We start from the raw sequence: 55,683 nt of genomic DNA, 5'->3' as shown, positions 1-55,683 counted from the left end.
TTGAAGGCCTGCCCCTTTCCCGGCTTGACGAACTCGTTCTCGACGATGGCCTGCGGATCGCCGTCCAGCAGGAGCTTGAGACCGGCCTTGAATTCGTTGGTACTGTAGGTTGCCATTGCGTGCTGTTCCTCGAAAAAACGTTGCGCGAGCATACGGCCCCGTCCGGAAACGATCCATGCCCACAAAGCCCGTCATGATAACGCGCGAGCCGCACGGAACCCAGCCACCCGCGCCGCGCGCAACCCCGGCCTGGCAGCAGGCGCTGGCGCGCGCGATCGACAACCCCGACACCCTGGCCGCACGCCTGGAACTGCCGCGCGCGGCGCTGCCGGGCATGCAGGCCGGGCACCGGCTGTTCCGCACCCGCATCCCGGAGAGCTACCTGGCGCGGATCCACCCGGGCGACCCGCGCGATCCCCTGCTGCTGCAGGCCCTGCCGGATGCGCGCGAGGCGCTGGAGTCCCCGGGGTTCGTCAGCGATCCGGTCGGCGACCACGACGCCCTGGCCGCACCCGGTGTGGTGCACAAGTACCGCGGCCGCGTGCTGCTGCTGACGACCGGGGCCTGTGCCATCCACTGCCGTTACTGCTTCCGCCGCGAGTTCGACTACGCCGACCACAACCCCGCGCGGGACGACTGGGCGCCCGCACTGGAGTACATCGCGGCGAACCCGGACATCCGCGAGGTCATCCTCAGCGGGGGCGACCCGCTGAGCCTGTCCGACACCCGCCTCGCCCGGCTCGCGGAGCGCCTTGCAGGGATCCCGCACCTCGAGCGCCTGCGCATCCACACACGTCTTCCGGTGGTACTGCCGGAACGGGTGGACGACCGCCTGCTCGCCTGGCTCGGCCAGGGGCGCCTGCAGCACATCCTGGTCCTGCATGCGAACCACCCCCGCGAATTCGCCGCACCCGCCGACGCTGCGTTGCAGCGCCTGCGCGGCGCGGGCGTCACACTGCTCAACCAGGCGGTCCTGCTGGCCGGCATCAACGACGATGCCGAGACCCTGATCGAACTGCAGGAGGCGGGCTTTCGCCTGGGGGTGCTGCCCTACTACCTGCACCAGCTCGACCGCACCCGTGGCACGGCCCATTTCGAGGTATCGGACGCGCGGGCCGGCGAACTCTATCGCGACCTCCATGCCCGCCTGCCGGGCTACCTGGTCCCGCGCCTGGCACGCGAGATCCCCGGGGAACCCGGCAAGACCCTGCGGACACCGTGGTCCGGGCGTGAATGAAGGTCCGGGCCACCCACACCAATTGCACGGTTTGCTGCTAAAGTACCGCCAGATCCGGGGCTGAAGCGAACACCCCGGGGCCCACGCAACCGGCTCAGCGACCACTGGACACGCCCATGCTGCAAGCCCTGCCCGAGCTGCCCGCCCATCCGGCCAGTCCCGACAGCTTCCCCCACCAGACGCCGCAAGCCCTGCGGGCCTGGTGCGCCGAGCTGCCCGGCAGCGAACCCGAACTCGGCATCCAGCGACTCCGCGAGGCCCTCGACGGACTCAATGCGGTCGCCCTGCACCCCGGCACGCGCACCACGCTGGTCGCCATTCTGGAAGACCATCTCCTGCCCCTGCTGCCCGGCATGGAGCGTCTGTTACGCCAGCGGCCCCTTCCGCTGGGCCGGCGCAGTCGCGATCGCGCGGAGGCCCTTGGGGCGGCCTTGCGCGCCCTGCTCACCGCCGAGTTGCTGGTCGCGCGCGAGCGGCTCGACGAAGGGAACACCCAGCACGCGGACCGCCTGACTGCCCCCCTTCAGGCCGCGGTCGCGCTGCTGGGCGCGCTCGGTGTCCACCACTGGCGACTGTATCAGGACGTGCCGCCCGGCCAGTGGCAGCAACTCTATGACCTGCTGCGCCTGGCGCGCGCACAGCACATCGCCGACCAAGCCCCGGCCATCGACAAGCGCTTCGGCCCGGTCGAGCTGGACCGCATCGAGACCATGAGCGCGCGCATCATGGTGCTCGGAAGCACCGATCCGAACGCCCTCAAGATGGGCGAGATGGACTTGCTGGCCCGCTGGGCCAACTCGATTGCCGTCGCCTGCGCCGCCACACCCGATCCGAATCAGCACCCCGAAATGCCCGTGTTGCGCTGCGACCTCGAGCGCGACCATGCGCCGGGACTGGTCCTGCGCGACCAGCCCGCCGGCGACCTGCCCTGCTTCGTGGAGCTGGGCCCGGCCCTGGCCGCACTGCGCGACGCCCCGGAAAACCTCGAGCCGGTGCAGACCGGCAATGCACAGGCCCTGGCCGAGCATCTCCTGCGCCTGTGGTCGCACCTGCCCACCCGGCGGCACAGTCGCGAGCGCGCGGGCGACCTGCAGCAGGTCTGCGTCATGGGACTGGAACGCATCCATGACTTTCTGCTGGCGGAGATGGAGCGTCGCCGTGACGCCAGCGCCCGGGAACTCGACACGGACGAGAACGGCGAGGCCGGCCTGAAGTCCGTGCAGCAGCGTGATCGCGGCGTCAGCGTCTTCGAGATGTCGCCCGCGGCACTGCGGGGGTCGGATCTCGCTCTGGTCGACAGCCCGCCCGCCGCCGGTCGCGACAGCGATCTCCGGCCGCTCGCGGACGACACCCCCGGCCCCGCCGCGACCGCCTGGGAAGACGTCGGGCGCGGCCTCGAGATCGCCGGCCACGACGAACCGACAGGGCCCATCACCAAGCGCCACCCTCCGGAACACTGGCAGGTGGACGACATCGGCGCCGGGGGCGTCCGCCTGTGCCTGGACGCACCACAGCAGCCCTTGTTGATTGGCGACCTGGTCGGGCTGCGCGCCGTGGACGGCCACCGCTGGACGGTCGGGGTGCTGCGCTGGATTCGCTTCGACGATCAGGTCGGCGAACGCATCAGCATCGGCGTGGAGTTCCTTGCCAATCGCTGCCTCCCCATGCAGATCCAGGATTTTCGCAACGGGGTCGCCGCCGGGGTCCCGCAGCCGGGCCTGTTTGCGCCACAACGAACGGATGCCGACGGGGCCGCCCTGTTTCTGCCGGCCCAGGTCTTCGACCACGAAAAACGGGTGGTCTGCTGGCTGAACGACCGCGCCCGCGTTCTGGAACTGGACAGCGAGCGCACGGGGACTACCCTGTTCACCGAGGTGGGCTGCCGCATGACTGCGCTCGAGGTCGGCAGCCCGACCGCGGAATCCCCCGGCACGGAGGCGGACCCCGGCCTCGCGAATGACAACGGACTGTCCCTCACCACCCGCAACCGCGACGACCAGGCCCCATGAACGAGACCATTCGTACCCTCTTCGTTACCAGTAATCCGAACCGGGCGGAAGAGGTCATCAGCAGCATCCGAACCCGCGGCAGTGCGATCCGCCCGGAGCAGGTTTCGACCACCGACGCCCTCGCCGAGGCGCTGGAGAACCGGCGCTTCGACGTGATCGTACTGATCGAACCCGGCCTGAGCCTGGCCCGCGAGCACGTGGACGAGGCCCAGCATGCCTCCGGCCGGCGGATCCCGGTCGTGATCCTGACCGAACGCCCGGAAGCGGAACGCGTGGATGACTACGAGGCCGGTGCGTACGCGGTGGTGGATCACGAACTGCACGAACTGGCCAGCCTCCTCACCATTCGCGCCGCCGAACAGTTCCAGCTGCGCCAGCGACTGGGTCGCATGGACGCGTCGCTGCAGGAGTCCGAGCGCCGCTGCCAGCTGTTGCTGGACAACTCGCGCGACGCCATCGCCTACGTCCACGAGGGCATGCACATCTACGCCAACGCCTCCTGGCGCGAACGCTTCGGCATCGGCGACCCGGAGGACGTCGATGGCCTGCCGCTGATGGATCTGGTCGCGCCGGAGAGCCGCGACGAACTGAAGGGGCTGCTGCGACGCTTCCAGAACGGCGAGGAGGGCGACCAGACCCATCAGGCCTTCCAGCTGCAGGCCTTCGACGGCACCCCGTTCGAGGCCAACCTGCGCCTCTCCACCGCCAGCGTCGAGGGCGAGGCCTGTACCCAGGTCCTGCTGGATTCGGCCCAGGAGGACCCGGAACTGGCGGAGAAGATCGATTACCTGTCGCAGCGCGATCTGGTCACTGGCCTCTACAACCGCCAGCACTTCACCGGCATGATCGAGACCGCGCAGGGCCAGGCCGCGCAGTCGGAGAAGCCCTTCGCCCTGATCACGCTGGCGGTGGACCGCTTCGCGGAAATTCGCGCCAACGTCGGGATGTCCGCCAGCGACCTGCTGCTGGCCGACATCGGCAAGCTGATCGAGGACCAGTTCCCCGAGCCGGCCATCACCGCGCGCCTGGAGGCCGAGCACTTCGGCATCCTGGTGCCGGATACCCGCCGCAACGAGGTGGAGAGCCGCGTCCACGGTCTGATGGAGGCGGTCACCGGGCGCGTGTTCGAGCTCGGCAACGCCTCCACCAACTGCACCCTGTCCGCCGGCATCGTGATCGCCGACGAGACTGCGGTGGATACCGAGGAGCTACTGTCGCAGGCCGACCGCGCACTGCAGGAAGCGGTGGAAGCCGGCGGCGGGACCCACTGCTTCTTCCGCCCGGCCGAGGGCGAGATGACCCAGGCACAGGCCGACCAGCAATGGCGGCTACGCATCCAGGACGCCCTCGATCACGACCGTCTGGAGCTGCTGTACCAACCGATCGTGAACCTGCACGGGGCCGACCGGGCGCGCTATTCGGTGTTCGTGCGGCTGCGCGATGCCGAGGGTCATATCCACGAACCGGAGGCCTTCCTGCCCAGCGCCGAGCGCACGGAGATGGCCCAGCCCATCGACCGCTGGATCCTGAAGACCGCCCTGGGCGTCCTCGCGGAACAGCTGAAGAAGGACCCCGGTACCCAGTTCTTCCTCAAGCTGACCAATGGCTCGCTCGGCGATCCCTCGGTGGTCAGCTGGCTGCACGACGACCTGCACGCCCTGCGCATCCCCGCCGACAACGTGGTGGTGGAGCTGAAGGAACCCACCGTGGTAACCCACCTGAAGCCGGCGATCCACGTGGCCCGGGGCCTGCAGGAGATGCACGGCCACCTGTGCATCGACGACTTCGGCAACGGCCTGAACCCGTTCCAGTTGCTGCAGCACCTGGAGGCGGACCACATCAAGCTGGACCCGTCGTATGTGAAGAACCTGGCCGAGAGCGAGGAGAATCAGCAGCTGATCCGCGAGCATACCGAGGCCGCGCACGCCAAGGGCAAGCAGGTGATCGTGCCGTATGTCGAGGACGCCAGTGTGCTCGCCGTGCTCTACAGCCTGAACGTCAACCTCGTGCAGGGCTACTTCCTGCAGGCGCCGATGCCGGCCCCCACCTTCGACTTCGCCTCAACCTGAGCCCCGCGCGCCCTCACTCCATTTTTCACCACAGAGCGCACAGAGAGAACACGGAGAACGGCAAAGGACTGTTCACCACGAAGCACACGAAGGCACGAAGAACATCCTGTGCGGGTTCTTGAACATAGGGCGAGTCGTGGCGGTCAACGTTCCCGTATCCGACACGACACTGACCACGAGCACTCACCCACAATCCCTGCCTTTCTCCGTGAACCCTGTGGCCTGCGTGGTGACCCCGCCCTCAGTCTTTCCTTCGTGTCTTCGTGCGCTTCGTGGTCAGCCAACCGCCCTTGACCTGACACACCGGAACCGCCTGTCCCTGATGCACCCCCAACGCTCAGAAGGCCGCGTTGCCACGAGCACAGGTGCGGGAATCACCACGCGGCAAGAGGGAGCCCGCGAGTGAGCGGTCGGGGCTGGCCGTCGTTCTAACGCAACAGGCCGCGGTTTACGCCGGGGCCTGTGCGGAACCGCGAACGCGTTTCGGGAAGGGGCTATTTCGACCAGAAGTTCAGGTCCTCGAAGAAGCCCTTCACCCCGTCCACCCAGGACTGCGCCTGCGGACTGTGCTTGGTCCCACCGGCCTGAGTGGATTCCTCGAACTGGCGCAGGAGCTGCTTCTGCTCCTTGGTCAGGTTGATCGGCGTCTCCACCACCACGCGGCAGATCAGGTCGCCGACGGCACCGCCGTGCACCGACTTCACGCCCTTGCCGCTGACCCGGAACTGCTTGCCGGTCTGCGTCTCCGCGGGGACCTTCAGCTTGACCCGGCCGTCCAGCGACGGGACCTCCAGCTCGCCGCCAAGGGCGGCGGTCGCGAACGACACCGGCACCTCGCAGTGCAGGTCCGAGCCCTCGCGCCGGAACAGCTTGTGCGGCTTCACCCGCACCTGCACGTAGAGATCACCCGGCGGACCGCCATTCATGCCGGCCTCGCCCTGGCCGGCCAGACGGATGCGATCGCCCGAGTCCACACCGGCCGGGATCTTCACGTCCAGCGTGTTCTGCTCCTGCACCCGACCCTTGCCGTGGCAGGACTTGCAGGGGCTGGAGACGATCTTGCCGGAGCCCTCGCAGCGCGGGCAGGTCTGCTGCACCGAGAAGAAGCCCTGCTGGATGCGTACCTGCCCGACCCCGTTGCAGGTCGGGCAGGTCTCCGGCGAAGTCCCCGGTTCGGCGCCGGAGCCGTCGCAGGCCTCGCAGGACACCGTGGTCGGGATGCGAATCTTGACCTCGGTGCCGAACACGGCTTCCTCGAGCGTCAGGTCCAGGTTGTACTGCAGGTCGGAGCCCCGGTAGGCGCGCTGACCGCGGCCGCCTCCACCACCCCCGAAGATATCGCCAAAGATATCCTCGAAGATGTCGCTGAAGTTGGAGGTCCCGGCCCCGCCGCCGAAGCCGCCGGCCGAACCGTCCACGCCGGCATGGCCATAGCGGTCGTAGGCCGCACGCTTCTGATCGTCGCTGAGGACGTCGTAGGCGGCGCGCGCCTCCTTGAACTTGGCCTCGGCCTCCTCGTCCCCCGGGTTGCGGTCGGGGTGGTACTTCATTGCCAGGCGGCGAAAGGCCTTCTTGATATCGGCGGCCGAGGCGTCCTTGGCGACGCCCAGCACCTCGTAATAGTCGCGTTGTGACATGGTCATTTCCAGGTAGATCGTTCGCGCGAACGCGGAGTGCCTTCACGCAAACGCCCGGAGGTACCGTGTACCCCGGGCGTGGCGTGTGGTCGAAGTCCGGCGGCGCCAAGGCGCCGCCGGACGGGCATCAGCCCTGCTTCTTCTGGTCGTCGTCGACTTCCTCGAACTCGGCGTCCACCACATCGTCGCCCTGCTGGCCGTTGTCGGCCTGCTCGGCACCGGCCTCGCCCGCGGCGTCCGCGCCCTGGGCATAGGCCTTCTCGGCCAGCTTGCCGGAGGCCTCGGCCAGCTTCTGCGTGGCCTGTTCGATGGCGTCGGCGTCCTCGCCTTCCATCGCGGTCTTGACCTCGGCCACGGCCGACTCGATCGCGGAGCGCTCGTCGTCGGAGACCTGGTCGCCCAGATCCTTCAGCGACTTCTCGGCGGAGTGCACCAGGGCATCGGCCTGGTTGCGTGCCTGGACCAGCTGCTGGAACTTCTTGTCTTCCTCGGCATGCGCCTCGGCGTCCTTGACCATCTGTTCGACTTCCTCGTCGGACAGACCGGAGGAGGCCTTGATGACGATCTTGTTCTCCTTGCCGGTGGCCTTGTCCTTGGCCGAGACGTTCAGGATGCCGTTGGAGTCGATGTCGAAGGTGACCTCGATCTGCGGCACACCGCGCGGCGCGGCCGGGATGTCCTGCAGGTCGAAGCGACCCAGCGACTTGTTGGCGCTGGCCATGTCGCGCTCGCCCTGCAGCACGTGCACGGTCACCGCGGTCTGGTTGTCCTCGGCGGTGGAGAACACCTGGTTGGCCCGGGTCGGGATGGTGGTGTTCTTCTCGATCAGCTTGGTCATCACGCCGCCCATCGTCTCGATGCCGAGCGACAGCGGGGTCACGTCCAGCAGCAGCACGTCCTTCACGTCGCCACCCAGCACACCGGCCTGCACGGCGGCGCCGACGGCAACGGCCTCGTCCGGGTTCACGTCCTTGCGCGGCTCCTTGCCGAAGAACTCCTGCACCGCTTCCTGCACCTTGGGCATGCGGGTCTGGCCGCCGACGAGAATCACGTCGTCCACCTCGGAGGCGGACAGGCCGGCGTCCTTCAGCGCAACCTTGCACGGCTCGATGGAGCGCTTGACCAGGTCCTCGACCAGGCTCTCCAGCTTGGCGCGGGTGATCTTCAGCGCCAGGTGCTTCGGCCCGGTGTTGTCGGCCGTGATGTACGGCAGGTTGACCTCGGTCTGCTGGCTGGAGGACAGCTCGATCTTGGCCTTCTCGGCGGCCTCCTTCACGCGCTGCATCGCCAGCGGATCGCCCTTGATGTCGATGCCCTGGTCCTTCTTGAACTCGTCGACCAGGTAGTCGATCAGGCGATTGTCGAAGTCCTCGCCACCCAGGAAGGTGTCGCCGTTGGTCGCCAGCACCTCGAACTGGTGCTCGCCGTCCACCTCGGCGATCTCGATGATCGAGACGTCGAAGGTACCGCCACCCAGGTCATACACGGCGATCTTGCGATCCCCGCGCTGCTTGTCCATGCCGTAGGCCAGCGCGGCCGCGGTCGGCTCGTTGATGATGCGCTTGACCTCGAGCCCGGCGATCTTGCCGGCGTCCTTGGTCGCCTGACGCTGGGAGTCGTTGAAGTAGGCCGGGACGGTGATCACCGCTTCGGTGACCTCCTCCCCGAGGTAGTCCTCGGCGGTCTTCTTCATCTTCTGCAGCACGCGCGCGGAGATCTCCGGCGGGGCCATCTTCTTGCCCTGCACCTCGATCCACGCATCGCCGTTGTCGGCCTTCACGATGCTGTAGGAGACGAGCTTGATGTCCTTCTGGACCTCGCCTTCGTCGAACTTGCGGCCGATCAGTCGCTTGGCCGCAAACACGGTGTTCTGCGGGTTGGTGACCGCCTGGCGCTTCGCGGACTGGCCGACCAGCACCTCGCCGTCGTCACTGAACGCGACGATGGACGGGGTGGTGCGGGTGCCTTCCGCGTTCTCGATGACCTTGGCCTGGTCGCCTTCCATCACGGCGACGCAGGAGTTGGTGGTCCCGAGGTCGATACCGATGATCTTGCCCATGATTGAAATCTCCTGATGCGAAAAAGTGGCGCTGCAGAGCGTCGTTCTCTGCCAACTTGTACGGGAATCTGGGGGCCCGGGCCGGGTTTTCAAGGGGCGATATCCGAGCCGCCCCCTGATCCGCCCGGGTAGCCGGGTCAGGCGCTTTCGTCGATGTTCGGCGAGGTCGGTGCCTTGGAGACCACCACCATGGCCGGGCGCAGTACGCGATCCTGCAGCATGTAGCCCTTCTGCATGGTCGCCACCACGGTGTTCGGCGGGTGCTCCGGGTCTTCCTGCATGGACATCGCCTGATGGCGCTCCGGGTCGAAGCGCTGGCCGGTCGGGTCCTCGGCCTGGATGCCGAACTTGTCGAAGACCTTGGTCAGGTTCTTCAGGGTCAGCTCGGCCCCCTCGATGATGCGCTCGACATCCTGGGTCTCGCGGGCCGCCTTCAGCCCCATCTCCAGCGAGTCGCCGACCTCCAGCATCTCGGAGGCGAACTTTTCCATCGCGTACTTGTGCGCGTTCTCCAGCTCGCGCTCGAAGCGCCGGCGCTGGTTCTCCAGTTCCGCCTGCGCGCGCAGGGCCTGGTCACGCCGTTCCTCGGCCAGGGCCTCGAGCTCCTGCAGCCGTGCCTCGGTATCGCCCTCGCCGGGGTGGTCGCCATCGGCCTCGGGGGCCGCCTCGTTCCCGGTCTCGAGCTCTTCCGGTTGTTCCTGGGGTTCCCGCTGTTCCGACATGCTGGCCTCGCGAATCAATGAAAAGTGAAACCGCCCGCCGGGTCGCCAGCCGGCAGGCGGGGGTATTCGGGTTGACTACGGAGACTGTGGGGGCATCCGTTCGGGTTTCAAGGGCGACCCGCTACTTCGGGTCGCCCGGCGGCTGATCGCCCAGGGCCGAGCCGAGCAGACGCGCGGTCACGTCCACGATCGGGATTACCCGGTCGTAGGACATGCGCGTGGGTCCGATGACCCCCAGCACGCCGACCACCTCGCCATCCACACTGTAGGGCGCAGTCACCACCGAGCAGTTCTCGAACCAGTCCAGTCCGGACTCGCGGCCGATGAAGATCTGCACGCGGTCGCTGCGAATGCACTGGTCGAGAATCCCGAGGATCTCCTGCTTTTCGTTGAAGGCCTCGAGCAGCTGGCGCAGGCGCTCCATGTCCGCCAGCTCCTCGTAGCCGAGCAGGTGGGTCTGGCCGGCCACCACCACGTCATCCGGGTCCTCGTCACCGACCGCCTTCTCGCCCAGATCGATCGCGGCCAGCATCATTGCGTCCAGGTCGTCGCGCACGTCGCGCATCTCGCGCAGCAGCTCGGCCCGCACGGCGTGCAGGCTCTTGCCCGCCAGATGGGCGTTCAGGTAGTTCGCCATGCGCTGCAGCTCGTCCTGGCCGAAGTCGCGCTCCAGCTCCAGCACGCGGTTCTGCACTTCCTTGCCGTCGATGACCAGGATCGCGAGGATGCGTCCCTCGCCCAGGCGCAGAAACTCGATCTGGCTCAGCGCGACGTTGCGATGCCGCGGCAGGCGCACCATCCCGGCCATGCGCGTAACCCGCGACAGCAAGTTGCTGGTGGTGTCCATCAGATCCTGGGTACTGGCATTCGGGTCGAAGCCGGACTGGATCGCGCGCACCTCCTCCGGCGAGGGGTTGCGCACCTCCAGCAGGCTGTCCACGAACAGCCGGTAGCCGGCCGGCGTCGGGATGCGCCCGGCCGAGGTGTGCGGCGAATGGATCAGGCCCATGTCCTCGAGATCCGCCATCACATTGCGCACGGTGGCCGCGCTCACGCTGAGCCCGGAGGTGCGGGCCAGGGTACGCGAGCCGACGGGCTGGCCGTCCCGGATGTAGCTCTCGATCAGGGTCCGCAACAGGGTACGGGCCCTGGCGTCCAGATTGATGAAAGCGTTTTCCATGGGTCGTCAGCGCTCCACTCGGTCGAGTGCCAGAAGGTACCAGTCTTGGATGGTGCCGGGATCGGGTCAAGGGAAACACTGATGAATGTATGCGTTCGCGCTCGAGTCGCTTTTGCGTGCGAACAAGGCGCGGCGACCGCCGTGCAGTCATTCTGCACAAGGGAGCCGCAACGCCGTGCGCGCTCAAAAGCGGCCGAGCCCCTTCAGGGTTGGCGCCTCATGTTCCCCGATCCTGCGTTGCGGCCCGAATCAGTCAACAACGGGCCGGTAGAACCACTACCGGCTGCGCACCGCGCCTGATCTCGGAAAACATGAGGCACCAACGCGAACGCATACATTCATCAGTGTTTCCCTGGAAACCCCGGGTGCAGTCGCGGTCCCTTTTCCGGATAATGCCGGCATGATGCCAGACTTCAACAAGGTCGGGCTGGTCGGCAAGACCAGCGATTCGCGCACCGCCCCGCTGGTCGCCACGCTGGTCGGTCTGCTCCAGGAGCGCGGCCGCCAGGTCTTCATGGAACAGGAGATCGACGGCTTCGAGCGTCCGGAGCGGGTCGGGCTCCTGCCGCTGGAGGAGCTGGCCAGCGCGGTCGATCTGCTGATCGTCATCGGCGGCGACGGAACCCTGCTGGCCACCGCCCGCAAGGTCGCCGATGCCGACACGCCGCTGCTGGGGATCAACCTGGGTCGCCTGGGATTTCTCGTGGATGTCTCCCCGGACACCGCCCCGGAGGAACTGGGCGAGGTCCTGGACGGGGCCTTCGAGCGCGAGCCGCGGGCGATGCTGGAGGCCGAGCTGATCCGCGACGGGGTCACCATCCACCACGGGATCGCGCTGAACGACGTCGTGGTCCATGTACTGAGCGTGGTGCGCATCATCGAGTTCGACACCGCGATCGACGGCATGGACGTCGGCCGGCTGCGCGCCGATGGCCTGGTGGTAGCCACGCCCACGGGTTCTACCGCCTACGCCCTGTCCGCCGGCGGGCCGATCCTGACCCCGCAGCTGGACGCGATGGTCATGGTCCCGGTCTGCCCGCACAGCCTGAACCACCGCCCGCTGGTGGTCAGCGGCCGCTCCACGGTGGAGATCCGCCTTTCCAGTGGCAGCCGTTCCCCGGCCCAGGTCGCGCTGGACGGACAGGAGAACGTGGACTTCGCCCCGGGCGACCTGCTGCGCATCCACCGTCGCGAACAGGCCCTGACCCTGATCCATCCCCGCGAACACCACTTCCTGCGCGTGCTGCGAACCAAGCTGCGCTGGGGCGAGCAGCCCTGATCCCGCCATGCTGCGACTGATCAACATCCGCGACTTCGCGATCATCGACCAGCTGGAACTGGAGCTGGACACGGGCCTGAGCGCCCTGACCGGCGAGACCGGGGCCGGCAAGTCCATCCTGATCGACGTAATCGGCCAACTGCTGGGCGACCGCGCCGACGCCGGCATGGTGCGGGAGGGGGCCGAGCAGGCCGACCTGTCCGCGGAGTTTGCCCTGCCCGGGCAGGGCCCGGCCGGCACATGGCTGGCCGAGCAGGATCTTGCGGACCCCGACGACGACGCGGTGCTGCTGCGCCGGGTCCTGACCCGCCAGGGCAAGAGCCGCGCCTGGATCAACGGCCGCCCGGTCGCGGTCGGCCAGCTGCGCACGCTGGGCGAGTGGTTGGTGGACATCCATGGACAGCACGCCCATCAGCAGCTATTGCAGCGCGACACCCAGCGCCTCTGGCTGGACGGCTTCCTCGAAGGCGACCGGGTCTCCCGCGTGCGCGAGGCCCACAAGGCCTGGCGCGAGGCCGCCCGGGCGCTGGAGCAGGCCCGCGAGAGCCAGGCCGACACCTCCGACCGCCTCGACCTGCTGCGTTTCCAGACCACCGAGCTGGCTGAACTGGCCCCGGTACAGGACGAATACCCGCAACTGCTGGTCGAGCAGAACCAGCTCGCCCACGGCACCGAGGTGCTGAGCGCGCTGCAGACCGCCAGCCAGCAGATCGAGGACGACGCCGGCGTCGATGCCCAGATCGGCCATGTGCTGCACGCACTGCAGGACGCCGCGCAGCACGACGAGCGGGTCAACCCGGCTGTGGAGCTGCTGGAGTCTGCACGCATCCAGATCGACGAGGCCGGCGACACCCTCCGCCGGCTGGCCGACGGCATCGAACTGGACCCGGAACGCCTGGCCGAGCTGGACCAGCGCGTCGGCGAGTACCTGCGCCTGGCGCGCAAGCACCGGGTCGATCCCGAGGCCCTCCCGGGCCTGCACGACGAACTGCAGACCGAGCGGGACGCCCTGGAGAACGGCGACCAGACCCTAGAGGCCCTGGAGGCGCGCGAACAGGAGACCCGTACCGCCTTCGACTCGGCTGCCAAGGCGCTGAGCAAGGCCCGCCAGCAGACCGCCAAGCGCATCGGCCAGGCGGTCACCGACACCATGCAGGAGCTGGGCATGGCCGGCGGCCACTTCGAGATCGCGATCGAGCCCGCCGACAAACCGCAGGCGCACGGCGTGGATCACATCGAGTTCCGCGTCGCCGCGAACCCCGGCTCCGCCCCGCAGCCGATGGCGAAGGTTGCCTCCGGCGGCGAGCTCTCGCGTATCGGGCTCGCGCTACAGGTGCTGGCCAGCCAGCAGCAGACCGTACCCACGCTGATCTTCGACGAGGTCGACAGCGGCATCAGCGGCGCGGTCGCCGAGGTCGTCGGGCGCAAGCTGCGCACCCTGGGCGAGCGCCATCAGGTCCTGTGCGTGACCCATCTGGCCCAGGTCGCCGCCCAGGCCCACCAGCAGCTGGAGGTGCAGAAATCGCACGGCAAGGACGGCACCCGCACTGCCATCCAGCCGCTGGACGACGAGCGCCGCGTCGAGGCCCTGGCCCGCCTGATCGGCGGCACCCAGCTCACCGAGACCACCCGCACCCACGCCCGCGAACTCCTGTCCTCCGCCGGTTAGCCCCGCGCGAAGACAAAAAGGAGACAGGTAGAGCTCGGGATGCGATGAGCGCAGCGGATCGTGGAGCGGGCGCTACAGGATCACCACCGCTGAACCATGCAGTTCAGGGCCGTGCCGGCCAGACGCCACCCGCCAGATGGCGCGCACCGGGTGGCAGACGCGGCATCCAGTAGACCCAGAGGGCCGTGGGACCATCCTCGGTCCAGGCGGGCACCAGGGCCCGGCGATACTCCCCGCGGCCGTCCGGGCGCACACCCTCCAGGGCGTCGACGCGCGGCAGGGCCCGCGGCGGGTCGGGCAGGCGAATCCACTCGCCGTGCACAAGCTCCTGCGCCGCATCCGGGGCTGATGGCGCGAGCCCCCGGAAGCGGCGCTGACGCCCCGCGTCACGGGCCGGGTCCTGCCCGGCTTTCAGGAGAATGCTGCTGGCGGGGATCTGCACGGCGGGGTAGCCCACGGGTAGGTCGAAAAGCGACCCGGCAATGGTCGCGGCGCGAATCCGGAGGGCGCCGGAGCAGAACGCCCGGTGGTTGGCGAAGCCCCGCTTCAGCGTCCCGTACACGAACAGGTCGACGAATCCCGCCATACCGATGGCTACTCCTGCGGGAAACGCACCACCGGGCGCCACAGACGCGCGGACTCCGGCACCTCACCGGGCCAGTCGACCACGTAGTCGATCAGGGGGAGGTCGGGGGCATCACACTCGCGGATGACCCGGCCGGCCACCGAGACGCGGGCGCGCTTGACCGTCTCCGGATCGCCCGTCAGCAGAGGGTGCCAGGTCGGCAGCGGGTGGCCCTCGAAACGCAGGCGATAGGCACAGGTGGGCGGCAACCAGTGATAGTGGGGCAGGTCCTTTCGGGTCAGCTGGATGCAGTCCGGCACGAAGTCCCGGCGGTTGGCGTAGTCCGAGCAGAAACCGGTCTCGCAATCGAGCAGGTCGCAGGCCAGCCAGGTAAAGGCCAGCTCGCCCGAGTCCTCGTCTTCCAGCTTGTGCAGGCAGCAGCGCCCGCAGCCGTCGCACAGGGCCTCCCACTCTTCGTGGCTCAGGGTCTCGAGCGGGCGCTCCCAGAACGGGCGGTCATCCGGCAGGGCGGATTCACTCATGATCCCCGTAGTCCTCGCCCAGGCGGCGGCGCCCTTCGTCGCGCAGGCGTTCCACGGTCTGTCCCCAGCGCTCCTGGGTCACGTAGTGCATCAGCACACGCCCGCGGCGCGGGACCAGGATGGCCAGCCCGTCCGCGGGGTAGAGCCAGTAGCTGTGATCGGAGTCCATGCGCAGGCGCTCGCGCGGCTCGCCAAAACGCTGGGTAATCAGGTCCTCGGTCCAGTGGGCGCGCGGGATGTAGCTCATCTCGACGATCGGCACGTTGCCCAGCGACGTCAGGGCGTCGTCGCTCAGTCCGTAGCGCCGGGCCCCGCTGGGCATGGGCCGCTCGGACGTCGTCTCGGCCTCGATCCGGTCCAGCGCCGCCTCATCCAGATCCGGGCGCAGGATCAGGTTGGCCTCGAACGGGGGGATGCGCGCGTTCACGTAGTAGGCCTCCACCGAACGCGAACCGTCGGCATCCACGAACAGGCGGATGTCCGGCACCGGCAGGCGGCCCATCAGGTCGGCCATGGTGGTCTCGCCCAGCACGATGCCCAGCACCCGCGTGCGCTGGCGATCCCCCACCTCGATCTGCCACGGAAGGTCGGAGAACTGCTGACTGCGCATGCCACCCGGGTTGGAGTAGACCCACATGGCCAGCGCCAGGATGACCCCCATCGCCACCAGCCCGATGATCCAGCGTACATGCATCGCGCAATTCCCCTTGAAGACACAAAGCCCGGCCGTGGCGGGCGCGCCATGCCGCCTCGTATAATGCGACGCTCGCCCGACCACCGGATACCAGCCCGCCATGTTCGCACGTTTGTCTGCCTGGATCACCGCCCGCTCCGTCCCCGGCGACAGCGGCGGGCGCATCCTGATCCTCGCCCCGCGGGCCACCCTCGAGACCGCCGCCGACTGGCTCACGGAGCTGGCCGACGCCATCGGGCCGATCACGCTGGGGGTCACCGACTGCGGCCATGACCGCGAGGCGGCCGGCTTGATGGATGCCACCCCGGCGCTGGCGATGCGCCCGGACCTGGCGGCCCCGCGTCTGGCGCGGCTGCGGCCGCGCGCCGTCGTGGTCATCGGCCCCCTGCGGGCCGGCGAGCACGACCTGGGCCCCGCGCTGGCCTCGCTCCACGCACCGCGCATCTGGGTGAATGCCGAGGGCGACACCGGGGGTGTCGAGTGGGATGCCGTGTTCGCGGCGCGCGAAGACGCCCCGGCCCCCGGGATCGCCGAAGTGATCGGCGACCCGCTCGCCGGGGCGGTGGAACTGCCGGCCCCGCCGTCCGACTCCAGCGGATTCTGCGAACGCTTTCGCGAATACCACGAAAAGGGCCATCCGATCCTGCTGGCACCCAATACCGGCCCGGGCGAGGAGGCCTTCGCGTTTGCCGTGCTGTTCGCGGTTCTGCGCAAGAGCGCGGCCATCCTGCTGCTGGCTCCCGCGGACCCGGCCCGTCACGAGCCGGTCTATCGCGACGCCATCAAGTACTCGCTGCCGATCATCCGCCACAACCGCTTTATGACCTCCTTCGTGCCGCGCAAGAACCGGGTCTACTACATCGAGGATCCGGAGACGCTGCACGCCGCCTACACCTGCGCCCAGGTGACCCTGCCGGGCGGCACCCTGGCCGCCAGCGAGACCCCGCCCGACCTGGGCCTGCCGCTGGCCTGTGGCAGCGCGGTCATCTGCGGCCCGGCGGAGCATGAACGCCACCCGGATGCCGCCACGCGACTGCGTATCGCCGCCGAGCACACCGGCCTCGTCGCCCGCGGCGAGGACCCCGAGCAGGTGGCCGACGAGGTGCTCGCGCGCCTCGCGGAGGGGATCGACCCGGCGGCACGGCGCGCACGCCTCGCTGAATGGCAGTCCCGCCAGTCCGGCGCACGCGCCGCGGTGCACGCCCGCCTGCAGGCCCTGCTCGCCCCCGCCTGACCCGGCGCGGAGCCGCCGGGCGGTGAAATGCAACTAATTGATCTATAATCGGGTCAACGAGTTACAGGTTTACCGGACAGGTTCACGCACATGATCGACGCCAGCCACTCCCTCGCGGGCATCCAGAAGGGCATGACCAGCATGCGCCAGCAGGCCCACACGGTGGCCACCGAGAACGCGGGCAGTCGCGAGAGTATGGGTGCCCAGGTGGGCATGATCGCCAGCCAGAATCAGGTCGAGGCCTCGGTGAAGACCCTGCAGGCCGAGGACCGGATGATCGGCTCGTTGCTGGACGTACGCGCCTGAATCCGGGCAACGCCTGAGAACACGCCTTACCAGGAGGCTCGCCGAGTTACGCGATGGAAGTCCCGGTCACCAACCCGTCTGCTGCGGTACCGGTCGGCACACGCCCGACCGGCAGCGACCGGCTGGGCCTGGGGCAGCTCTCCACCCCGGCCGATTTCGATCGCCCGCTGAACGACCCCGAGGCCGGCGAGGCCCGCCGCCCGATCGAGGATCGCGCGGAACAGGACGAGAACCGCCGCGGCGATGCCGAACAGGACCAGGGCCTGGCCTTCCCCCCGCGCTCGGAACAGGAGATGGCCTCGCGGGCCCGGGTCGCGGCCCAGATCGAGGCCTTCCGCAGTGGCAATGACGCCGAAGGGGCCGCGGCGCCGGACGGTGGCGTGCTGGGCGGCGTCGGTGTCGAGGCCCTGCGCCGCCGCGTGGAACTCGCGGTCAGTCTGGCCGGGCCGGCCGAGGAGCCACGCCGCGAACTGAACGTGGTGGTCTAGCCCTCCGCGGAGCGCACGAAGAAGGTCCACAGCGCTTCACTGGAAGGCCCGGAAGATCGGAAGAAGCGCGTTGGGGTCATGACGCAGTGCCCTCAGGCCCTGCGTGACACGCCACCCCCACGCTCTCGTCATCCCGAACACCAACAGCACCGATCAGCCGTCATCGCGAGGTGCGCAGCACCGTGGCGATCGGCTCGCGAGATCCCGGCGCTTCCTTCAGGTTGCACCCCTGACAGGCGGCCGTACCGGCTACTGCAGGCGCGGCGCTGCCTTGGCCTGTGCCTGGTTCTGCAGCCACTCCTGGGCGCGTTCGCCCGCGTGCAGGCGCTCGTCGGGGCTCAGCTCGCGCGCCACGCGCTCGCGGTAACGCGCCGCGCTCGCGATCCCCATCTCCGCCGCGATCGCATACCACTTGAACGCCGACACATCGGAGCGTTCCACGCCCTCGCCCATCGCGAACAGCCGCGCGAGATTGGCGGCACCGCGCCCCTCGCCGGCCTCGGCCGCCAGCAGATACCACTGGGCCGCCTGTTCCGCATCCTGCGGCAGGCCCCGGCCCTCGTCGAACTTGAGCCCCAGGTTGAACATCGCCTGGGCATTCCCGCGCTCCGCGGCAATATGGAACCAGCGGGCCGCCTCGTTGGGGTTCGCCTCCAGGCCGTCCCCCTGCTCGAACAGGACGGCCAGGTTGAAGGCGGCATCCGGGAACCCGGCCTCGGCCGAACGCTGATACCACTGCGCGGCCTCGAGGGGATCCCGCGGCAGGTGCTGCCCCTCATCCAGCAGGACCCCCAGGTTGAAGGCGCACTGCGGGTCCCCGGCCTCGGCCCCCTGCCGCCAGAGGGTCATCGCGACGGCGTGTTCGCCGCGGGCCCAGGCATTGCGAGCCTGCTCCAGGAGAGATTCTTGCGAAGAGGATTGCGCCATCACTGCCGTCCGGAATTGCCTTTGTCTCACTCTAGCGACCCCGCGAAGGGCCGTCGACAAACCGCACGAGGATGCGTGACAGAAACCACGCCCCGGGCGAAACGCAAAGCTGTGATGAATTTCCCGAAACACCGGAGGGGGCTCAAGGGTCAAGAGGTGTGAACGCAGTTGCGCGTTTACATCCACCTCAATGGACAGGAGTTTCCATGAAGCATTCCACCAAGATTCTGGCCGCCGCGGCCATCGCACCCTTTGTACTTCTGATGGGCTGCTCCGACGGCGACATGGGCATGGACGAGTTCGAGGAACAACAGATGCAGGAACAGCCCGAGGGGGGTGAAGGCGGCATGCAGAGCGCCCCGCCACCCGAAGGGAGCATGCAGGAGCCGCCGCAAGAGGGCGAGATGCAGCAACCCCCGTCCGATGGCGGCATGGAACCGGAGGGTGACGGCAACTTCTGACCCCCGGACGCCCTGCAGGGGCGTCCAATCCGGATGAAGCAAAAAAGCCCCGGCACGCCGCGCGTGCCGGGGCTTCTTGTTTCGGCTCAGCCGGGATCAGTCGCTGAAGGTATCCTCCATCTCGTCCCCGGCATCCTCCATCGCGTCGCCAGCATCGTCCATGGCGTCATCGATGTTCTCACCGGCCTCTTCCGCCGGGCCCTGATTGTCACACCCCGCGAGGGTCGCGCTGCCCAGCGCCATCATCAGGGCAAGCATCAGAATCGTCAGTCGTGATTTCCACATGGTGTTCTCCTTTACCGTTGCAGTCCGTTCCGGATCATTCCCTACGCACGAGCGGGTCACCCGCCGCCGGGGCACTCGGCATTAAGGCCCGGCTGAACTCCGTTGGTTCGATTCGTTCGGGCCCTGGGCCTGCAAACTGTGATGCACACCCACGGAAACCGATCCATAAAAAAGGCCGCGGACAAGGCCGCGGCCAATCGGAGGCACATGCAAACCCCGTTCGGGGGTCTCAGAAGCGGTGCTTCAGGCCCACCGAGAAGGTGCGCGGCTCATTGGGCCGGGCCCCGTCCGGATACCGCGAGATGATGCTCTGCTCGTCCAGCACATTGGTGGCGCGCACGAACAAGTCGGTATCCTTGCCCAGCGGATATCGGCTTACCAGGTCCAGCGTGGTCAGCGACTCGGTGCGATTGAAGCCGCCCGACGCACGATTACAGCCGTCACTGCTGCAGGTCTCGTCGATGTACTTCAGGATGGCGTAGTTGTTCCAGCCACTGCCATGCTCGAGCCCCGCGCGCAGACTGAACTGGTGACGCGGGATCGCCTGCAGGCGGTCTCCCTTCTGCACACCGGAAACCGCGTTGTCCGCGCTGTATTCGGCGCTGGTGTAGGTATAGCTAGCCTCCAGCGGCGCCCGGAAACGGCCGAGATCCATGCTCGTGGACGTACGCAATTCCAGACCGGAAATCACCGCCTCTCCGGTAGTGAACGTCCCGGAGGTGGATCCGTCCGAGCAGGGCGTGGCGATCGAGCAGTTCTGCACGAAGTCGGAGAAATCGCTGTAGAAGCCGATGGCCTCGACGAAGGCGTTATCACCCTGATAACGGGCACCCAGTTCCCAGTTGGTGCTGGTTTCCGGATCCTGTTCCTCGGTCGCACCGCCGCCCAGGGGGGCAAATCCCCGGTGTACGCCGGCAAGGACCTGCCAGCGATCCGTCACGTCATAGGTCAGCGAGGCCCCGGGCAACCAGATGCTGCTCGAATTGGAACGCCGGGAGTCCACAACCGTGCGCTGCGCGTCGCCGTATTGAGTACGCGAGGTCTCGACGTCCTCGTAGCGCAGCAGGAGGTTGGCGGTCAGCCGATCGTTCACGTACCACTCGTCGGCCACCCAGAAACTCCAGGCCTTGGCATCCTCGAACCGGTTGTTGCTGCCCGTCGGCTGGATCGTATCCTGGTAGACCAGCGAGCCGTTCACCTGGTCATAGATATCATCCGGCTGGAACCGATCCATCTCGTCCAGATGATAGCGGGCACCCGCGCGCAGCCAGTGGTCCCCGAAGTCCATGCTCAGTTCGGTCTGGACACCCTCGGAGACATATTCGCGGTTGTTGTTGCGATACGTCAGGTCCGCAACATCCTCCTCGCCCCGGAGGATCCGCTGCGCGCTGGCATCCCCCTGGTTGGCGTCGTCGATAAACGCACTGCCGCCGCCCAGCTTGAACCAGTTACGCGCGAATTCGTTGCGGTACAGGGTGGTGGTCATGCGTACGCGATCCGACCAGTCGATGTCATGCGTCAGACTCAGCCCGAGGTGATCGTTGTTCATCTGGTCAATCTCGGAGAGGCCGTAACGCCGGTTGGGGTCGCGCGCGAAATCCTCATCGGTCAGACCGAGGTAGGTCTCGTTCGAGGTCTCCTCCGAATACTGGACCTTGGTCTCGATGCTCTGGCGCTCACCCTCCCAGCGCAGCTTGCCGACATAGTCCTGGATGTCGTACCCGGTATCCCGGTTGCTGCGATCGATATCCTTGAAACCGGCCCCGTCCCGCTGGACCGTCTCGATCATGTAGCTCCAGTCGCCGGAACGATCGCCGAACATCGCATGCACGTCGGTCCCGCCGCGATCGTTGACCACCGCCTCGATGGAGCCTTCACGTTCGCGGGGGATCGGCGTGGACACCAGGTTGATCACCCCCCCGGTCGTCTGGGGGCCATGGCGCAGCAACGGCGCCCCCTTCAGCACCTCGATCTCGTGGATCCGCTTGGCGGTCGGGAAATAGTAGGCCGCCGGGTTGGAGTACGGGGCCGGGGCGATCAGCACGTTGTCCTCCATCAGGGTCACCTTGCTGCTGCGCCCCGGCGGCGCCGCCCGGATACCGATATTCGGCCGCAGGCCCGCGCCATCCTCTTCCCGGACATAGACACCGGGCACCGTCTTGAGCGCCTGATGGATATCGGTGGTCCCTTCGGTTTCCAGTTGGTCACGCCCGACAACGGCCGCCGAACCGGGCAGCCGCTGTGTCGCGGTCACATCCCCGAGAATCTGGACCGGCGCAAGCCGGGCCTCGGGTTCGGGGACTGTCCCTGGGTCGGCTTCCTGGGCATGGAGCGCGGGAATACCCGCGACCCCGGCGATCGCGAGCACGATTGCCCGCCGCTTCCAGGCGTCGGGGATAGGCGAGCCCGTTGCTCGCGGTTCGGTTCGGTGGGCCGGCTGGTGGTTTCGAGCCATGGTTGTCTCCCTTGAGTCGCCAGTATCAACACCGCCCGGACGTCGAGACGCCCCGGAGCGGTGACGGATTGGAGGCTGGCTGAGGGAGGGATTCCCCTGGCTGGCAGGTGTCACGGTACGGACCGTGACGGGTGTTTCGTGTGGTTCTACTTGGTCAGGATCAGCTTGTCGTTCGCGGTGCGGCGCAAGGTGTACCACTCGCCACGGTGGCAGATGCGGATCTGCCGCGCGGGTCCCAGCAACTGTTCGCTGGCGATCTCGCGCGGGCCCGTCTGCTCGCGGGCGGCGGGCTTGACCGATTCAGAAGAGCCGGAATTCATCGTTCCCCCTCCGGTTCGGAGACGAAGGCCATGCGGCCCACCCCGGACTGGCGCACCTCGGCCATCACCCGGGCCAGCCGCTCGTAGCGGGTGTCGCGGTCCGCGCGAAGGTAGATCGCGACGTCCGGTTGTGTCTCGAGCACATCGCGCAGGCGCGTCGGGAGCTTCTCCAGCGCAATCGGCTCGTTGTTCCAGTAGAGATCGCCTCCCCCGTCCAGCGCCAGGGTGACGCTTTCGGGCAGTTCGTCCACCGGCTCGCTGGTGGCCTGAGGCAGGTCCATATCCACCGAGTGTGTGATCACCGGTGCGGTGATGATGAAAATCACCAGCAGTACCAGCATCACGTCCACCAACGGGATCACGTTCATGTCCGACATCGGCTCGTTGGAATCACCCATGCGTCCAAAGGCCATCGCTCATACCCCCTGATGCAGGCCGTCGTCCGGCAGCGCATGCGGATCGGTACGGCGGTCGCGGGCCTGGCGTGCATTACCCGGCATCAGGTCGGAGTGCATCAGCAGGGCATGCACATCATGCGCGAAGGCCTCGAAATCCTGGTGCAGCAGACGCTGGGAACGATTGAAGATATTGAAGAATGCGACCGCCGGAATGGCCGCGGCCAGACCGGCGGCCGTCGCCACCAGGGCCTCACCGAGCGGCCCGGCGACCAGGTCCATGGATACCGACGACTCCTGCGAGATGTCGATCAGCGCGCCGTGGATCCCCCAGACCGTACCCAGAAGCCCGACGAACGGTGCCAGCGCCCCGACCGAGGCGAACACGATGTTGCCGGCCTGCATGCGCAACAGCTGGCGGTCCATCGCCTGGCGGATTCGGCGCACCACGTGGTCGTCCAGACGCTGCTCGGCCTTGTCCGAGCCATCCCGCACACCGCGATAGTCGTCGAACGCCGCGAACGCCTCCTGGCCGATCGCCGCCAGCGGACCGCGCTGATCACGGATCGCATCGTGAAAGGCCGGCGCCGTCTGGCTCGCATCGAAGGCCTCCAGCGTCGCGCGGTTGTCGCGGCGCACACCGAACAGCGTGAACAGCTTGCTCGCGGCAATCGCCCAGGTCGCCACCGACATCACCAGCAGGACCAGGAAGACCGCGATCAGCACCGGGTCGCCATGGCGAAACACGTAGAAAACATCGAACTCGTTCATGCAGTCATCCTCGACGGCGCCCCTGCGGCGGGGCTCACGCGTTTATCGAATCGAAAATTCCATTGGCACTAGGACCACGCCCTCCACCGCGCGGCCGCCACGGCGCGCCGGCTCGAACTCCCAGTGCTCGATCGCTGCCTGAGCGGCCTCGTCCAGACGCCGGTGGCCACTGCTCTCCTCCACCGACCAGTCCAGCGGCTGCCCCTGCGCGGAAACCCGGACCCGCAGGAGCACGGTCCCCTCCTCGCCACGACGCAGCGAGATCCGCGGATAGTCGGGCGGCGGATTGCTCAGGTAATCCGCCCCGAAACCCGGCTCCTCGAAGGGCTCGTCCTCCTGCCCCGCCGGCCCACTGGCGGTCGCGCCCGTCTCCGCCTCCTCGACCCGCTCCGGGGTGAATCCGGCCGGCTCTGGTTCCGGCTCTGGTTCCGGTTCTGGCTCCGGTTCTGGCTCCGGTTCTGGCTCCGGTTCTGGCTCCGGTTCTGGCTCTGGCTCTGGCTCTGGCTCCGGCTCTGGCTCTGGCTCTGGCTCCGGCTCCGGCTCCGGCTCTGGCTCTGGCTCTGGCTCTGGCTCTGGCTCTGGCTCTGGCTCTGGCTCTGGTTCCGGTTCCGGTTCCGGTTCCGGTTCCGGTTCCGGTTCCGGTTCCGGTTCCGGTTCCGGTTCCGGTTCCGGTTCCGGTTCGTCCAGTGTCTCCGCAACGGCCTCGGGTTCAATCGCCGGCTCGCCCGGCAGGACGCTATCCAGATCGACCCAGTGGGCCTCCATGCCACCGCCCCGGGTGCCTATGGATTCCGGCTCGGCATCGCGCATGACCCAAAGCGAACCCAGCACTCCGGCATGCAGCGCGAAGCTGGCGGCCACCCCCAGCGCCAGCGTTCGCCGGCGTCCGGGGGGAGTTGTGTTCGTACGTTTGGCCATCATCGAGCACGCTCGCTGCAAGGACTGGACACCTTCAGCCGGGTCCGGTGATCGTGGCGGGCGCGGAGGATGATCCGGTCGCCGTTGCCATCAACGGAGGGCACCCTATACGGAATGAGAATGGTTTGCAATATCACTATCGGAAATGAAGCCCCGAGCACGGCACATCGGGCGGGCCCGGAACGAAAAAACCCGCCCCGGCGGCACCGGAGCGGGTCGGACTGGCGAGCCTTCACGCCTCGTGGTCAGGCCAGCGTGGCGCCGGCCCGGCACGCTCAGTGCTGGTGACCGCCCTCGCCATGGGCGTGGCCGTGCTCCAGCTCTTCGGCGGAGGCCTCGCGGACCTCGACGATCTCGACGTCGAAGTTCAGGGTCTCGCCGGCCAGCGGGTGGTTCCCGTCGACCGTGGCGGTATCGCCCTCAACCTTGGTCACGGTGACGGTCAGCGGGCCGTTTTCGGTCTGCGCCTGGAATTGCATGCCCGGCTCGACGGATTCGACGCCCTGGAACGCATCCATCGGGATCTCCTGGACCATGGCATCGATCTTCTCGCCATAGCCTTCTGCCGGGGAGACCTTGGCCTGGACCTTGTCACCGGCGGCCTTGCCTTCCAGCTCCTTCTCCAGGCCCGGGACGATCTGGCCGTTCCCGTGCAGGTAGGCCAGCGGCTCGCGGCCTTCGGAGCTGTCGATCTTCTCGCCAGCGTCGTTGGTCAGGGTGTAGTGGATGGCCACCACGGCGTTCTGCGCGACTTGCATGGGCTTTGCCCTCTTAATACATGAACTTGTAAGGGTAACGCGGAACAGGGCCGCGCGTCAGGTCCACCCGCCGGCGATACGGTTTCCGGCGGGTGGCCAATCGGGTCAGGCGGCCTTCTGCAACAGGAGGCGATTGAGCCGCGCGACGAACCCGGTCGGGTCCTCCAGTTGCCCGCCTTCGGCCAGCAGGGACTGCTCGAACAGCAGCGAGGCGAGGTCGTTGAAGTCTTCGCCCTCGGCGGCCTTCAGTCGCTCCACCAGCGGGTGCCCCGGGTTGACCTCCAGCACCGGCTTGCCGGAGAAGGTCTCCTGGCCAGCCTGCTTGAGCAGCTCCTGCAGGTACAGCGCCATCTCGTGCTCGCCGAGCACGATGCAGGCCGGAGACTCCACCAGCCGCCGCGAGGCGCGCACACTGTCGACCCGATCGCCCAGCGCCTGCTGCAAGCGTTCGGGCAGATCGCCCAGATCGTCGTCGCCCGCCGGCTCGTCGCTACCACTCTTCGGGTCTGCCTCCTCGCCGATGATCTTGTCGAGGTCCAGGTCGCCCTTGGCAACATTCTTGATCGCCTTGCCATCGAACTCGCGCAGGTGCGACAGCAGCCATTCGTCGACCCGGTCGGACAGCAGCAGCACCTCGATCCCGTGCTTGCGGAACACCTCCAGATGCGGGCTGTTGCGCGCGGCGGAGGCATTATCGGCGGTGATCACGTAGATCGCCTCCTGACCGTCCTTCATGCGCTCGATGTAGTCCGCCAGCGCCACGTTCTGGGTGTCGTCACTATTGTGCGTGCTGGCAAAGCGCAGCAGCTTCGCGATGGTCTCCTGATTGGCGAAGTCCTCGCCGGGGCCTTCCTTCAGCACCCGCCCGAAGTTCTTCCAGATCTCGGCGTATTTCTCGGGTTCGTTGTCGGCGATGGACTGCAGAAGCCCGAGGATCTTCTTCACCGAGCCGGAGCGGATCGAGTCGACCAGGCGGTTGTCCTGCAGGATCTCGCGCGAGACGTTCAGCGGCAGGTCGGCCGAGTCCACCACACCGCGCACGAACCGCAGGTAGTTGGGCAGCAGCTTTTCCGCGTCGTCCATGATGAACACGCGCTTTACGTAGAGCTTGACCCCGTGACGGGCATCGCGGTCCCACAGATCAAACGGGGCCCGCTTCGGGATGTAGAACAGCGTCGTGTACTCCTGGCGCCCCTCGACGTGGTTATGCGTCCAGGCAATCGGGTCCTCGAAGTCGTGCGCGACGTGCTTGTAGAACTCCTGGTACTCCTCGTCGCTGATCTCGCTCTTCGAACGGGTCCACAGCGCGCTGGCGCGGTTGACCGTCTCCCATTCATCGGTCGGGTTGCCCTCGTCATCCGACTTGCGCATGCGGATCGGGAACGCCACATGGTCCGAATACCGCCCGATGATGTGGCGCAGGCGCATGGGCTCGAGGAATTCGTCGGCGTCTTCCTTCAGCGTCAACGTAATCTCGGTGCCAGCCTCGGTGCGCTCGCAGGCAGTGATGGTGTATTCGCCGTCGCCCCGTGACTCCCAGCGGGTACCCGCATCCGGCTCACTGCCGGCTCGGCGGGTCTCCAGGCGCACCTCATCGGCCACGATGAACGAGGAATAGAAGCCCACCCCGAACTGGCCGATCAACTGCGAGTCCTTTTTCTGGTCCCCGGTCAGCTTCTCGAGAAACGCCTTGGTGCCGGAACGCGCAATAGTCCCGATATGCTCGACCACCTCGTCCCGGGACATGCCGATGCCGTTGTCGCGCACCGTCACCGTGCGGGCCTCCGGATCCACCTCGACGTCGATCGCCAGTTCCGCCGGCTGCGGAATCGCCTCCGGCTGGGCCAGGGCCTCGAAGCGCAGCTTGTCACAGGCATCGGCGCCATTGGAGATCAGCTCGCGCAGGAAGATCTCGCGATTGGAGTACAGCGAGTGGATCATCAGCTGCAGGAGCTGACTGACCTCGGTCTCGAAGCGGCGGGTCTCGGGTTGCGGTGCGGTCTGGGTTTCACTCATGGCCTGCTCGTCCCTTGATTGGTCTCGACACGTCGCAAGGTTGGGTCGCCCGTGCCGTTTTCAAGGACAGCTGCCTGGTAGAGCCCACCGGCAGCCTCCGGATCCAGGACCTGCCACACCGGCGCCAGCAGCTCGGGGAGATGCGCCTCCAGTTGCCACGGGGGCCGCAGCACCAGCATCCCGGAACCCGCCAGCCCCATGTGGCGTTCGGGGTCAGGCGCGATGCGCAGCTCGCTGGACAGCCACGGATCCTCCAGTTCGGCTCTTAAGTGCTCGCGCATCGCGTGATCCGGCCGGCCCGCGAGGATCGGATACCAGATCAGGATGATCCCCGTGTTCCAGCGCCGGCGGATCGTGGTCACCATCTCGGCCACTTCGCGATACTCGGCCCCGCGCTCGTAGGAGGGGTCCAGCAAGGCCAGGCCACGGCGCGGCTCCGGGGGAAACAAGGCCCGCGCGGCCTCGCGCGCGTCGCGTTTGTGCACGTGACAGCGCGGATCCCCCGCCAACCGCGCCTGCAGACGTTCGTATGCCTCGGGATGCAGCTCGCAGGCGATCAGTTGATCGCGTTCGCGCAGCCGCGCCCGGATCAGCAAAGGGGATCCCGGGTACTCCGTCAGACGCGGGGGCCGGGGTTGCATCGACCGCAGCGTGCCGAGGAATTCCCGCACGCCCGAGGGCAAGGGCTGTTCCGTCGCCCACAGGCGGGCGATACCGGCCGCGGCCTCGTCGGTCTTGCGCGCCCGCGCACCGGTCAGGTCGTATCCGCCGGCACCCCCGTGCAGGTCCAGTGCCACGAAGGGCTTGTCGCGACCGCGCAGGGATTCCAGGATCTGCCAGAGGACCAGGTGCTTGTGCACATCGGCGAAATTGCCGGCGTGATAGTCGTGTTGGTAGCTGAGCATGCGTCCCTCAAACAAAAAGCCACCGCGAGCGTACCCGCGGTGGCTCAAGAAGGGCAGCCGATAGCGACCGCCCTCGACCGTGTGACCGGTTTACTGGTTGACCGGAGACTCCGGGTCCAGCAGATACGCCATCACGTGCGCGATCTGCTCTTCGGTCAGGAAGTTGTTGTGGCCAAAGCGTGGCATCTTGGTGCACGGGAAGTACTGGTGGGGGTTGGACACCACCTGATGCACGTAATTCACGACCGAGCTGTCGGTTCCACGGGTGGCCCCGTAACCCGCCAGGCTTGGGCCCAGCGTGCCGTAGAGCTCCTCGGCTGGATCCATCTGGTGGCAGGCATAGCAGTTGCCGCCCGGCTCGCGGGTACCGTGGTCGTCATTGCGATGACCGATCCGATAGCCGTAACCGGAACGCGCCAGCTCGGCACCCCGACGCCAGTTCCCCAGGCGCGGGCCGCCCGGCGGCTCTTCGTAGCTCTCGCGCGCCATCGCGATGACCTCGCCGGCCGTATCGGCATCCGGCTCGCCTTCGAGCGAACAGGCCGCCTGGATGCCATCCTGGACCATACGGTCCCGGGCTGATCCACCCTCCTGTGCCTCCTGCTCGAAGCTGTAGCTGTCCGTCTCCAGCACGAGGTATTCCGCATACTCTTCGGCGGTCATCGCCGTAATATCGACTTCGCCGCCTCGCTCGCCCATCCAGCCGTCGCAGCCTGCAATCAGCGCCGTCGACGCCACGATGGCCAAGCTCGCCCCCACTGTTTTGTTACTGAGCATCCCTGATATCTCCTCTTGCGTCGGCTGTTGCCGCTTCTTGCCCGCGGTGAGACCAGCGCTTCAAGGCATTCGCCCGGCTGCCCTGATGGCTGGAGCGTCTCGTTCCCGCCCGGGACCCGCGCACGGACGAGAGGTCGAGCGCGATGGGACCCTTTTCTGAAGCCCCGCAACCTTGCGCGGGGACTCAAAAAAGGGCAGTCCTTGCGGACTGCCCCGATCCAGCAAACGAGTTACTGGTTGTTGACCGGCGACTCCGGATCCAGCAGGTAGGCCATGATATGGCTGATCTGCTCGTCGCTCAGGAGCTGGTGACGGTCGGAGTTGAAGCGCGGCATCTCCGTGCACGGGAAGTACTGGTGAGGATTGGAAATCACCTCGTGCACGTAGCGCAGCACGGCTTCGCTGGTACCACGGTTGGCACCGTAGTTCTGCAGGCTCGGGCCGATGGTGCCCTGCTCGGATACCCGCGGGTCGAACACGTGGCAGTTGTAGCAGTTGCCACCGGCTTCGCGCTGGCTGTGGTCATCGGTGTTATGACCCTGGCGATAGCCGTAGCCGGAGTCGGCCAGTTCGGCACCCTTGCGCCAGTCGCCCAGCTCGATGCTTTCCGGTGCCTCGTAGGACGCGCGCGCCATCGCGACCACACGGCCGGCGGTCTCGCCGTCCGGGTCACCTTCCATGGAGCAGGCCTTCTGCAGTTCATCCTGGGTCATGCGATCACGCCAGGTACCGCCTTCCTGCATCTCCTGATCACGGAAGCTGTCCGTCTCGAAGATGAGATGTTCGGCGAGTTCCTCGGCGCTCATCGCGGTGATGTCGACATCCGAACCCTTGCTCCCGTCGGCAACGGCGCAACCTGCGGTCAGGGCGACGGATGCGAACGCGGCCATGCCGGCCGCAACAGCATTCTTCTTAAACATACTTGGTGTCTCCTATTGCGTCCGTAGGTTACCGCTTCAGGTCAGGCAGGATGGCCGGTTCGCCACGCGCCGCATCGTTCCAGAACGAGATCAGCGCGGTGTTGACCGGGGTGTCCGCCTTGATACCGGCGTGACGCATCTGCCACACGCAACCACGGATACGGTGGTTCTGGCTACGCACGTTGTCGTGGCCAGCGCGGTGGGCGGGCCAGGAGACAGCCTTGGTCCATTCTTGGCCATTGCGCATTTCGGGCAGCACGGAGGCGCGGATCTGCTTGCCGGCATCGCCGTGGCAGGAGGCGCAGTTGAAGTCCATCGCGCCACCGCGGCGGAAGAAGAGCACCTCACCGGCGTCGCGCATGGCCTGCTCTTCCGGGTGATCCAGCGGCGGGTTCCACGCCATCCCGGAGGACTGGTGGGCGATATAGGTGGTCAGCTGCATGATGTCGGAGCCGTTGCCGTGCCGGCGGGCCACCGCGGGATCATCGCTGGTGAAGCCCTGCAGTTCCTTCATGCAGTGCACCAGGCGCATCTCGAAGTCCATTACCTTGCCGGTGTCTTCGAAGTAGCGCGGCAGCTCGACGTAAGCACCCTCAAGCTCGCCCGGGCCCTTGCCGAAGTCGCAGCCTTCCAGGGAGACGTTGTTCGGGCCACGCTCGGCGTAGAACAGTTCTTCGCCTTCGTCGACCAGCCACAGGGCGGGGTTGTCCGGCATCATCATGATGTTCATTTCACTCTGATGCAGGTAGGCGGAATCGGGATTGTTCTGCAGCAGGTTCTGCAGGACATCATTGGGGTCCTGCCACTCGCCAGCCTGAGCCGCAGCCCCAACAGCCATTGCTACGGGCAACGCAAGCAATGCTTTCTTGAACATGGAAACCTCCATCACACGGGTTTTTTTCGATGAAGCCCGGGACTGATCTGGCCCGGACCTGTGTAGCAGAGTGCTGAACCCGAGTCCGTGCTGTCAACACAAAAGACTATATTAGCGTTTCCTAAAAGTCTGTTTTTGAAAGGTTCTTGGGCTTCAACACCGAGGGGCAGACGGGGGACCACTCCAATCTATTCCCGGTTTTGGGAAATTTTTTCAGGCGCCGTTCAGCACGGCCCGGGCACGCAAGAAACTGAAAAAAGAGATGAAGATTCCCCGCAGGGGGAACAAAGCACGCAGACCAGCCGCCGCGGAGGCGGGAAGAATCACCGGGGGGACGGAAGGAAGGGAGAAAAACCGGCACGCGACGGGCGCCGGATCATTCGTGGTTCAGAACCCCCTCGTGCGCCAGCAACAGGCGCTTGACCTGGGCCAGCTCGCCCACCTGATCGCCTGCGTAGCCGCCCACATCATGGGTACGACGAAAGCGGGAGGACACGACCCGATGGCAGGGGATGAACAGCGGCCAGGGGTTGGCGCGACAGGCCTGCCCCACGGCGCGGGGCGCCGAGCCCACGCGGGCCGCAATCTCGGAATAGGTGCGGACCTCGCCGACCGGGATCTCCGACAGGGCCGCCCAGACGCGGCGCGCATGGGCACTGCCCGGCGGGACCGCGGGGGTCGGCTGCCAGGCGGACGCATCCCGGCCATAGGCGTCCGGGGCAAACGGTGGCGGGCGACGATCGGCCCCCGGGATGTCGGCCAGCGGGACCAACTCCCGGGGATCATCCGGGTCCTGCCAGTCGCAGGCGAGGAGCTCACCGTTCGCGGATTCCAGCCACGCAAAAGCCAGCGCGACTCCGGGGAGGAGACAGCGCTGGCTGCGGGTCGTCGATCCAGCCGACATCGAATAGCGAAAAGCCAGGGGTGACGGGGTCACGGCCATTTGCCGCACCCCGCCGGCCGGCGTTACTTCGCCGCCTTGACGTCTTCCTTGATGCGGGCGGCCTTGCCGGTGCGGTCGCGCAGGTAGTACAGCTTGGAGCGACGCACCTTGCCGCGGCGCTTCACCTTGATCTCGGCGATCTGCGGGCTGTGGGTCTGGAACGTGCGCTCCACACCGTTACCGTAGGAGACCTTGCGCAGGGTGAACGCGGAGTTGAGGCCGCGGTTGCGCACCGCAATCACCGCGCCCTCGAAGGCCTGCAGGCGCTCGCGGTCGCCTTCGCGCACCTTCACCTGCACCACCACGGTATCGCCGGGCCCGAAGGCGGGCACATCCGACTTCATCTGCTCGGCTTCCAGTTCCTGAATGACGTTATTCATTGCTCGACCTCAATCATCGCTTTCGGTGCGCGAGCCGCCTGTCCGGCCACTCACACGGTATTCGTCCAACAGGGCCGCATCCTCGGCCCCGAGTTCCAGCCGGGCCAGCAGGTCCGGCCGCCGGCTCCAGGTCCTGCCCAGCGCCTCACGGCGGCGCCAGCGGCGGATGGCGCCATGGTCGCCACCCAGCAGTACCGGCGGTACTGCCCGCCCGGCCACGGTCTCCGGCCGGGTGTAGTGCGGGCAATCCAGCAGCCCGGCACTGAAGGAATCCTGTTCGGCGGAGTCCGCATGCCCCAGGACCCCCGGGAGCAGACGGGCGCAGCCATCGACGACCGCCATGGCCGCGAGCTCCCCGCCCGAGAGCACGAAGTCGCCGAGCGACCATTCCTCATCGACCCGCGCCTCGATGAAGCGCTCGTCGATGCCCTCGTAGCGCCCGCAGACCAGGGCCACCCGGGGGCGCGCCGCCAGCTCGCGCAGCATCGCCTGCCGGATCGGCCGCCCCTGCGGGGTCAGCGCGATCACGTACGGGACCGCGTCCGCGTCCGCCACCGCCGCATCCAGCGCGGACGCCAGGGGCGCGTACTGCATCACCATGCCTGGCCCGCCGCCATAGGGACGGTCGTCCACGGCCTGGTGGAAGCCGGCGCCCCAGGCGCGCGGATTCCAGTATTTCAGGTCCAGCCGGCCGCGCTCGACGGCCCGCCCGGTCACGCCGGCTTCGCCAACCGCCGCGACCAGTTCCGGAAACAGCGTGATGACGTCGAAACGCACCGGCGCCGCTTAAAAATCCGGATCCCAGTCGACCCGCACGCAGCGAGCCTCCAGGTCCACATCCAGCACGTACTGCTCGCGCACCCAGGGGATCAGGCGCTCCCGGTCACCCCGGACCACCAGCACGTCGTTGGCACCGGTCTCGATCAAGCCCGAGATGGTGCCCAGTGCCGTGCCGTCGCGATTCTCGACCGCCATGCCCAGCAGGTCGGCCCAGTAGTAGGCGCCCTCTTCGGCCGGGGGCAGCCAGTCGCGTTCGATCGCGAGTTCGGCGCCGATCAACCCGTAGGCGGCATCGCGATCCGCCGCCTCGCGGAACTTCATCACGACGCCCGCGCCATGCGCGCGGCCGCCTTCGATCTCGACCAGGCGCCAGTCGTTCCCGTAGTGCATCCACAACTGCGGGAACTCGGTAATCGCGGCGCGCGGCTCGGTCTCGGAAAACACCCGGACCCAGCCCTTGACGCCATAGACCCCGGAGACACGCCCGACGCGGATGCGCTCACCCGCCTCGTTCATGACCGCAGCCAAGCGTCAGTACAGCGGACCGGACGACCTCAGGCCGCCGCGGACTGCTGCTTGCGGTAGCCCTTGACCAGGTGGTTCACGCGCTCGGACATGCCGGCGCCGTGACCCAGCCAGTAGTCCACGCGCTCGAGATCGATGCGCAGCGGCTCTTCCTGACCGCGGGCCACCGGATTGAAGAACCCGATCTGCTCCTTGTAGCCGCTATCGCGACGAGCGCGGGAATCGGTAACCACGATCGAATAAAACGGGCGCTTCTTGGCGCCGCGGCGTAGCAGGCGAATCGTAACCATGTAGTGTTGAACCCCGTGAGTCCGTTTTCTCGAGAAAACGCGCGATTATAACGAATCCGGCCAGCAACACAAGGGAAGCGGCAGGGCTCCCCACGGCTGCAAGCGGTCGTTCGCGCGAACCTTGACCATCAGCGGAACGGCATCCCGCCGCCGGGGCCACCCATACCCCCCATGCCGCCCATCTTGCCCCCCAGGGCGCGCATCATCTTCGACGCGCCGCCCTTGGAGAACTTCTTCATCGCCTTGCTCATCTGGGTGTGCTGCTTGAGCAGGCGGTTCACGTCCTGGATCTGGGTGCCGGACCCGGCCGCGATGCGCCGCTTGCGCGAGCCCTTGATCACGTCGGGATGGCGGCGTTCGTGCTCGGTCATGGACGAGATCACCGCCATCATGCGACCGATCTCCTTGTCGCTGGCCTGGTTCTTGACGGCGTCCGGCAGCTTGCCGCCACCGGGGAGCTTCTCGAGCATGGAGCTCATGCCCCCCATCTTCTGCATCTGGCCCAGCTGGTCGCGCAGGTCGTTCAGATCGAAGCCTCGCCCCTTCTTCAGCTTGCGGGTCAGCTTCGCGGCCTGGTCCTGGTCGACCTGACGGCTGGCCTCCTCGACCAGCGACAGGACATCGCCCTTGCCCAGGATGCGCGAGGCGATGCGCTCGGGATGGAACGGCTCCAGCGCATCCGGGCGCTCGCCCATGCCGATGAACTTGATCGGCACCCCGGTGATCTGGCGCACCGACAGCGCCGCACCGCCGCGGGCGTCGCCGTCCGCCTTGGTCAGCACCACACCGGTCAGCGGCAGGGCCTCGCCAAAGGCGCGCGCGGTATTCGCGGCGTCCTGGCCGGTCATGGAATCGACCACGAACAGGGTCTCGATCGGGTCGATCACCTGATGCAGCGCCCGGACCTCGGCCATCATGTCCTCGTCGACATGCAGCCGGCCGGCGGTATCCACCAGCAGGACCTCGACCCCCTCGCGGCGGGCGCGGGCCACCGCGTCATCAGCGATCGCCTCGGGCTTCTGGCTGGTGTCGCTGGGATAGAACGTGACACCCACCTGCCCCGCCAGCGTCTCGAGCTGCTGGATCGCCGCCGGGCGGTAGACGTCGCAGCTCACGACCGCGACCTTTTTCTTCTCGCGCTCGCGCAACAGGCGCGCGAGCTTGCCAATGCTGGTGGTCTTGCCCGCGCCCTGAAGACCGGCCACCAGCACCACCGCGGGGGGCTGATGGGCGAGGTTCAGGGAGGCATTCTCGCCCCCCATGGTCGCGATCAGTTCGTCATGGACGACCTTGATCAGGGCCTGGCCCGGCGTCAGGCTGCCGATGACCTCCTTGCCCAGCGCCTTTTCCTTGACGTCCTTGATGAACTCGCGCACCACGGGCAGGGCCACGTCGGCCTCCAGCAGTGCCATGCGCACCTCGCGCAGGGCGTCCTGGATGTTGTCCTCGGTGAGCCGCGCCTGACCTTTCAGGCGCTTCATGGTCTCCTGCAGGCGGCTGGAAAGGCCGTCGAACATCGCGTGTCCTCTTCTGATCCGTGCGCGGGCGGCGGGCTTGGGCCGACCGCGGGACCGGACAGTATACCGGTCTCGCGGCCTTGCATGCAGGCCCGCCGCGGGGCGACCCGCAACCGCCGCCGGCATGTGCAATCCACCGGCATTGCAGCGATAATCCGGCGTCATGATCATTGCCACCGGACTCCTCGCCGTCGCGCTGTATCTCGCCACCGCGGGCTACCTGGCCATCACCGCCCGACGCCAGCCGCTGACACCCGGCCAGCCGCGAGCGGCCCTGGCCCTGTGGGGGCTGGGCCTGCTGGCCCACCTGGGCGCGCTGCTGCCGATGGTGCTCACCGAGGCCGGGCTCAACCTGTGCCTCGGCAACGCCCTGTCAGCCTCGCTGTGGCTGGTAGCCGCGCTGCTGTGGCTGACGAGCTGGCGCCATCCGCTGGCCATCCTCGGCGTGGTGATCCTGCCGCTGACGGCGCTCGCCGCCATGACCGCGCTGCTGTGCGACGGCGATACCCGCTACGCCACCTCCGCGGGGATCGATCTGCACATCCTGTTTTCCGCGCTGGGCTGGGCCTTCCTCGCGCTGTCGACCGCCCAGGCCGCGGTGATGGCCGCCCAGCATCGCGCGCTGCACAACCACCATGCCTCGGGTTTCGTGCGCGCCCTGCCGCCCCTTTTCTCGATGGAGGTGTGGCTGTTCCGGATGATCTTCATCGGCTGGCTGTTCCTCGGGCTCAGCCTGCTGTCCGGCCTGGTGTTCGTGGACAACCTGTTTGCCCAGCATCTGGTGCACAAGACCACGCTGTCGATCCTGGCCTGGCTGATCTTCTCCACCCTGCTGCTGGGGCGCTGGCGCCTGGGCTGGCGCGGCACCCGCGCGCTGGCCTGGACCACCGGCGGGTTTGTCGTACTGGTGCTGGCCTATTTCGGCTCCAAGCTGGTGCTGGAGGTCATCCTCGGGCGGATCTGAATGCCCCCGAGGCGGCTTGACACCCCGGCGCCCCTTGCCTGAAATGACCCCGACGACGCCACCGCGTCCGCCCCAACCCTGACCGCAGGCCGCGCCCTTGCAAGAGATCCCGCTGTCCGTCCTGTTCGGCGCCCTGGTGGTGCTGTTCCTGCTGTCCGCGTTTTTCTCCGGCTCGGAGACGGCGCTGATGGCGCTGAACCGCTACCGGATGCGCCACCGCGCGCAGACCGGCCACCGCGGCGCGCAACTGGCCGCGCGGCTGCTGGACAAACCGGACCGGCTGATCGGCCTGATCCTGCTGGGCAACAACTTCGTCAACATCCTGATCGCGCAGATCGCCACCTTCATCGGCTGGCGCCTGTTCGGGGATACCGGGGTCGCCATCGCCACGGGCGTGCTGACCCTGACCCTCCTGATCTTCGCCGAGACCGCCCCGAAGACCCTCGCGGCCCTGCACAGTGAGCGCATCGCCTACCCCGCCGCATGGGTCTACTCCGGCCTGATCAAGGTGATGTGGCCGGTAGTGTGGCTGATCAACCTGATGGCCAACGGGGTGCTGCGCCTGTTCGGCGTGCACATGAACGCCGGCCAGCGCGCCGCGCTGAATACCGATGAACTGCGCAGCGTGGTCTCGGAGGCCGGCGCACTGATCCCGGCCAATCACCAGCGCATGTTGCTGAACCTGCTGGACCTCGAGCGCACCACGGTCGAGGACATCATGATCCCGCGCAACGAGATCGTGGTGATCGACCTGAACGAGCCATGGAACGAAGTCGAAGACCAGCTGATCCACGGGAGCTTCACACGCCTGCCCGTGGTGGAAGGCGAGCTGGACCGTATCGTCGGCTTCATCCACCGCCGTGACGTGCTGCCCCTGGTCGAGCGCGACGAATTCGGCCCCGACGACCTGCGCCAGGTGGTAACGCCCCCGTATTTCATCCCCGAGGGCACGGCACTCAACCGTCAGCTGATCAACTTCCAGCAACAGAAGAAACGGATTGGCCTGGTCGTGGACGAGTACGGCGATATCGAGGGGCTGATCACCCTGGAAGACCTGCTGGAGGAGATCGTCGGGGAGTTCACCACCGACTCCCCGGCGATGAGCGACGACGTCCTGCGCCAGGAAGACGGCTCCGCCATGGTCGACGGCGGCATCCACCTGCGCGAACTCAACCGCGCCCTCGGCCTGGACCTGCCGCAGGACGGCCCCAAGACCCTGAGCGGCCTGATCGTCGAACACCTGGAGAGCATCCCCGAGGCACCGGTGAGCGTGAAGATCAACGGCGTGGTGATGGATATCGCCCAGATCAAGAACAACACCATCCGCACCGTGCGCGTGGTCGCACCGGACCTGCCCGCCACGCCCGACAACAAGGAAGCCTGATGGCGAAGGCAAAGACCCAGTACGTCTGCCGGGATTGCGGCGCGGTCAGCCCCAAATGGGCCGGCCAGTGCGGCGACTGCGGCGCCTGGAACACCCTCGAGGAGGCCACCCCGGCCGCCAGCGCCGGCCCGCGCGGCGGCTACGCCGGCGAGGCCGCCGGCATCACCCGGCTGGGCGAGGTCGAGCTGGCCGAGGTCCCGCGCACCGGCACCGGGCTGTCGGAGCTGGACCGCGCGCTGGGTGGCGGGCTGGTCCACGGCTCGGTGGTGCTGCTGGGGGGCGACCCGGGGATCGGCAAGTCCACCCTGCTGCTGCAGACCCTGGCGATGCTGCCGGTCGGCGACACGCTCTACGTGACCGGCGAGGAGTCGGCCCAGCAGATCGGCATGCGGGCCCGGCGCCTTGGTCTGGAGGTCGACGGGCTGCGCCTGCTCACCGAGACCCAGGTGGAGAACGTGATCGCCACCTGCGAGCGCGAACGCCCGCGAGTGCTGGTGATCGACTCCATCCAGACGCTCTACACCGCCGCGCTGCAATCCGCGCCCGGCTCGGTCGGCCAGGTGCGCGAGAGTGCCGCCGCCCTGGTGCGGCTGGCCAAGCAGCGCGGCATCACCGTGATTCTCGTGGGGCATGTGACCAAGGACGGCCAGCTCGCGGGGCCGCGCGTGCTGGAGCACATGGTCGACACCGTGCTGTATTTCGAGGGCGACCCGGACGGGCGCTACCGCATGCTGCGCGCGGTAAAGAACCGTTTCGGCGCCGTCAACGAACTGGGTGTGTTCGCGATGCTGGAGAACGGCCTGAAGGCCGTCTCCAACCCTTCCGCAATCTTCCTCTCCCGCCACCAGGGCCCGGTGCCCGGCAGCGTCGTGATGGTCACTCGCGAGGGCACGCGGCCGCTGCTGGTCGAGGTTCAGGCCCTGGTCGCCGAGAGCCATGCCTCGCAACCGCGGCGCATCACCGTGGGGCTGGAGCAGAACCGCCTGACCATGCTGCTGGCCGTGCTTCACCGGCACGGGGGCGTCGCCCTGTTCGACCAGGATGTCTTCATCAATGTGGTCGGCGGCGTGCGCATGACCGAGACGGCCGCCGACCTGCCGATGCTCGCGGCCGCGCTGTCGAGTTTTCGCGACCGGCCACTGCCGCAGGAGATGCTGGCCTTTGGCGAGGTCGGGCTGGCGGGCGAGATCCGGCCGGTGCCGAATGGCGAGGAGCGCCTGCGCGAGGCGGCCAAGCACGGCTACACGCGGGCCATCGCGCCGGCGGCCAACGCGCCGCGCAAGCCCATCAAGGGCATGGAGGTCGTCGCGGTCTCGCGCCTCTCCGAAGTCCTCGACGCCCTTTAGCGGCCAGCCCCGCCCCTTCCCGGCTGGTCCGCCGGTCACGTTTACGGTGCCTTCGGCTCACCGCCTGCCTCGTGGTGGCTGGTCCTGGTTCGGCCTCGGGTGTTTACGTGCCTTCGGTCCGCCGCCTGCCCGGCGCTGACTCGCCAGCGCGCCCCGAGTGACTTCTTTGCTCGTGCAAAGAAGTCACCAAGAAACACGCCCGACTGCCGCGACCCCGGCCCGCTGTGCGGGCCGGGGTTTCCCTCGCTCCGAGGCTTTTCGCGGGCGGCGCTGAACTCGCTACGCTGCGCTTCGCTCAGACATCCAGCGCCTTTTTCCCCGCGAAAACCCTCTCCACTCGGCGCGACGACAACGGGTGGGGGTCAAGGTCAAGACAACGGCCGTCCCGACGGTCGTGCCAGTGGAGGATGGCTAGGTCTTCGCACATCTTGGGCACGCTCGGCCGTTAGCCGTTGCGTGCCGCGCCCGCGCAGCGGGCGCCGGGGGCTTTCGGATGGCAATAACTATTGTTGTGTCGTGGGGCTGGAATACCTTCTGTCTTGACCTTCCCCCCCCGTATGGAGCCCCTCGCGGAGGGCGTGATGGGCCGGGAGAAGGCGCTGGATGTCTGAGCGGAGCCGAAGGCGCAGCGAGTTCAGCGCCGCCGGCCCAGCGCGTCCGGAGCGAGGTTCCCGGGCGAAATCCGGGTGCCCTTCTTTGGGTCCTTTCTTGGGCAAGCAAGAAAGGACCTCGCGGCGCGCTGGCGAGTCAGCGCCGGGCAGTATGTGGACCGGAACCACCGTAAACACCAAGCGACGATCCAGGGCCAGCCACCACGAGGCAGGCGGCCAGACGAAGCCACAGTCCGGCATGCGCCGGAAACGAAAAAGGCACCCGGAGGCGCCTTTCGTGAAGCGGGCATAGGGACCGCGTCAGTTGACGGCATCGAGGTCGGCCGCGAGCGACTCGCGCGTGCCCTCGGCGACGGCGTCCAGCCGATGGCTGTAGTTCTCGTGCTCCACGCCCATAGCAATGGCCGCACCGGACTTCGCTGCGGAGACCATCTCCGGCGTCAGCTCGAAGCGCAGGAAGTGCACCGAGGAGGTCTTGTCATCGGTCTCGCGATCCAGGTCCTCGTTCGCGATCGGGTAGGCCTTGTCGTGGCCTTCGACCTGCACGTAGGTCTTGCGCTCGATCCCGATCAGCTTGGACAGCTGCACCTTGCGCTCGTCCACGTCCGGATACTCGACCATCATGGTCGCCTTCCAGTTGGAGCCATCCGGGATCAGCGGATTGTAGGCGTCGAGCTCGTCCTGGATGCCCTCGGCATCGAAGATCTTCTCGACCCGCAGCATCTCCTGGATCTGGTACTGCATGGTCTTGCGATCCTCGAAATGCAGGGTCACCGCCGGACCCACCTGCACCACACGATCCCGCTTGTGCTGCATCACCTCGCTGCGGAACTGGGGGCGTACCTCGTGGTACTTCTCCAGCGAATACAGGTCTTCACGACTCAGCTTATCCACACTTGCCTCCATCTGCATCTCGATACCTCCGTCTCATCGGACTGGCCCGCCAGGACCGGCACCCCTCAGTGATCGTGGTGGTGCCCCGTCTTCGTGTAGTCCTTGTCGGACCAGAGGTTGTCTTTCAGTTCGTGGTCGAATACCGGGTTATGGCGCCGGATCCACTCCAGCACCATCGCAGCGTGTTCGATCTCCTCATCGCGGTTGTGCGCGAGGATCGCCTTGAGCTCCTCGTCCTTGCAGCCGTCGATGCGCTGCTGGTACCAGTCCACCGCCTCGAGTTCCTCCATCAGCGAGACGATCGCACGGTGCATTTCGCGCGACTCGTCGCTCAGTTCTTCGACGGGTTCGTGGTAGCTGTCACTGGCCATGTCTTTTCTCCATTCCCGGGCGCGTCTTCCGCCCGTGTCGCGTCCTGTGGGTCGAGCGGCGGCTACAGGCCGTAGGCCTGGCGCAGCAGGGTCAGCGGGTGCTCGGGCGCCTTGTCCTCGCCCTTGCCCTGCAACCCGTTTTCGATCATGTGGCCGGCCATCGGGCAGTCGCTCGAGTAATGATCCGACTCGGCCTTCTGCACGCGGCTGACCACCGGGCGGCAGATCTTGCTGGCCGTTTCATAGAATTCGCTCTTCACGCCATAGGTACCGTCGTGCCCGGAGCAGCGTTCGATGACGTCGATCTCGGTATCCGGCACCAGCTTCAGCAGGTCACGGGTCTTGAGCCCCATGTTCTGCACCCGCAGGTGGCAGGCGGCGTGGTAGGCAATCTTGCCGAGCTTTTCGGGGAAGTCGGTGTTGAGCTTGCCGTCCTTGTGCCGCTCCATCAGGTACTCGAACGGGTCGAAGATGCGGTCGCGCACCGCGATCACGTCGGCGTCGTCCGGAAACATCAGCGGCAGTTCCTGCTTGAACATCAGCACGCAGGACGGCACCGGGGCGACGATGTCGTAGCCCTGGTCGATCATGCGCTTCATCGCCGGGATGTTGGCGTCCTTGGAGGCCTCCACCGACTTCAGGTCGCCCAGCTCCAGCTTGGGCATGCCGCAGCACTGTTCCTTGTCGACCAGGGTGACTTCGATGCCGTTGTGTTCGAAGACCTTGACCAGGTCCTCGACCAGGTGCGGCTCGTTGTAGTTGCCGTAGCAGGTCGCATAGAGGGCGACCTTGCCCTGGGTGGCGCCGGCAGGCTCGGGGTTGCTGACCCCCTTCGCGGCCTTCGCGAGGCGCGAACGCCCCTTTTTCGAGTGGTATTCGGGGACCGGGGCATCCGGGTGCACGCCCATGGTCTTGTCGAGCATCTTGCGCACGGCACCGTTCTTGTTCGCGGCGTTGACCGCGCCGGCGACCACCGGGATACCCGCCAGCTTGCCGACGGTGTCGGTGCTGGACATCAACTTGTGCGAGGTCTTCGCGCCCTCGTTCTGGAAACGAAAGGCCTTGGCCCGAAGCATCAGGTGCGGGAAGTCCACATTCCATTCGTGCGGGGGCACGTAGGGGCACTTGGTCAGGTAGCACAGATCACACAGATAGCAGTGATCGACGACCTGCCAGTAATCCTTCTTGTCGACCCCGTCGACCTCCAGGGTCTCGGATTCGTCGACCAGGTCGAACAGGGTGGGAAAGGAGTTGCACAGGCTTACGCAGCGACGGCAGCCGTGACAGATATCAAAGACCCGCTCGAGTTCGCTGAACAGCGATTCCTCGTTGTAGAACTCGGGGTTCTTCCAGTCCAGCGGATGACGGGTCGGGGCTTCGAGACTTCCTTCACGTTGGTGCGTCGGCGCAGACATGCATCCCTCCGGTGTCCGTATCAGTACGATGCTTCGGGGGAAACACGGAACAACATGCGGGCCCGGCCTTCAGGCACCGCCCACAGGCTGTTCCGTGTCTCCCGGAAAACGGGGCCGGTAACCGGCCCCGCATACTTCCCAGGCAGGAGACGATCAGTCGTCCAGCTGGTCCAGCGCCTTCTGGAAGCGGTTGGCGTGGGAACGCTCCGCCTTGGCCAGGGTTTCGAACCAGTCGGCGACTTCGTCGAAGCCTTCGTCGCGCGCGGTCTTGGCCATGCCCGGGTACATGTCGGTGTACTCGTGGGTCTCGCCGGCCACGGCGGTCTTCAGGTTCGCGGAGGTGGAACCGAATTCCAGGCCGGTGGCCGGGTCGCCGCAGCTCTCGAGGTATTCGAGGTGGCCGTGGGCGTGGCCGGTTTCGCCTTCCGCGGTGGAACGGAACACGGTGGCCACGTCGTTGTAGCCTTCGACGTCCGCCTTGGAAGCGAAGTACAGGTAACGGCGATTGGCCATCGATTCGCCGGCAAAGGCCTCTTTCAGGGCTTCTTCGGTCTTGCTGCCTTTCAGATCCATGGTGCTCTCCTTCTCTCTATGGGTTCTACACAACCACAGGAATGCCTGTGCAGACGGCGGTTTAGACTGGGTCTAAACTGTACGAAAACTCTAGTCCGCGCCCGGTTCAGTGTCAACCGGAAGCCCTCCGCATCATGGGGGCGTCTGTCCCATAATCAAGGGCGGACCGGCGGTACGTCTTTCCTCGCCGCAGCGGATCGGATACTTTCTCACCTTTTCGACCCGGTGATCCATCATGACCGACCCTTCCAGCGCCGACAGCCCGGCGGAATTCGAAGCCAGCCTGGAAGCCCTGGAGGCCCTGGTTGCCCGGATGGAGTCCGGCGAGCTGGGCCTGGAGCAGTCGCTGGGCGAATTCCAGCGCGGCATGGAACTCGTCAACCGCTGTCAGCGCGCCCTCGACGATGCTCAGCGCCGCATCGAGGCCCTGGCACAAGAAACACCGGCGGACGCCTCTGCCCAGAATGACCACGGCGGGAACACGAACGTTCCCCGGACAGCGGAGCCGAACGACAGCACGGATCCCGATGTCCCGTTCTAGCGAAACGCCCTTGACCGCCATCGATGCCGAACAGGCCCTGTCCCACTACCAGCAGCGCATCGAGGCCGTTCTCGACCGCCACCTGGCCGTAGACGGCGCGCCGGACACGCGCCTGATCGAGGCCATGCGCTACGCCACACTGTCTGGGGGCAAACGCCTGCGCCCGGTACTGGTGTACGCGGCCGGACGGACCACCGCCGCCCCGGACGTGGCCCTGGACGCAATGGCCGCGGCCGTGGAGATGATCCACGTCTACTCCCTGATCCACGACGACCTGCCGGCGATGGACGATGACGACCTGCGCCGCGGCCGCCCCACCTGCCACAAGGCCTTCGACGAGGCCACGGCCATTCTGGCCGGGGACGCCCTGCAGGCGCTGGCCTTCGACGTGCTGACCGGCGGCGTGGCGGAACTGCCCGGGGCGACGGGGCTGCACGCCGTGCGCGAACTGGCGGGGGCGGCCGGCCTACACGGCATGGCCGGCGGTCAGGCGATCGACCTCGGCGCCTGCGGCCAGCCCATCGACCTGCCGGAGCTGGAGCGCATGCACCGGCTCAAGACGGGTGCCCTGATCCGCGCCTCGGTCCGGCTGGGCGCCCTGGCGGGCACACCGGACCCCGAGGCGCTGGGGCGACTGACGCGCTATGCCGAATGCATCGGCCTGGCGTTCCAGATCCGCGACGACGTACTCGACGTCGAGGGCGACCCCGAGGTCCTGGGCAAGGCCTGCGGCGCGGACGCCCGGCTGCACAAGCCCACCTTCCCCTCGCTGCAGGGCCTGGAGGCCTCGCGCGAACGCGCAGTGGCCCTGGTCGACGAGGCCCTCGCGGAGCTGCAACCCTTCGGCCAGGAGGCGGACTTGCTTCGCTTCCTCGCGCGCTACATCGTCGACCGCATGAACTGAACCGGCCCGCACCGATGACCCCAACCCCCTTGCTGGATGCAATCCAATGGCCCGCCGACCTGCGGGAGCGCCCGGCCTCGGAACTCGCCGGGGTCGCCGGCGAGCTGCGCCAGTTCCTGATCGAGAGCGTCTCGCGCACCGGTGGGCACCTGGCCGCCAACCTGGGGACCGTGGAGCTCGCGATCGCGTTGCACTACGCCTTCGACACCCCCGACGACCGCATCGTCTGGGACGTGGGGCATCAGGCCTACGCCCACAAGATCCTGACCGGGCGCCGGGAAGGGATGGCCGGTCTGCGCCAGTATGGCGGCCTGGCCGGCTTCCCCAAGCGCTCGGAGAGTGAATACGACGCCTTCGGGGCCGGCCACTCCAGCACCTCCATCAGTGCCGCGGCCGGCATGGCCCTGGCCGCGAAGCACGCCGGGCTGGACCGCCGCCACGTGGCGGTGATCGGCGACGGCGCGATGACCGCCGGGATGGCCTTCGAGGCGCTCAACCACATCGGCGACCTCGACTGCAATCTGCTGGTCATCCTGAACGACAACGACATGTCGATCTCGCCCAACGTCGGCGCGCTCAATCAGTACTTCACGCGGTTGCTGTCGGGCCCGCTGTACAGCTCGGTACGCGAGGGTTCCAAGCGCATGCTGGAATTCGTCCCGCCGATGAAGGCCTTCGCCCAGCGCGCCGAGGAACACATGAAGGGCATGTTCGTGCCCGGCACCCTGTTCGAGGAGCTGGGTTTTCGCTACTTCGGCCCGGTGGACGGACACGACGTCAACGGTCTGGTCTCGATCCTGAAGAACCTGCGCACCACTCAGGGCCCGCAACTGCTGCATGTGGTCACCCGCAAGGGCCAGGGCTACGCACCGGCCGAGGAAGACCCCTGCCGCTACCACGGCGTGTCCAAGTTCGAGCCGGCCAATGGCCTGGCCCCCGCGGCCCCGAAGGCGCCCACCTACACCGACATCTTCAGCCAGTGGTTGTGCGATCAGGCGGCGGCCGACGAGCGCCTGCTGGGTATTACGCCGGCGATGCGCGAGGGCTCCGGCCTGGTCGCCTTCTCCGAGCAGTTTCCGCAACGCTATTTCGATGTCGGAATCGCCGAACAGCACGCGGTGACCCTGGCCGCCGGCATGGCCTGCGAGGGCCAGAAGCCCGTGGTCGCGATCTATTCGACGTTCCTGCAGCGGGCCATGGACCAGGTAATCCATGATGTCGCCCTGCAGAATCTCCCGGTGCTGTTCGCGGTGGACCGTGCCGGGATCGTGGGCGCCGACGGCCCGACCCATGCCGGCACCTTCGACACCGCACTGCTGCGCACGGTCCCCAACATGCTGCTGATGGCTCCCGCGAACGAACGGGAGTGCCGCCAGATGCTGTCCACCGGCTACGCCCACGAGGGTCCGGCGGCGGTGCGCTACCCGCGCGGCGGCGGGCCCGGCGAGCTGCCGGACGGTGGCCCCGAAGACCTGGAGACCCTGCCGGTCGGCCGTGCCGAGGTCGTGCGCGAGGGCCGGGGCCTGGCGATCCTCAGCTTCGGCGCACTGCTGGACACCGCCCTGGCCGCCGGCGAGGCGCTGGACGCCACCGTGGTGAACATGCGTTTCATCAAACCGCTGGATACCGACGTGCTCACGCGACTGGCCGCCAGCCACGACGGCTTCGTGACCCTCGAGGACCACGCCCGTGCCGGAGGCGCCGGCAGCGCGGTACTGGAATGGCTGTCCGCCGAGGGCCTGACCCTGCCCTGCCAGGTCCTGGGCATCCCGGACGTCTTCACCGAACACGGCTCGCGCGAGCAGATCCTGGCCGACTGCGGTCTCGACACCGCCGGCGTTCTGGCCGCGATTCGCCACGCATCCAGGCAGGAGAATTGCGCGGAAGACGGCGGCCGGCTAGGCTTCGCGGGCTGACAAAACCCCGGCCGGTCGACGGCCGCTCGCCCGGAAAAGATCATGAGTGCCCGCTACACCCTCCGCGTCCTGACCGACTTTGCCTCCGCGCATACCCTGCGCGATTACCCGGGGCAGTGCGCGAACATGCACGGGCACAACTGGAAGGTGGAGGCCGAGGTCCAGGCCGAGACCCTGGACGACGCCGGCATGGCGGTGGACTTCAAGGTGGTCAAGACCGCAGCGCGCGAGATCGCCGGGCAGCTGGATCATCGCTATCTGAACGATGTCCCGCCGTTCGACACGGTCAACCCGACCGCCGAGAACATCGCGCAGTGGTTCTTCCGCCAGATGGCGGAACGCCTGAACCGCCCGGGCCTGCGCATGCATGCCCTGACCCTGTGGGAGACCGACCGCGCCTGCGTACGCTACAGCGAGGACGGCTGAGCCGACCCATCGGCGCCAGCACAGGCACCGTCATTGCGAGGAGCCGAAGGCGACGCGGCAACCTGCGTCCGAAACCAGCAGACCCCGTCACCGCGCCAGCCACCAGAGAGTGCCGCAGCCCCTGTCACGGCCTCGCAACGACACGGACTCGTATCGTCATCGCGAGGAGCGAAGCGACGTGGCGAACTCCGTCCGGAACCATCTGCTGCCATAGCTGGCTCACCACCAACCTCCGGAGGTTGCCGCGGCCCCTGCGGGGCGTCGCAATGACGGTGCCCGTTTCCCGCTCCGTTGCCGCCCCCGGGCGTGCCTTACCCGCCGTCTACAGATGATTCGAGGCGTAGTCCGCCAGCCGCGAGCGCTCGCCGCGGGTCAGTGTGATATGCCCGCTGTGGGTCCAGTTGCGGAAGCGGTCCACCACGTAGGTCAGGCCGCTTGAGGTCTCGGACAGGTACGGGGTGTCGATCTGCGCGATGTTGCCCAGCGCCACCACCTTGGTCCCCGGTCCGGCGCGGGTGATCAGGGTCTTCATCTGCTTCGAGGTCAGGTTCTGCGCCTCGTCCAGGATGATGTAGCGATTGAGGAAGGTGCGTCCGCGCATGAAATTCAGCGAGCGGATCTTGATGCGGCTGGTCAGCACGTCGTTGGTCGCCGCACGGCCCCATTCCCCGGCGCCCTCGGACTTGGACAACACCTCCAGGTTGTCCATCAGCGCCCCCATCCAGGGTGTCATCTTCTCTTCCTCGGTCCCGGGCAGGAATCCGATGTCCTCGCCCACCGGGACCGTGACCCGGGTCATGATGATCTCCTTGTAGGTGTTGTCCTCCAGCGTCTGCGCGAGGCCGGCGGCCAGGGTCAGCAGGGTCTTGCCGGTACCGGCGGCGCCCAGCAGGGAGACGAAATCCACCTCGGGATCCATCAGCAGGTTGAGTGCGTAGTTCTGTTCGCGATTGCGGGCATTGATGCCCCAGACGCTGTGACGCGGGGTCATGTAGTCGTCAACCAGCTCGATCACCGCGGACTCGTTCGGCTGGTCGATCTCCAGCACGATCGCGGATAGCGGGTTCTCCCCCTCGCGGTAGACGAACTGGTTGGGCTGCCACTCGCTGACCAGCGGCCCGGTCACGCGATAGTAGGTACGCCCGGATTCCTGCCAGGAGTCCATCCTGGTGCCGTGCGTCTCCCAGAAATCCGCCGGCAGCTCGGTCATGCCCGAGAACAGCAGGCTGACATCGTCCAGCACCTGGTCGTTGTAATAGTCCTCCGCGTGCAGGCCGATCACCGCGGCCTTGATGCGCAGGTTGATGTCCTTGGATACCAGCGTGACCGGGGTATCGGGGTATTCCGACTTCAGCGCCTGGGCGGTGGCGAGGATGTCGTTGTCGGCCGAGGACCCCGGCAGGGAGGCCGGCAGGCTGGCGTTGAGATTGCGGGTCTGGAAGAACAGGCGGCCGCTGGGTGCGAACGTCGATTCGCTGAGGGAGTCGGCCTGCAGGGGCAGCCCGGCGGCGATCTGTTCGTGCTGCGCGCCGGTGGTGAGTTCGTCGATGAAGCGCGAGACCTGGCGCACGTTGCGCGCGACCTCGGAAACCCCCTTCTTGCCGCGATCCAGCTCCTCGAGCACGACCATGGGCAGGAAGATGTCGTGTTCCTTGAACCGGAACAGCGCCGTGGGGTCGTGCATCAGGACATTGGTGTCCAGGACAAACAGGCGTTTCGGATCCTGGTCGGTCGCGTTCATGGCACCTCCGGAACGGGGGTAGGGTAAGGGGGTCAGCTCCCCGCGAGTTCGCGCACCGCCGCGAGGACCTCGTCCACGTGGCCCGGCACTTTCACCTTGCGCCACTCCTTGCGCAGCACGCCGTCGGCATCGATCAGGAAGGTGGAGCGCTCGATGCCGCGCACCTGCTTGCCATACATGTTTTTCATCTTGATGACATCGAAGGCATTGCACAGCGTCTCGTCGCCATCGCTCAACAAGTCGAACGGCAGTTCCTGCTTGGTGCGGAAGTTCTCGTGGCTCTTCACGCTGTCGCGCGACACACCCAGGATCACGGCGCCGGCCTCCTGGAAGGCATCCAGGCTGGCGGCAAAGTCGCGGCTCTCGTTGGTGCAGCCCGGCGTGTTGTCCTTGGGGTAGAAGTAGAGGACCACGATCCGGCCCTGGAAGTCGGCCGGGCCCAGGGTCTGGTCGCCGGTCGCCGGGACGCGCAGGTCAGCGGGGACGGGTTGGTTGATTGCGATGCTCATCAGGCGTTGCTCCTTGATTCGTGGGTCTCGAAGCGGAAGGCCGCGTGCCCGGCGGCTTCAGGCCTTGATCGGGTCCAGCACGCCATCCACGTTCAGTTCGTCACAGAAATCCATGAATTCGCCGCGGAGACTGGCGAGGTGCTGCCCGGCGGGGATATCCACCACCATGTTGGCCGCGAACATGCGCGCCCCGGTCTGCTGGGCAATGTAGACCCGGGTCTGAACGTCGCGCAGATTGACCCCGCGGCTGGTGAAGAAATCGGCGAGGGCATTCAGCAGGCCCGGCGCATCCAGGGCTACCGCATCCACGGCATACGGCATGGCGGCCTCGGCGCGCTCCTCCAGTGGCCCGCGGCGTGCCACCACCACCAGCCCCATCTCGGCTTCGAGCCGTTCCAGACGCGATTCCAGCGTGCCGAGGGTCTTCCAGTTGCCGCTGGCACTGAGCGCCATGCAGCAGTACCCGCCCACGACCGTGATCCGGCTCGATTCGAGATTGCAGCCGGTATCCACGATCACGCGGGTCACGCTGGAGACCAGACCCGGCTGGTCGGGCCCGATCAGGTTAAGGATCAGGTGGGTATGGGCACCCGTGCCGACCACTTCAGCCATGCGGCACCCGCCGGCGGCGTGCGGGAACGGGGGCGCGCCATTCCCGGGAGGGACTCGGCATGAAAGCGACAACAGGCATGATGGCTCGCAACATACCACCTTGCCCGGGCGGCGCCAACGGCGTCGCGCCGCGCGAAACCGGGCATCGGTGGCATGCCGGCCGCGGGAATCTTGAATGCCTTGTCACCCGCCCGTTAGACTGCACCATTCCCGATGTTGGAGGAGTCGATGTTTCAAGGCAGCATGGTCGCACTGGCGACCCCGATGCACGCGGACGGCAGCCTGGACTGGCCGGCGCTGGATCGGCTCCTGGAATTCCACATCGAGGCCGGCACCGATGCCATTGTCGCGGTCGGCACCACCGGCGAATCCGCGACCCTCGATTTCGACGAACACTGCGAGGCGATTGCCCACACGGTGAAGACCGTGGCCGGGCGCCTCCCGGTGATCGCGGGCACCGGCGCGAACTCCACGCGCGAGGCCATCGCGCTGACCCGTTGCGCGAAGGAAGGTGGCGCGGACGCCTGCCTGCTGGTGTCCCCGTATTACAACAAGCCGACTCAGGAAGGCCTCTACCTGCATCACAAGGCCATCGCCGAGGCCGTCGACATCCCGCAGATCCTGTACAACGTCCCCGGCCGGACCGCGGTGGATCTGCTGCCCGAAACCGTGGAACGCCTGGCCGACATCCCGAACATCATCGGGATCAAGGAGGCCACGGCGAGTAACGAGCGGACCGCCGAACTGGTCGCGCGGGTCGGCAACCGCATGGACCTGTACAGCGGCGATGACGGCAACGGACTCGCCTTCCTGCTGGCGGGTGGCCACGGGATCATCTCGGTCACCGCGAATGTCGCCCCCCGTCTGATGGCGGCCATGTGCCGCGCCGTCCGCGAAGGCCGACCGGACGAGGCGCGCGCGATCAACCGCCAGCTGGACGGCCTGCATTCCGCGCTGTTCCTCGAGGCCAACCCGATTCCGGTCAAGTGGGCACTGCATCGCATGGGACTCATGGAGGACGGTATCCGTCTCCCCCTGACTCCGCTGTCCGAACCCTTCCATGCGCCGGTCCTGGACGCCATGCGCCAGGCCGGCATAGAGGTCTGAACCCCGACATGAAACACTCCGCCCCGCTCCGCCGCCGCGCGACGCGCACCGCCCTTGCCCTGGCCACGAGCCTCGCCATCGCCGGGTGTTCCACCTCGGGCGACCGCCAGAGCGGTCCCCAGTACGAAATGAGCCGGCAGATGGACAATCTCGAAGTCCCGCCGGACCTCATCGCCCCCGACAGCGAGCGCGCCTACCGCATCCCGGATGCGCCGGGCGAGCGCGTCAGCGCCCGCGAGATACAGCAGGACTCCCAGGCCCGTCAGCAGCAGCGCCAGCCGGCCGACACCACCGCACCGGTGCAGACCGATGCCCGCGTCCTCCCCGAGTCCGCCGAGGTCCAGCTGATGCGCGAAGGCAGCGTCCGCTGGCTCAGCGTCGAGGCGCCCCCGGAGGAACTGTGGGATCGCCTTGCCGCCTTCTGGGACAGCCAGAATCTGCGCCTGGAACGCAACGAGCCCCAGGTCGGCATCATGGAGACGGAATGGGCCGAGGACCGTGCCGGCATCCCGCTCCGGGGCAGCCAGAACATCTTCGCGCGGGCCCTTGGGAACGTATACGACGCCAACACCCGGGACAAGTACCGGCTTCGCGTCGAACGCGACAACGGGCACTCCGCGATCTACATATCCCACCGGGGCGCGTCCGAGGAGCCCGAGGGCGAAACCTGGCGCTGGGCCATGCGGCCCTCTGACCCGGAACTGGAAGCCGAGATGCTCAATCGCCTCCGCGTCTTCCTTGCCACCGGCGAAATGCCGGAAGGCAGCGCCCGGGTCGCCGAGACCATCGGGGACCGCCCGACCGAACTGCACCAGACGGAACACGAAGGCCAGCCCGTGCTGGTCATCGGCAGCGCCTTCGACCGGATGTGGACGCAAATGGGGACGCTCCTGGATCGCGCCGGGCTGCTGGTGGACGAGCAGGATCGTGACACCGGGACCTTCGAGGTGACCTATCGCCCCGACGTGGTGGGCGAAGGCGAAAGCGGCGGGTTCTTCAGTCGCATCTTCGGTCGCAGCGGAGACCGTCGCGAGAACGAACGCTACCAGGTCCGCCTGACCGACGTGGGCGACGGCGACCTCCGTATCGAGGCCCGTGATATCGACGGGGAACCCCTCCGGCGTCGCGATGCGGAATTCGTGCTGGAGCGCATCGAACAGCAGATTCTCCGTTAATCCCTCCGGGGTGCCGACGCGATGATCCGCTTCTGTTCCCTCGGCAGCGGCAGCGCCGGAAATGCCCTGGTCGTGGAGATCGGCGCGACCCGTCTCCTTGTCGACTGCGGCTTCTCGGTCCAGGAACTCGAACGTCGCCTGGCCCGGGTCGATCTTGCACCCCGCGACCTGACCGCCGTCCTGATCACCCACGAGCATGCGGACCACATCGGCGCCGCCGGCCCGCTGTCCCGGCGGTACGACCTCACCGTATTCACCAGCCCGGGCACCCGCCTGGCGGCTCGCGACGATGGCTTCGCACACGTCCAGGAGATCCAGGCCGACGCCCCGCTGGACATCGACGACGCCTGGGTCTGCCCCTTCACCGTGCCCCACGACTCGCGCGAGCCCACTCAGTTCGCCCTCTCCGATGGAGACCACCGACTGGTCCTGATGACCGATGCCGGGCATATCTCGCCCCATATGGTCGCGATGGCGAGTGGCGCGGATGCCCTCTTGCTGGAGTGCAACCACGACCCAGCCATGCTCGCCGCCGGGCGTTATCCCGCATCCCTGAAGCGGCGCATTGGCGGGGGCTACGGGCACCTACCCAATCATGCCGCCACCGAGCTGCTGCGCAACATCGACCAGTCCCGCCTCCGGCACGTCATCGGGATGCATCTCTCAACCGACAACAACGATGAGGCGCTTGCCCGAGCGGCCCTCGCAGACGGGCTCGGCTGCACCCCCTCCGACGTCGACATCGCAACCCAGGACCAGGGCTTCGGCTGGCGCACCACCGCACCCGCCTGACACGCGACCTGGCCTGACGCACCCGGGCTGGACTGGCCGAACATCCCTCCCGCGGCATCACGCCCGCAGTCGCCCGACCGCAGGGCCCACTTCCGCATCGACTGAGGACACAGCGCGCTCTTACCCCGCCCAGGCCAGATCGACTACACCGCCCGTATCCGCCGCGCTCAGTCGGCAACCTCTGAACAGACCGTTTTTAGCGCCGCGATTCCCGCAGGAAATAGAGCCCGCCAATAACAAACGCCACCCCGATAATCATTGCCAGCGGTCCGCCGAATCCCGCGCCTTCCCTTGGCGCAATCGGCGTAAACGCCAGCTGGCCGCCGAAAATTGCGTAGAGCCCGATCCCGAGCAGTACAAGCCCTACGATCACCAGCCCACCATCGGTCCTTTTTCCTCGCACAATACCTCCCCGCCTGCTGTGGCCAAGTGCCGCACCCGCCACAACGAGCATCGCGTTACCTTGTATCCAAGCCTGCCTCGAAAGCGCCCATAAAAAAAGCCCGACCCCCATGACTGGGAATCGGGCTTCGGATTAATGCCTGGCGGTGACCTACTCTCACATGGGGAGGCCCCACACTACCATCGGCGCAGAGCAGTTTCACTTCCGAGTTCGGGATGGGATCGGGTGGTTCCTACTCGCTATTGCCGCCAGACAAACTGGCCAGATAACCCGGCTTGTGCCGAGTCGTCTGAATTCGGAATGCATTCTAGGCTTGTGTACTTGGTGATGTGTCAGACGAGACCACCAACACTTTGGGTGTTATATGGTCAAGCCGCACGGGCAATTAGTACTGGTTAGCTACACGCGTTACCGCGCTTCAACACCCAGCCTATCAACGTTGTAGTCTTCAACGGCCCTACAGGGACCTCAAGGGTCCAGGGAGATCTCATCTTCAGGTGGGTTTCCCGCTTAGATGCTTTCAGCGGTTATCCCTTCCGCACTTAGCTACCCGGCAGTGCCACTGGCGTGACAACCGGAACACCAGAGGTGCGTCCATCCCGGTCCTCTCGTACTAAGGACAGATCCTGTCAAATCTCCGACGCCCACGGCAGATAGGGACCGAACTGTCTCACGACGTTCTAAACCCAGCTCGCGTACCACTTTAAATGGCGAACAGCCATACCCTTGGGACCTGCTTCAGCCCCAGGATGTGATGAGCCGACATCGAGGTGCCAAACACTGCCGTCGATATGGACTCTTGGGCAGTATCAGCCTGTTATCCCCGGAGTACCTTTTATCCGTTGAGCGATGGCCCTTCCATACAGAACCACCGGATCACTAAGACCTGCTTTCGCACCTGCTCGACGTGTCTGTCTCGCAGTTAAGCACCCTTATGCCTTTGCACTCGTCGCGCGATTTCCGACCGCGCTGAGGGTACCTTCGCACTCCTCCGTTACTCTTTGGGAGGAGACCGCCCCAGTCAAACTACCCACCACACACGGTCCCCGACCTGGATTACAGGCCTGGGTTAGAACTCCAAACTTGCCAGGGTGGTATTTCAAGGGTGGCTCCACCGAGACTGGCGTCCCGGCTTCAAAGCCTCCCACCTATCCTACACAAACAAGCTCAAAGTTCAGTGTGAAGCTGTAGTAAAGGTTCACGGGGTCTTTCCGTCTAGCCGCGGGTACACAGCATCTTCACTGCGATTTCAATTTCACTGAGTCTCGGGTGGAGACAGCGCCGCCATCGTTACGCCATTCGTGCAGGTCGGAACTTACCCGACAAGGAATTTCGCTACCTTAGGACCGTTATAGTTACGGCCGCCGTTTACCGGGGCTTCGATCAAGGGCTTCGCCGAAGCTAACCCCATCAATTAACCTTCCGGCACCGGGCAGGCGTCACACCCTATACGTCCTCTTTCGAGTTTGCAGAGTGCTGTGTTTTTAATAAACAGTCGCAGCGGCCTGGTCTCTGCGACCTCAGCCAGCTCAGGGAGCAAGTCCCATCACCAGCCGAGGCGTACCTTCTCCCGAAGTTACGGTACCATTTTGCCTAGTTCCTTCACCCGAGTTCTCTCAAGCGCCTTGGGATTCTCACCCTGCCCACCTGTGTCGGTTTGGAGTACGGTCAACTGTTAACTGAAGCTTAGAGGCTTTTCCTGGAAGCAGGGCATCAGTGACTTCGCCTCCGTGGAGGCTCGTCATCGTATCTCAGGATTGTGTCCCCGGATTTGCCTAAGGACACTCCCTACATACTTGAACCGGGCACCAACAGCCGGATCACTTAGCCTTCTCCGTCCCCCCATCGCATTAACAGCCGGTACAGGAATATTAACCTGTTTCCCATCGACTACGCATTTCTGCCTCGCCTTAGGGGCCGACTAACCCTGCGCCGATTAGCGTTGCGCAGGAAACCTTGGGCTTTCGGCGGATGGGTTTTTCACCCATCTTATCGTTACTCATGTCAGCATTCGCACTTCTGATACCTCCAGCATGCCTCTCGGCACACCTTCACAGGCTTACAGAACGCTCCTCTACCACTTGCAAAGCAAGTCCGCAGCTTCGGTACATGGCTTTAGCCCCGTTAAATCTTCCGCGCAGGCCGACTCGACCAGTGAGCTATTACGCTTTCTTTAAAGGATGGCTGCTTCTAAGCCAACCTCCTGGCTGTCTCTGCCTTCCCACATCGTTTCCCACTGAGCCATGATTTGGGGACCTTAGCTGGCGGTCTGGGTTGTTTCCCTTTCCACGACGGACGTTAGCACCCGCCGTGTGTCTCCCATGCTCGCACTTCTCGGTATTCGGAGTTTGCAATGGTTTGGTAAGTCGAGATGACCCCCTAGCCATAACAGTGCTCTACCCCCGAGAGTGATACATGAGGCGCTACCTAAATAGCTTTCGAGGAGAACCAGCTATCTCCGAGCTTGATTAGCCTTTCACTCCGATCCACAGCTCATCCCCTAATTTTTCAACATTAGTGGGTTCGGGCCTCCAGTAGGTGTTACCCCACCTTCACCCTGGCCATGGATAGATCGCCCGGTTTCGGGTCTAATTCCAGCGACTGAGCGCCCTATTAAGACTCGGTTTCCCTACGGCTCCCCTTGCGGTTAACCTTGCCACTGAAATTAAGTCGCTGACCCATTATACAAAAGGTACGCGGTCACCCCCGAAGGGGCTCCCACTGCTTGTACGCACACGGTTTCAGGTTCTATTTCACTCCCCTCTCCGGGGTTCTTTTCGCCTTTCCCTCACGGTACTGGTTCACTATCGGTCGGTAGGGAGTATTTAGCCTTGGAGGATGGTCCCCCCATGTTCAGACAGGGTTTCACGTGCCCCGCCCTACTCGATTTCACGTCAAGAGCCTTTTCGTCTACGGGGCTATCACCCACTTTGGCCGACCTTTCCAGATCGCTCGACTAAAACTCAAGACGCTTAAGGGCTAATCCACTTTCGCTCGCCGCTACTCACGGAATCTCAATTGATTTCTTTTCCTCTGGGTACTTAGATGTTTCAGTTCCCCAGGTTCGCCTCCAACACCCTATGTATTCAGGT

The 55,683-nt window shown here is 66.5% G+C and carries 54 protein-coding genes and 2 rRNA genes (2 of these 56 only partly in view); 19 read left to right on the top strand and 37 right to left on the bottom strand.

Translation table 11 applies throughout. The features are described 5' to 3' along the window. A protein-coding gene (efp, locus tag D105_RS0102065) for an elongation factor P (RefSeq protein WP_026142888.1) crosses the window boundary here: on the bottom strand, positions 1-116 show its start. It extends 448 nt beyond the left edge of the window; 116 of the gene's 564 nt are visible here — the first part of the coding sequence; the start codon lies at positions 114-116; its stop codon lies beyond the left edge, outside the window. A gap of 77 nt (positions 117-193) precedes the next feature. Between efp and epmB the strand changes: the two genes are divergently transcribed. From epmB to D105_RS0102050, 3 genes are all read left to right on the top strand, one after another. Then, positions 194-1,237, top strand: a complete 1,044-nt coding sequence (epmB, locus tag D105_RS0102060) for an EF-P beta-lysylation protein EpmB (RefSeq protein ID WP_018877331.1) — start codon at positions 194-196, stop codon at positions 1,235-1,237. A 116-nt stretch (positions 1,238-1,353) separates the two neighbouring features. Then, on the top strand, positions 1,354-3,246 hold the full coding sequence (locus tag D105_RS0102055; protein ID WP_018877330.1) for a hypothetical protein: 1,893 nt from the start codon (positions 1,354-1,356) through the stop codon (positions 3,244-3,246). Next, positions 3,243-5,315: an EAL domain-containing protein gene (locus D105_RS0102050; protein WP_018877329.1), complete on the top strand. Its 2,073-nt coding sequence runs from the start codon at positions 3,243-3,245 to the stop codon at positions 5,313-5,315. Before D105_RS0102055 ends, D105_RS0102050 begins: the two co-directional genes overlap by 4 nt. A 494-nt stretch (positions 5,316-5,809) precedes the next feature. On the opposite strand, the gene dnaJ is transcribed toward D105_RS0102050, so the two are convergent. The 4 genes from dnaJ to hrcA all read right to left on the bottom strand — a co-directional run bounded on the left by dnaJ (position 5,810) and on the right by hrcA (position 10,913). Continuing rightward, positions 5,810-6,958 (bottom strand): molecular chaperone DnaJ, encoded by a 1,149-nt coding sequence (gene dnaJ / locus D105_RS0102045; protein ID WP_018877328.1) that lies wholly within the window; start codon positions 6,956-6,958, stop codon positions 5,810-5,812. A gap of 121 nt (positions 6,959-7,079) precedes the next feature. After that, positions 7,080-9,011 carry a molecular chaperone DnaK gene (gene dnaK / locus D105_RS0102040; protein ID WP_018877327.1) on the bottom strand — a complete coding sequence of 644 codons (1,932 nt, stop codon included), beginning with the start codon at positions 9,009-9,011 and terminating at the stop codon, positions 7,080-7,082. 137 nt (positions 9,012-9,148) lie between these two features. Continuing rightward, positions 9,149-9,733, bottom strand: a complete 585-nt coding sequence (grpE, locus tag D105_RS0102035; protein ID WP_018865768.1) for a nucleotide exchange factor GrpE — start codon at positions 9,731-9,733, stop codon at positions 9,149-9,151. 121 nt (positions 9,734-9,854) lie between these two features. Beyond that, the gene (hrcA, locus tag D105_RS0102030) at positions 9,855-10,913 is read right to left on the bottom strand and encodes a heat-inducible transcriptional repressor HrcA (RefSeq protein ID WP_018876094.1); all 1,059 of its coding nucleotides are present in this window, start codon (positions 10,911-10,913) and stop codon (positions 9,855-9,857) included. Between the two features lie 400 nt (positions 10,914-11,313). On the opposite strand from hrcA, the gene D105_RS0102025 reads away from it, so the two are divergent. Both D105_RS0102025 and recN read left to right on the top strand, forming a co-directional pair. Then, entirely contained in the window at positions 11,314-12,192 is an 879-nt protein-coding gene (locus D105_RS0102025; protein WP_018865770.1) for an NAD(+) kinase, read from the top strand. Between the two features lie 7 nt (positions 12,193-12,199). Next, the gene (gene recN / locus D105_RS0102020) at positions 12,200-13,861 is read left to right on the top strand and encodes a DNA repair protein RecN (RefSeq protein ID WP_018877326.1); all 1,662 of its coding nucleotides are present in this window, start codon (positions 12,200-12,202) and stop codon (positions 13,859-13,861) included. A gap of 103 nt (positions 13,862-13,964) precedes the next feature. On the opposite strand, the gene D105_RS0102015 is transcribed toward recN, so the two are convergent. From D105_RS0102015 to D105_RS0102005, 3 genes are read right to left on the bottom strand one after another with little or no spacing between them, the layout of a single operon-like run. After that, positions 13,965-14,447, bottom strand: a complete 483-nt coding sequence (locus D105_RS0102015; RefSeq protein WP_018877325.1) for a gamma-glutamylcyclotransferase — start codon at positions 14,445-14,447, stop codon at positions 13,965-13,967. Positions 14,448-14,455: 8 nt separating this feature from the next. Next, positions 14,456-14,968: a YcgN family cysteine cluster protein gene (locus D105_RS0102010; RefSeq protein ID WP_018877324.1), complete on the bottom strand. Its 513-nt coding sequence runs from the start codon at positions 14,966-14,968 to the stop codon at positions 14,456-14,458. Continuing rightward, on the bottom strand, positions 14,961-15,662 hold the full coding sequence (locus tag D105_RS0102005) for a hypothetical protein (protein WP_018877323.1): 702 nt from the start codon (positions 15,660-15,662) through the stop codon (positions 14,961-14,963). Before D105_RS0102005 ends, D105_RS0102010 begins: the two co-directional genes overlap by 8 nt. A 100-nt stretch (positions 15,663-15,762) precedes the next feature. On the opposite strand from D105_RS0102005, the gene D105_RS0102000 reads away from it, so the two are divergent. The 3 genes from D105_RS0102000 to D105_RS0101990 all read left to right on the top strand — a co-directional run bounded on the left by D105_RS0102000 (position 15,763) and on the right by D105_RS0101990 (position 17,690). Continuing rightward, positions 15,763-16,896 (top strand): hypothetical protein, encoded by a 1,134-nt coding sequence (locus D105_RS0102000; RefSeq protein ID WP_018877322.1) that lies wholly within the window; start codon positions 15,763-15,765, stop codon positions 16,894-16,896. Between the two features lie 90 nt (positions 16,897-16,986). Next, positions 16,987-17,202 (top strand): hypothetical protein, encoded by a 216-nt coding sequence (locus D105_RS0101995; protein ID WP_018865776.1) that lies wholly within the window; start codon positions 16,987-16,989, stop codon positions 17,200-17,202. Between the two features lie 53 nt (positions 17,203-17,255). After that, entirely contained in the window at positions 17,256-17,690 is a 435-nt protein-coding gene (locus tag D105_RS0101990) for a hypothetical protein (RefSeq protein WP_018876090.1), read from the top strand. Between the two features lie 249 nt (positions 17,691-17,939). Here D105_RS0101990 and D105_RS0101985 read toward each other — a convergent pair whose 3' ends face one another. After that, entirely contained in the window at positions 17,940-18,617 is a 678-nt protein-coding gene (locus D105_RS0101985) for a tetratricopeptide repeat protein (RefSeq protein ID WP_018865778.1), read from the bottom strand. Between the two features lie 206 nt (positions 18,618-18,823). Here D105_RS0101985 and D105_RS0101980 point away from each other — a divergent pair, with 206 nt between their 5' ends. Then, positions 18,824-19,078: a hypothetical protein gene (locus D105_RS0101980; protein WP_018877321.1), complete on the top strand. Its 255-nt coding sequence runs from the start codon at positions 18,824-18,826 to the stop codon at positions 19,076-19,078. A 96-nt stretch (positions 19,079-19,174) separates the two neighbouring features. On the opposite strand, the gene D105_RS0101975 is transcribed toward D105_RS0101980, so the two are convergent. The 18 genes from D105_RS0101975 to ffh form a co-directional block, all read right to left on the bottom strand. Then, positions 19,175-19,363 (bottom strand): hypothetical protein, encoded by a 189-nt coding sequence (locus D105_RS0101975; RefSeq protein WP_018865780.1) that lies wholly within the window; start codon positions 19,361-19,363, stop codon positions 19,175-19,177. 229 nt (positions 19,364-19,592) lie between these two features. Continuing rightward, positions 19,593-21,731, bottom strand: coding sequence for a TonB-dependent receptor domain-containing protein (locus D105_RS0101970; RefSeq protein WP_018877320.1), 2,139 nt, complete (start codon positions 21,729-21,731; stop codon positions 19,593-19,595). A gap of 233 nt (positions 21,732-21,964) precedes the next feature. Then, on the bottom strand, positions 21,965-22,138 hold the full coding sequence (gene hemP / locus D105_RS14435; protein WP_018865782.1) for a hemin uptake protein HemP: 174 nt from the start codon (positions 22,136-22,138) through the stop codon (positions 21,965-21,967). Beyond that, on the bottom strand, positions 22,135-22,551 hold the full coding sequence (locus D105_RS0101960; RefSeq protein ID WP_018877319.1) for a biopolymer transporter ExbD: 417 nt from the start codon (positions 22,549-22,551) through the stop codon (positions 22,135-22,137). Before D105_RS0101960 ends, hemP begins: the two co-directional genes overlap by 4 nt. A gap of 3 nt (positions 22,552-22,554) precedes the next feature. Further along, positions 22,555-23,304, bottom strand: a complete 750-nt coding sequence (locus tag D105_RS0101955; RefSeq protein ID WP_018865784.1) for a MotA/TolQ/ExbB proton channel family protein — start codon at positions 23,302-23,304, stop codon at positions 22,555-22,557. A gap of 42 nt (positions 23,305-23,346) precedes the next feature. Further along, complete coding sequence (locus D105_RS14430) at positions 23,347-24,069, bottom strand: energy transducer TonB (RefSeq protein ID WP_081619265.1); 723 nt, start codon at positions 24,067-24,069, stop codon at positions 23,347-23,349. Positions 24,070-24,497: 428 nt separating this feature from the next. Then, a complete protein-coding gene (locus tag D105_RS0101935) occupies positions 24,498-24,980 on the bottom strand; it encodes a peptidylprolyl isomerase (RefSeq protein WP_018865786.1) in 483 nt (160 codons plus the stop codon). Positions 24,981-25,085: 105 nt separating this feature from the next. Continuing rightward, complete coding sequence (gene htpG, locus D105_RS0101930; protein ID WP_018877317.1) at positions 25,086-26,996, bottom strand: molecular chaperone HtpG; 1,911 nt, start codon at positions 26,994-26,996, stop codon at positions 25,086-25,088. Beyond that, complete coding sequence (locus D105_RS0101925) at positions 26,993-27,901, bottom strand: 23S rRNA (adenine(2030)-N(6))-methyltransferase RlmJ (protein ID WP_018877316.1); 909 nt, start codon at positions 27,899-27,901, stop codon at positions 26,993-26,995. The genes htpG and D105_RS0101925 overlap by 4 nt, the downstream gene beginning before the upstream one ends. A 90-nt stretch (positions 27,902-27,991) precedes the next feature. After that, positions 27,992-28,678 (bottom strand): sulfur oxidation c-type cytochrome SoxX, encoded by a 687-nt coding sequence (gene soxX, locus D105_RS0101920; RefSeq protein WP_018876084.1) that lies wholly within the window; start codon positions 28,676-28,678, stop codon positions 27,992-27,994. A gap of 230 nt (positions 28,679-28,908) precedes the next feature. Then, positions 28,909-29,598 carry a sulfur oxidation c-type cytochrome SoxX gene (soxX, locus tag D105_RS0101915; protein ID WP_018877314.1) on the bottom strand — a complete coding sequence of 230 codons (690 nt, stop codon included), beginning with the start codon at positions 29,596-29,598 and terminating at the stop codon, positions 28,909-28,911. 28 nt (positions 29,599-29,626) lie between these two features. Beyond that, positions 29,627-30,436, bottom strand: a complete 810-nt coding sequence (gene soxA / locus D105_RS0101910) for a sulfur oxidation c-type cytochrome SoxA (protein WP_018877313.1) — start codon at positions 30,434-30,436, stop codon at positions 29,627-29,629. 412 nt (positions 30,437-30,848) lie between these two features. Next, positions 30,849-31,415, bottom strand: a complete 567-nt coding sequence (locus D105_RS0101905) for a methylated-DNA--[protein]-cysteine S-methyltransferase (protein ID WP_018876081.1) — start codon at positions 31,413-31,415, stop codon at positions 30,849-30,851. Between the two features lie 23 nt (positions 31,416-31,438). After that, positions 31,439-31,795 carry a 50S ribosomal protein L19 gene (rplS, locus tag D105_RS0101900; RefSeq protein ID WP_018877312.1) on the bottom strand — a complete coding sequence of 119 codons (357 nt, stop codon included), beginning with the start codon at positions 31,793-31,795 and terminating at the stop codon, positions 31,439-31,441. Positions 31,796-31,804: 9 nt separating this feature from the next. Then, positions 31,805-32,572, bottom strand: a complete 768-nt coding sequence (gene trmD, locus D105_RS0101895) for a tRNA (guanosine(37)-N1)-methyltransferase TrmD (protein WP_018876080.1) — start codon at positions 32,570-32,572, stop codon at positions 31,805-31,807. Positions 32,573-32,581: 9 nt separating this feature from the next. Then, complete coding sequence (gene rimM, locus D105_RS0101890) at positions 32,582-33,091, bottom strand: ribosome maturation factor RimM (protein WP_018877311.1); 510 nt, start codon at positions 33,089-33,091, stop codon at positions 32,582-32,584. A 38-nt stretch (positions 33,092-33,129) separates the two neighbouring features. Further along, positions 33,130-33,390 carry a 30S ribosomal protein S16 gene (rpsP, locus tag D105_RS0101885; protein ID WP_018865796.1) on the bottom strand — a complete coding sequence of 87 codons (261 nt, stop codon included), beginning with the start codon at positions 33,388-33,390 and terminating at the stop codon, positions 33,130-33,132. A gap of 128 nt (positions 33,391-33,518) precedes the next feature. Further along, a complete protein-coding gene (ffh, locus tag D105_RS0101880) occupies positions 33,519-34,907 on the bottom strand; it encodes a signal recognition particle protein (protein WP_018865797.1) in 1,389 nt (462 codons plus the stop codon). A gap of 163 nt (positions 34,908-35,070) precedes the next feature. Between ffh and D105_RS0101875 the strand changes: the two genes are divergently transcribed. The 3 genes from D105_RS0101875 to radA all read left to right on the top strand — a co-directional run bounded on the left by D105_RS0101875 (position 35,071) and on the right by radA (position 38,601). Further along, positions 35,071-35,871, top strand: coding sequence for an inner membrane protein YpjD (locus D105_RS0101875; RefSeq protein ID WP_018877310.1), 801 nt, complete (start codon positions 35,071-35,073; stop codon positions 35,869-35,871). 97 nt (positions 35,872-35,968) lie between these two features. After that, the gene (locus D105_RS0101870; protein WP_018876078.1) at positions 35,969-37,255 is read left to right on the top strand and encodes an HlyC/CorC family transporter; all 1,287 of its coding nucleotides are present in this window, start codon (positions 35,969-35,971) and stop codon (positions 37,253-37,255) included. Next, on the top strand, positions 37,255-38,601 hold the full coding sequence (gene radA / locus D105_RS0101865) for a DNA repair protein RadA (RefSeq protein ID WP_018877309.1): 1,347 nt from the start codon (positions 37,255-37,257) through the stop codon (positions 38,599-38,601). Before D105_RS0101870 ends, radA begins: the two co-directional genes overlap by 1 nt. A gap of 911 nt (positions 38,602-39,512) precedes the next feature. Here the strand turns inward: radA and D105_RS0101860 are convergent. The 4 genes from D105_RS0101860 to D105_RS0101845 form a co-directional block, all read right to left on the bottom strand. Continuing rightward, positions 39,513-40,124, bottom strand: a complete 612-nt coding sequence (locus tag D105_RS0101860) for a DUF3501 family protein (protein WP_018877308.1) — start codon at positions 40,122-40,124, stop codon at positions 39,513-39,515. 47 nt (positions 40,125-40,171) lie between these two features. Then, entirely contained in the window at positions 40,172-40,477 is a 306-nt protein-coding gene (locus D105_RS0101855) for an encapsulin-associated ferritin-like protein (RefSeq protein ID WP_018142071.1), read from the bottom strand. A 62-nt stretch (positions 40,478-40,539) separates the two neighbouring features. Continuing rightward, positions 40,540-41,892: a heterodisulfide reductase-related iron-sulfur binding cluster gene (locus D105_RS0101850; protein WP_018865802.1), complete on the bottom strand. Its 1,353-nt coding sequence runs from the start codon at positions 41,890-41,892 to the stop codon at positions 40,540-40,542. A 153-nt stretch (positions 41,893-42,045) separates the two neighbouring features. Continuing rightward, complete coding sequence (locus tag D105_RS0101845; RefSeq protein WP_017940769.1) at positions 42,046-42,465, bottom strand: rubrerythrin family protein; 420 nt, start codon at positions 42,463-42,465, stop codon at positions 42,046-42,048. Between the two features lie 235 nt (positions 42,466-42,700). Here D105_RS0101845 and D105_RS0101840 point away from each other — a divergent pair, with 235 nt between their 5' ends. The 4 genes from D105_RS0101840 to queD are packed head-to-tail and all read left to right on the top strand — an operon-like array spanning position 42,701 to position 46,252. Continuing rightward, positions 42,701-43,006: an exodeoxyribonuclease VII small subunit gene (locus tag D105_RS0101840; protein WP_017940770.1), complete on the top strand. Its 306-nt coding sequence runs from the start codon at positions 42,701-42,703 to the stop codon at positions 43,004-43,006. A gap of 10 nt (positions 43,007-43,016) precedes the next feature. After that, entirely contained in the window at positions 43,017-43,910 is an 894-nt protein-coding gene (gene ispA, locus D105_RS0101835) for a (2E,6E)-farnesyl diphosphate synthase (RefSeq protein WP_018877307.1), read from the top strand. 14 nt (positions 43,911-43,924) lie between these two features. Next, positions 43,925-45,826 carry a 1-deoxy-D-xylulose-5-phosphate synthase gene (dxs, locus tag D105_RS0101830; RefSeq protein WP_026280390.1) on the top strand — a complete coding sequence of 634 codons (1,902 nt, stop codon included), beginning with the start codon at positions 43,925-43,927 and terminating at the stop codon, positions 45,824-45,826. A 42-nt stretch (positions 45,827-45,868) separates the two neighbouring features. Next, positions 45,869-46,252: a 6-carboxytetrahydropterin synthase QueD gene (gene queD, locus D105_RS0101825; RefSeq protein WP_018865805.1), complete on the top strand. Its 384-nt coding sequence runs from the start codon at positions 45,869-45,871 to the stop codon at positions 46,250-46,252. A gap of 322 nt (positions 46,253-46,574) precedes the next feature. On the opposite strand, the gene D105_RS0101820 is transcribed toward queD, so the two are convergent. Genes D105_RS0101820 through D105_RS0101810 form a run of 3 tightly spaced genes read right to left on the bottom strand, consistent with a single transcriptional unit; the run spans position 46,575 to position 49,114 of the window. Then, positions 46,575-47,993, bottom strand: a complete 1,419-nt coding sequence (locus D105_RS0101820; protein WP_018877305.1) for a PhoH family protein — start codon at positions 47,991-47,993, stop codon at positions 46,575-46,577. Between the two features lie 32 nt (positions 47,994-48,025). Continuing rightward, positions 48,026-48,502, bottom strand: a complete 477-nt coding sequence (locus tag D105_RS0101815; RefSeq protein WP_018876071.1) for a peroxiredoxin — start codon at positions 48,500-48,502, stop codon at positions 48,026-48,028. A gap of 57 nt (positions 48,503-48,559) precedes the next feature. Then, on the bottom strand, positions 48,560-49,114 hold the full coding sequence (locus tag D105_RS0101810; RefSeq protein WP_018865808.1) for a glycine cleavage system protein R: 555 nt from the start codon (positions 49,112-49,114) through the stop codon (positions 48,560-48,562). Between the two features lie 228 nt (positions 49,115-49,342). On the opposite strand from D105_RS0101810, the gene dapA reads away from it, so the two are divergent. From dapA to D105_RS0101795, 3 genes are read left to right on the top strand one after another with little or no spacing between them, the layout of a single operon-like run. After that, complete coding sequence (dapA, locus tag D105_RS0101805) at positions 49,343-50,221, top strand: 4-hydroxy-tetrahydrodipicolinate synthase (protein ID WP_018877304.1); 879 nt, start codon at positions 49,343-49,345, stop codon at positions 50,219-50,221. A gap of 8 nt (positions 50,222-50,229) precedes the next feature. Beyond that, a complete protein-coding gene (bamC, locus tag D105_RS0101800) occupies positions 50,230-51,396 on the top strand; it encodes an outer membrane protein assembly factor BamC (RefSeq protein WP_018877303.1) in 1,167 nt (388 codons plus the stop codon). Positions 51,397-51,417: 21 nt separating this feature from the next. Next, on the top strand, positions 51,418-52,188 hold the full coding sequence (locus tag D105_RS0101795; RefSeq protein ID WP_018877302.1) for an MBL fold metallo-hydrolase: 771 nt from the start codon (positions 51,418-51,420) through the stop codon (positions 52,186-52,188). A 196-nt stretch (positions 52,189-52,384) separates the two neighbouring features. Here D105_RS0101795 and D105_RS0101790 read toward each other — a convergent pair whose 3' ends face one another. From D105_RS0101790 to D105_RS0101780, 3 genes are all read right to left on the bottom strand, one after another. Continuing rightward, complete coding sequence (locus D105_RS0101790; protein ID WP_026279164.1) at positions 52,385-52,591, bottom strand: hypothetical protein; 207 nt, start codon at positions 52,589-52,591, stop codon at positions 52,385-52,387. A gap of 137 nt (positions 52,592-52,728) precedes the next feature. After that, positions 52,729-52,844, bottom strand: a 5S ribosomal RNA gene (gene rrf / locus D105_RS0101785). Positions 52,845-52,955: 111 nt separating this feature from the next. Continuing rightward, positions 52,956-55,683 (bottom strand): 23S ribosomal RNA (locus tag D105_RS0101780) (it continues 151 nt past the right edge of the window).

It is taken from the genome of Thioalkalivibrio sp. ALE28, assembly GCF_000377425.1.
Taxonomy (GTDB): domain Bacteria; phylum Pseudomonadota; class Gammaproteobacteria; order Ectothiorhodospirales; family Ectothiorhodospiraceae; genus Thioalkalivibrio.
The sequence above is the reverse complement of the archived record's forward strand: the minus strand, read 5'-3'. Positions and strand labels throughout refer to the sequence as shown.

What these genes read in the sequence shown, in the direction of transcription:
- D105_RS14430 (WP_081619265.1), bottom strand. Translation starts at nt 24,069, where the DNA reads ATGGAGGCCCACTGGGTCGATCTGGATAGCGTCCTGCCGGGCGAGCCG.
- D105_RS0102015 (WP_018877325.1), bottom strand. Translation starts at nt 14,447, where the DNA reads ATGGCGGGATTCGTCGACCTGTTCGTGTACGGGACGCTGAAGCGGGGC.
- D105_RS0101860 (WP_018877308.1), bottom strand. Translation starts at nt 40,124, where the DNA reads ATGCAGATGGAGGCAAGTGTGGATAAGCTGAGTCGTGAAGACCTGTAT.
- queD (WP_018865805.1), top strand. Translation starts at nt 45,869, where the DNA reads ATGAGTGCCCGCTACACCCTCCGCGTCCTGACCGACTTTGCCTCCGCG.
- rimM (WP_018877311.1), bottom strand. Translation starts at nt 33,091, where the DNA reads ATGAACGAGGCGGGTGAGCGCATCCGCGTCGGGCGTGTCTCCGGGGTC.
- D105_RS0102055 (WP_018877330.1), top strand. Translation starts at nt 1,354, where the DNA reads ATGCTGCAAGCCCTGCCCGAGCTGCCCGCCCATCCGGCCAGTCCCGAC.
- bamC (WP_018877303.1), top strand. Translation starts at nt 50,230, where the DNA reads ATGAAACACTCCGCCCCGCTCCGCCGCCGCGCGACGCGCACCGCCCTT.
- D105_RS0102050 (WP_018877329.1), top strand. Translation starts at nt 3,243, where the DNA reads ATGAACGAGACCATTCGTACCCTCTTCGTTACCAGTAATCCGAACCGG.
- hemP (WP_018865782.1), bottom strand. Translation starts at nt 22,138, where the DNA reads ATGAATTCCGGCTCTTCTGAATCGGTCAAGCCCGCCGCCCGCGAGCAG.
- ffh (WP_018865797.1), bottom strand. Translation starts at nt 34,907, where the DNA reads ATGTTCGACGGCCTTTCCAGCCGCCTGCAGGAGACCATGAAGCGCCTG.
- D105_RS0102000 (WP_018877322.1), top strand. Translation starts at nt 15,763, where the DNA reads ATGTTCGCACGTTTGTCTGCCTGGATCACCGCCCGCTCCGTCCCCGGC.
- radA (WP_018877309.1), top strand. Translation starts at nt 37,255, where the DNA reads ATGGCGAAGGCAAAGACCCAGTACGTCTGCCGGGATTGCGGCGCGGTC.
- soxX (WP_018876084.1), bottom strand. Translation starts at nt 28,678, where the DNA reads ATGCTCAGTAACAAAACAGTGGGGGCGAGCTTGGCCATCGTGGCGTCG.
- D105_RS0101815 (WP_018876071.1), bottom strand. Translation starts at nt 48,502, where the DNA reads ATGAGCATCGCAATCAACCAACCCGTCCCCGCTGACCTGCGCGTCCCG.
- D105_RS0101975 (WP_018865780.1), bottom strand. Translation starts at nt 19,363, where the DNA reads ATGTGGAAATCACGACTGACGATTCTGATGCTTGCCCTGATGATGGCG.
- dapA (WP_018877304.1), top strand. Translation starts at nt 49,343, where the DNA reads ATGTTTCAAGGCAGCATGGTCGCACTGGCGACCCCGATGCACGCGGAC.
- D105_RS0101955 (WP_018865784.1), bottom strand. Translation starts at nt 23,304, where the DNA reads ATGAACGAGTTCGATGTTTTCTACGTGTTTCGCCATGGCGACCCGGTG.
- hrcA (WP_018876094.1), bottom strand. Translation starts at nt 10,913, where the DNA reads ATGGAAAACGCTTTCATCAATCTGGACGCCAGGGCCCGTACCCTGTTG.
- D105_RS0101985 (WP_018865778.1), bottom strand. Translation starts at nt 18,617, where the DNA reads ATGGCGCAATCCTCTTCGCAAGAATCTCTCCTGGAGCAGGCTCGCAAT.
- D105_RS0102010 (WP_018877324.1), bottom strand. Translation starts at nt 14,968, where the DNA reads ATGAGTGAATCCGCCCTGCCGGATGACCGCCCGTTCTGGGAGCGCCCG.
- grpE (WP_018865768.1), bottom strand. Translation starts at nt 9,733, where the DNA reads ATGTCGGAACAGCGGGAACCCCAGGAACAACCGGAAGAGCTCGAGACC.
- recN (WP_018877326.1), top strand. Translation starts at nt 12,200, where the DNA reads ATGCTGCGACTGATCAACATCCGCGACTTCGCGATCATCGACCAGCTG.
- D105_RS0101925 (WP_018877316.1), bottom strand. Translation starts at nt 27,901, where the DNA reads ATGCTCAGCTACCAACACGACTATCACGCCGGCAATTTCGCCGATGTG.
- D105_RS0101995 (WP_018865776.1), top strand. Translation starts at nt 16,987, where the DNA reads ATGATCGACGCCAGCCACTCCCTCGCGGGCATCCAGAAGGGCATGACC.
- D105_RS0101935 (WP_018865786.1), bottom strand. Translation starts at nt 24,980, where the DNA reads ATGCAAGTCGCGCAGAACGCCGTGGTGGCCATCCACTACACCCTGACC.
- dnaJ (WP_018877328.1), bottom strand. Translation starts at nt 6,958, where the DNA reads ATGACCATGTCACAACGCGACTATTACGAGGTGCTGGGCGTCGCCAAG.
- D105_RS0101855 (WP_018142071.1), bottom strand. Translation starts at nt 40,477, where the DNA reads ATGGCCAGTGACAGCTACCACGAACCCGTCGAAGAACTGAGCGACGAG.
- epmB (WP_018877331.1), top strand. Translation starts at nt 194, where the DNA reads ATGATAACGCGCGAGCCGCACGGAACCCAGCCACCCGCGCCGCGCGCA.
- rpsP (WP_018865796.1), bottom strand. Translation starts at nt 33,390, where the DNA reads ATGGTTACGATTCGCCTGCTACGCCGCGGCGCCAAGAAGCGCCCGTTT.
- D105_RS0101820 (WP_018877305.1), bottom strand. Translation starts at nt 47,993, where the DNA reads ATGAACGCGACCGACCAGGATCCGAAACGCCTGTTTGTCCTGGACACC.
- D105_RS0101845 (WP_017940769.1), bottom strand. Translation starts at nt 42,465, where the DNA reads ATGGATCTGAAAGGCAGCAAGACCGAAGAAGCCCTGAAAGAGGCCTTT.
- htpG (WP_018877317.1), bottom strand. Translation starts at nt 26,996, where the DNA reads ATGAGTGAAACCCAGACCGCACCGCAACCCGAGACCCGCCGCTTCGAG.
- D105_RS0101875 (WP_018877310.1), top strand. Translation starts at nt 35,071, where the DNA reads ATGATCATTGCCACCGGACTCCTCGCCGTCGCGCTGTATCTCGCCACC.
- rplS (WP_018877312.1), bottom strand. Translation starts at nt 31,795, where the DNA reads ATGAATAACGTCATTCAGGAACTGGAAGCCGAGCAGATGAAGTCGGAT.
- D105_RS0101810 (WP_018865808.1), bottom strand. Translation starts at nt 49,114, where the DNA reads ATGGCTGAAGTGGTCGGCACGGGTGCCCATACCCACCTGATCCTTAAC.
- D105_RS0101960 (WP_018877319.1), bottom strand. Translation starts at nt 22,551, where the DNA reads ATGGCCTTTGGACGCATGGGTGATTCCAACGAGCCGATGTCGGACATG.
- D105_RS0101840 (WP_017940770.1), top strand. Translation starts at nt 42,701, where the DNA reads ATGACCGACCCTTCCAGCGCCGACAGCCCGGCGGAATTCGAAGCCAGC.
- dnaK (WP_018877327.1), bottom strand. Translation starts at nt 9,011, where the DNA reads ATGGGCAAGATCATCGGTATCGACCTCGGGACCACCAACTCCTGCGTC.
- soxX (WP_018877314.1), bottom strand. Translation starts at nt 29,598, where the DNA reads ATGTTTAAGAAGAATGCTGTTGCGGCCGGCATGGCCGCGTTCGCATCC.
- D105_RS0101905 (WP_018876081.1), bottom strand. Translation starts at nt 31,415, where the DNA reads ATGGCCGTGACCCCGTCACCCCTGGCTTTTCGCTATTCGATGTCGGCT.
- D105_RS0102025 (WP_018865770.1), top strand. Translation starts at nt 11,314, where the DNA reads ATGATGCCAGACTTCAACAAGGTCGGGCTGGTCGGCAAGACCAGCGAT.
- D105_RS0101980 (WP_018877321.1), top strand. Translation starts at nt 18,824, where the DNA reads ATGAAGCATTCCACCAAGATTCTGGCCGCCGCGGCCATCGCACCCTTT.
- D105_RS0102005 (WP_018877323.1), bottom strand. Translation starts at nt 15,662, where the DNA reads ATGCATGTACGCTGGATCATCGGGCTGGTGGCGATGGGGGTCATCCTG.
- dxs (WP_026280390.1), top strand. Translation starts at nt 43,925, where the DNA reads ATGACCCCAACCCCCTTGCTGGATGCAATCCAATGGCCCGCCGACCTG.
- D105_RS0101795 (WP_018877302.1), top strand. Translation starts at nt 51,418, where the DNA reads ATGATCCGCTTCTGTTCCCTCGGCAGCGGCAGCGCCGGAAATGCCCTG.
- D105_RS0101850 (WP_018865802.1), bottom strand. Translation starts at nt 41,892, where the DNA reads ATGTCTGCGCCGACGCACCAACGTGAAGGAAGTCTCGAAGCCCCGACC.
- D105_RS0101990 (WP_018876090.1), top strand. Translation starts at nt 17,256, where the DNA reads ATGGAAGTCCCGGTCACCAACCCGTCTGCTGCGGTACCGGTCGGCACA.
- soxA (WP_018877313.1), bottom strand. Translation starts at nt 30,436, where the DNA reads ATGGCTGTTGGGGCTGCGGCTCAGGCTGGCGAGTGGCAGGACCCCAAT.